Raw genomic sequence first — 55,358 nt, 5'->3', positions numbered from 1 at the left:
GCCCGCCCGCGTGACCTCGCCCTGTTCGTCCGGTTGTCCCGCGAGGCGATGGCGGTGTGGGGTCCGGGCTACCGGGGACTCTACGGTGGCGAACCCCTCGCCGGACTGGTCGGCCCGAAGGTGGACGAACACCAGAAACGGCTCAGAGGTCTGTTCCGCATGGTCCGGCTCGGCTGCCTCGAGGCCGAACTCGAACTCGGGCGTCATCGGGACGTCCTGCCGGAGCTGCAGGCGATGGTCAACGGACCAGACCTCGACCAGACGGTGGTCTACCTTCTGATGCTCGCCCTCCACCGCGACGGCAGATCCGAAGAGGCGCTGACCGAACTGGAACGTGCCCGCGACCGCGTCATGGAGTACGGCGGTGCGGTCGACCGGCGGCTCAAGACGCTGTTCCAGGACATCAAACGCGACAACCCCGTGCTCGACCTGCCGCTCACGACCGCCCCGGTCGCGATCGCCCGACCTCTCCGAGGAGCTCTCATGACCGAGGAACAGCCCACCCCGCCCGTGCAGCCCTTCCCGCACATTGACCATGTCGAGCTCATGCAGACGGGCGCCAACGCCAAGGCCGTCAAGAACAACTTCGAGATCTCCGGTACGGGCGCGACGATCTACTCGGCCGACGAGATGAAGTTCACCGACGGCGCGGCGGACAGCCCGTGACCGACCAGGACGACGAGCAGCCCGTTCCGGCCGCCGGACCGGCCTCCGAGCCCGAGGAGAAGAAGCACGGCTCGGAGAAGCTCAAGTACGAGGACGACGGCCGGTCCGACGAGGGCGACGGGTTCAGCGAGCGGGAACGGGAACAGCACCGGGAGAACCTCAATCGGCTGCACGGCGACCGCGACCACATCGGCACGAATTTCTCGATGCCGGGCCCCGGCGCACGGGTCTACTCCGCGGACAACATCACCTTCTTCGGCGCCGGCCCCGAGGAGCGCCCGCAGACCATCCTGCTCTCCCCTGAGGAGCTCGACCGACTCGTGTACGTCGCGACCTGCGACACCCTGCACGCTCTCGACGCCGCCTTGGTCCCCGGCGCGGTGCTCGGCACCTTCGGTCCATCGGGGACCGGCCGCAGAACCGTCGCCCTGGCCGGGCTGGCCCGATTCGCCCTGCGCCAAGCCGGCGGGGCGAAGGTCGCGCACCTCATGGCCGCCGACAACCCTCGGCGGCTCCGAGCCGACGACCTGACCCCCGGCACGGCCTATCTGCTGGACGCGGGCGCCGCGGAATGGACCAGGACGCACAACGAGGCGGTCTTCCGCCACCTCGTCTGGCTGGCCGAACAGACCAAGGCCGCCATGGTCGTGGTGCTGAACGAGCGTTCCGTGCTCAGCTCCGAACAGCGGGCGCGGTACATCCACGCGCACGTCGCCCCACCGGCCTTCGACGTCTTCGAACGGTGCCTGGCCTACGGTCTCAGAAAGGTGCCGGCGGACCTCGCCCAGGTCGCATACGGCCTGGCCGCCGATCCGCGGGTGCGGGAGGAACTCGCCACCGCCGCCCGCCCGGGCGACGGCGCGGCGTTGGCGCACGCCCTCGTCCGCCGGTTACGTGACGGTGGAGATCCGGCCGAGGTGCTGGACGAAGTCCTGAACCTGCAACCCCAGCGCCTCAGGGAACAGGCGGCCGAACTGCTGGGCGGCACGATGGCCGAGAAGGAGAGCGAGCCCGCCCATCAGCACCGCCGCACGGTCTACCAGCGCAGCTTCCTGCTGTCCCTGGCCGTGCTCGACGGCAGGCCGCAGACCGTGGTCGACGCGGTGGCGGTGCGGTTGGCCGAGAAGATCGGCGTCCCGGAGCCCGAACGGCTGCCCGAAGGCGACCTCTGGTCCGCCTTCGACCAGTCGGCCCCCGACTGGCTGAAGTACGCGCGCGCCGAGATCGTCTACGGCAGCGGACCGTGGGACCGGCTGGTCCGGTTCCGCGACGCCCGGCTGGGCCCCAAGATCCTCGAGTCGGCGTGGCTGGATCACCCCGTCCTCCGCGGCCCCTTCCTGGATCTGCTCGAAGGACTCTGTGAGGACGCCGACTTCGATGTGCGCATGGCCAGCGCGCAGGCGGTCGGCAAGCTCGCCACCTACGACTTCGCCGCCGTGGACGACCGCTTCCTTGGCCCATGGGTGCGGTCGGACCGGGTGCGGACCCACTGGGCGGCGGCCTGGGCACTGGAATCGGCCGCGTTCGAGCCCTTCTTCACCGAGGAGGTCCGGCGCCGGCTGCTGCGCTGGACACGGGAGTCCCTCGGCCGCCGCTCGGTCGCGGTGCGGGCCTTCGGCTCCACGCTTGGCCTGTGGTACATCGACGACGCACTGCTCGGACTGCGCCGGATCGCCGCTTCGTCGAGAGGCAACTGTCCCGGGCCGTCGTCCAGTCGCTGCACGAACTGTTCGTGGCCGGTGCGCATGTCAGGGTCGTGACCGACCTGTCCTCCTGGACGAAGGCGGCCGACGGGCAACTTTCCCGGACGGCGGCCGACGCGCTCGTCGTGCTGGCGCGGGCCCGGGTCAGCGCTGCGGACGAACGCCCCTTGTTGTCGACGATGCTGGCCGACGGGGAACACCGGATTCCCGTGCTCGACCTGTGGCGGAACGCGCTCGCGGATCGCATGACGCGCGGCCCCGCCTGGAAGGCCCTGTTCCGCTGGGTCACCATCGCCGATCACTATCCCGAGTTGGCCGGCGTCGTCGGCCGTCTCGCCGCCGACCTGGGCGAAGACCCCGAGATTCGGCGTGCGCTGCGGTTCCACCTCAACTGGTGGGGGACACGGGGGATCTCCCGCCAGACCATGCTCACCCTGCTTGCCCACCTGGATGGAAGAGACTCCCGATGACCTCCGAACTGACCCGCCGGCCGGGACGATTCCGGTCGTGGTTCCGGCCGACCGAGGAGGTGATCCAGCCCGTGCGCATCCACCGCATCGACCTGCCCTTCACCTTCCACACACCGGCGCAGACCGATGCCATGCCCTTCTTCGTGACGGCCCGCCTTCAATGGACGGCCTTCGGACCGCAACCGGAATCGGCGTTGGAAAAGGAGATCGGCCGGCACCGTGAGCGCTGGCGGAATTTCGTCGACGACACCATCCGGGGGATCGCCCGCACATATCCGCCTCACCACGCCGAAGAGGCGGAGACCGAGGTCAACCGGCGGTTGAACGGTCTGCGGGTGTTCGAGGGCGGCGTGCAGATCGACTGCACCGCGGTCTGCCGCCTGACCCCGGCGCAGCCCATCCTCGACCAGCGGCAGGCCGCCTGGCTGACGCGCATCCGACTGGAGGACGCCGCCGAGCAGATGCGGCGGGACATCGCCTCGATGCGCGAACTTCGGCGACTCTGGCGCGACTTCCTGAACGAGGGCCTGGACGACTGGCTCACCCCCTACGCCGTCCGCCTGGCGGAGGGGGGCGCGGGGATCGCCGAAACCACCGAGCGGCTGCTCGAGGATCGGAGGTCCGAGGCCGAGCGGCTGCTGGACGTGATCAAGAACATCATCGACGCCCAGCAGGCCGCCGACGTCTACGAGTTCACCGTGCGGAGCGAGACCGTGATGCGCAAGACCCTCGAGATGATGGGCCTGCCGGTCCCGGACCCCGTCCCCGGTTCGATCTTCAACGACCCGGCGAAGGACTGAGGGCCGCCATGACGAGCGTCACGCAGGACTGGCTGTGCGGTCGATGCGGTGTCCCCACCCCTCTGGACCGCTGTCCGATATGCCATGCCGTGCTGGTCGGCGAGGTGCGCCCGGCCGTGAGATACGGGATCGCGCCCGCCCTTCCCGTCATCGTGCTCACGATGATCCTTGCGCTGGTGGGCCTGGCCTGGTGGACGTCGTCGTCCACACCGGCCAGGCCGCAGAGCGCGGCGACGCCCGCCATCGGCGCGGTGCCGCCGGTCACCAGCGCGCTGGCCTCGCCGTCGGAGTCTCCGGCGCCGATTCCGCAGCAGGCCGTGGTCGAGCAGACCGAACTCGATCAGTTCACCGCCATCGACTCGTTGCTTTCTGGCAGCCAGGCGGCACGGCAGAATCTCGGCCCCGCGATCGAGGCCGCACGACGATGCGAGTCCGGGGGCCTGGAGACGATCCAGGCGGTGACGGACGCACGCGAGCGTCAACTGGGCGAGGTGGCGACGCTTGAAGTGAATCTGCTGAGGAACGGGCCGGAGCTCAAGGAGGCCCTCACGGAGGCGGTGCGGGCCTCGTACAACGCCGACCGGGCGTATCTCTCTGCCGCGCGCGCCCACCAGCGACGGGGTTGCACGGGCACCATGAACCTCGACCGGGGCGAGTCCTTCTCGCGGTCCGCTACGGCGGCGAAGAGGAGATTCGTCGAACTGTGGAGCCCTCTTGAGGAGGAGCGCCTCAGATTCCCCAGATCGGCCGACGACATCTGATCGTCTAGGGCAGGATCGCGTCCACGTAGCCGCCGTCCACCCGCAGCGCCCCGCCCGTCGTCGCCGAGGCCTGCCGCGACGACAGGTAGGTCACCATGTTGGCGATCTCCTCCGGTTCGATCAGCCGCTGGATCAGCGAGTGCGGACGGTGCCGGCGCATGAACTCGCGCTGGGCCTCGTCCCACGGCAGGTCCCGGCTGACCAGGCTGTACACGAAGTCTTCCACGCCGCCCGTGTGGGTCGGGCCGGCGATGACGCTGTTGACCGTCACCCCGGTCCCCGCCGCCTCCTTGGCGAAGCCGCGGGAGACGGCCAGCAGGGCCGTCTTCGACATGCCGTAGTGGATCATCTCCTCGGGGGTCACCACGGCCGAGTCGCTGGCGATGTACTGGATCCGGCCCCAGCCGCGCTTCTTCATGCCGGGCAGGTAGGCGCGGGTCAGCCGGACCGCCGACAGGACGTTGGCCTCGAAGTAACGGCGCCACTCCCCGTCGGTGATCTCCAGGGCGGGGCGCGACTCGAAGACGCCGAAGTTGTTGACCAGGATGTCCACCTCGGGCAGGGCCTTGAGCACCTCGTCGGCGCCCTCCACCACGTCGCCGACGACCGGGACGCCGCCCACTTCCGCGGCGGCCTTCTCGACCCGCTCGGGGTTGCGGCCGTTCACGCCGACCCTCGCGCCCGCGCGGGCCAGGCCGGTGGCGATGGCCAGGCCGATGCCCTGCGTCGATCCGGTGACCAGCGCGGTCTTGCCCGTGAGATCGATGTTCATGACTCTCCCCTGCGGTGTTTCGGCCGGTGGCTGGTGTCGCAGATGGGGTAGGTCCGGCTGCGCTTGCAGGCGCACAGGGCGACCATGAAGCGGTCGCTGCGGATCACCCGGCCGTCGTCGAGGGTGATCTCCACCGGGCCCTCCACCAGGATCGGGCCGCCGGTGATCATCCTGATCCGGGTCTCATCGGCCATCGGGGGCCTCCCGCAGCGAGGTGCGGCCCGCGTCCCACGCGGCGAGCACGTGCGCGCCGAAGCGGCTCTCCACCAGGTCGGTGGCCTGGAAACCGAAGACGACGTCGCCCGCCAGCTCCGGTTCCCGCCGGAGCAGGTCGCCGACGACGTCGCGGCGCAGCACCTGTTCGTGGACGGCGTCCGCCTCCACGTGCTCGGTGAAGAACACCGTCTCCGCGACCCCCAGGCGGTCGAGCGCGCGTGCCATCCGGGCCGCGCTCGGCGAGGTGGTGATCTCGGCCGACGCGAAGTGGCCCACCAGGGCGCCCCGGAGCGAACGGTGCAGGCCGAACAGGGACATCATGTTGACCACGGCCAGCATCGGCGCCGGGACGTCGTCGAGCCGGGCCAGGTAGGAGTCGTCGAGGCCGAGGGCGCGCATCAAATCGCAGAACAGCTTGGAGTGCATGCGGGCGTACCGGCCGCCGCCGAACTCGTCGAACTCGACGGCGACCAGTGAGGCCTTGGCCTGGCCGGTCAGGCGGGGGATCGCGAAGGCGTGCGGGTCGGCCTCCTTGTGGTGGTAGATCGACCGGTGGACGACGTACTCGCGCAGGTGCCAGAGCTCGCCCTTGTCCTCCAGGAAGTGGGAGACGCCCCCGGGGGAGTCGATCATGGCCGCGTCGACGGCGGCCTCGACGTCGGCGCCGCCCTCGACGCCGTCGCGCAGCGCCGTCAGGAAGACCCGTTCGAGGTCGCGGCGCAGGCCCAGCAGGCCGGGGTCCCACTCCCAGGCGGGGTCCACGCCGTCGAAGCCCTGGTAGTGGAGTTCGTAGCAGACGTACAGGGACAACTGGAGGTCCTCCCCGAACGGGTCGGGGGCTCCGGCGGGCGGCAGGGGCCCGCCGGACAACGCGGAGATGATCCCCTCGGAGATCGGCCCTCGGGGCCGGGGCAGGTGTCCCATTCGATCCCCATACCCGGCTTGCGAGCCATAACCGCATATGGGGTGTGCGCCGCCGGAAGTGACGAGGCTAACAGCGTGGTCGTTGTAGGAAATCTTCATCCTCTTATACCTTCTTGGAAGGTATTTCCAGGGGGATGCGCTGTGACAGCTTTGATCATCGGAGTCGACGGCGGGGGCACCAGCACCCGATGTGTGGTCGTCGGCCAGGACGGCCGGGTCGCCGGGCGCGGCCTGGCCGCGGGCGCGAACGTGGTCTCGGCCGCCGATCCGGCCGCCAGCCTGCTGGCCGCGCTCCGCGAGGCCATGCGGGGGCTCGACCCCGCGCGGGTCGTCGCCGGCGTGTTCGGCCTGGCGGGCTCGGGTTCCGGGCGGGCCGGGAAGCTCGCGGCGGAGGCCTGGCGGGCGGCCGGGCTCCCCGGGCGCCCGTTCGTCGTGGCCGACGTGCTCGTGGCCTTCGCCGGGGCGACGGCCGAGCCCGACGGCGCCGTCCTGCTCTCGGGCACCGGTTCGGTCGCGGCCCGCATCGCGGGGTGGGACGTGGTCCGGGTCGCCGACGGCCACGGCTGGCTGGTCGGCGACGAGGGCTCCGGCGTCTGGATCGGCCGCGAGGCCGTGACGGCCGCCCTGAAGTCGCTCGACGGCCGCGGCGTGCGCACCGACCTGGTCGACCGGCTCGACCTCGGCCGCTCGCCCGACGAGATCGTCTCCCGCGTGTACGCCCAGGTCGCCGACCAGGGCCCCGCCTCCCTCGGCCGGTTCGCGCCGATCGTCGACGAGGCCGCCCGCTACGGCGACGAGGCGGCCATCGCGATCCTCGTCGACGCCGCCCGCCGGCTCACCGCCACGGCCCGCGCGCTCGGGCCCGGCCCCGGCCCGATGGTCCTCGCCGGGTCGCTGCTCACCCGGCCGACCGAGCTCGCCCGGCTGGTCAGGGCCGAACTCGGCGACGTCGCGACCATCCCGGCCCGCGACAACGCCGCCGGGGCCGCCGCGCTGGCGCTGCGGGTGGCCTTCCCGTCGGCCGACGCGCACCGCCGGGTGATCGGGGACGCGCATGCGGCTTGAGCGGATGGCGATGAGCGTGCTCCAGCCGGGGTTCGACGGCACCGCGCCGCCCGACTGGCTGCGGCGGGCGCTCGGCGACGGCCTCGGCGGGGTCGTGCTGTTCGCCCGCAACCTCTCCGACCAGGTGCGGACCGCCGACCTGGTGGCCGACATCCGGGCCGAGAGCCCCGACGTCGTCGTGGCGGTGGACGAGGAGGGCGGGTCGGTCACCCGGCTGGAGGCGCGGGACGGCAGCTCGTGGCCGGGCAACCGGGCCCTCGGCGTCGCCGACGACCTCCACGTCACCGAACACGTCGCCCGCCGGATCGGGCGGCTCCTCGGCACGACCGGGATCAGCCTCGACTACGCCCCCGTCGCCGACGTGAACGCCAATCCCGACAACCCCGTCATCGGCGTGCGCTCGTTCGGCGCCGACCCGGAGCTGGTCGCCCGGCACACCGCCGCCTGGGTCGGCGGCCTCCAGGGCTCGGGCGTGGCGGCCTGCGCCAAGCACTTCCCCGGCCACGGCGACACGATCGCCGACTCCCATGTGGAGCTCCCGACCGTCCACGTGTCCGCCGACATCCTGGCCGAACGCGACCTGCGCCCCTTCCGGGCCGCGATCGACGCCGGGGTGCGGGCGATCATGGTCGGGCACCTGCTCGTGCCCGCCCTCGACGACGTGCCCGCGACGCTGAGCCGCGCCGTCATGACCGGGCTGCTCCGCGAGACGCTGGGCTTCCGGGGGCTCGCGGTGACCGACGCGATCGAGATGCGGGCGGTCGCCGCCCACTGGCCGCCGGAGGAGATCGCCGTGCGCGCCCTGTCCGTCGGGGCCGACGCGGTCTGCGCGGGCATCTCCTCCGCCGACGGTTCGTCCGTGTACGCCCTCCGCGACGCCATCGTGGCCGCCGTCCGGCTGGGACGGCTCCCGGAGGAACGCCTGGCCGAGGCCTCCCAGCGGGTGCGCGACCTCGTCGGCTGGCACGCGGGCCAGGCCGCCGCCAGGGCCGCCGCCGCGGCCGAGCCCGACGACGATCTGGGCCTCACCGCCGCCTTCGCCGCCCTCCACGTGGTGGGCGAACCCCGCCTCGACCGGGCCCCTCTGGTCGTGGAGGTCACCGCCCGCCCCCACCAGGCCGCCGACAGCGGCACCCCGCCCGGCGTCGCCCGCGCGCTGGCCGAACTCCTCCCCGGCACCCAGGCGGTCTCCGTCACCGTCGGCGACCCCCTCCCCGACCTCGGCGCCGACCGCCCCCTCGTGGTCGTCGTCCAGGACGCCGCCCGGCACGGCTGGATAAGGGAGGTGCTGGGCCGGGCCCTGGAGACCCGGCCCGACGCGATCGTCGTCGAGACCGGCCTGCCCGGCCCCCCGGCCGGGGCCGGCTACGTCGCCACCCACGGCAACTCCCGCGCCTCCGCCAGGGCCGCCGCGCGCCGGCTGGCCCGCCGACCCCCCGAGAAGGAGAGCCCCCCATGAGCGGACCGACAGCCGCGAACCTGGTGGCGAGCGTGCGGGCGGTGCTGCCCTCGCTCACCCCGTCGGTGCGGTCGATCGCCCGGCTGATCCTCGACGATCCCGCGATGGTCGCCAGAAGCACGATCACCGAGCTCAGCGCCGCCTCCGGCGCCAGCCAGGCCACGATCGTGCGGACCGCCCGCGCGCTGGGCTTCTCGGGCTACTCCGAGCTGCGCCTGGCGCTCGCGGCGGCCTCGGCGCAGAGCCAGTCGCAGCGGGCGGCCGACCGGCTGGTGCCGGGCGACCTGGCCCCCTCCGACCCGCTCGCCGACCTGATCGCGAAGGTCACCCGCGCCGAGTCGGACGCCATCGCCGACACCGCCGCCCAGCTCGCCCCCGAACGGCTCGGCGAGGTCGTGGACGTCATCGTCGAGGCCAGGAGGGTCAGCATGCTCGGCGTGGGGGCCTCCGGGCTGGTCGCGGCCGACATGGCGCAGAAGCTGATGCGCATCGGCCGGGCCGGGCACCCGTTCACCGACGTCCACCTCGCCCTGACGGCCGCCGCGCTGGCCACGCCCGGCGACGTCTGGGTGGCGGTGAGCTGCACCGGCGAGACGGCCGACGTCGTCGAGCCGGTCAGGGCCGCCCGCGACGCGGGCGCGACCGTCGTGGCGATCACCAACAACCCGCGCTCCACGCTGGCGGGGCTGGCGGGTCATGTCCTGGTCTCGGCGGGCCGCGAGACCGAGTTCCGGCCGGGCGCGCTCGCCTCCCGGATCAGCCAGCTCCTCATCGTCGACTGCATCTTCGTGGGCGTCGCCCAGCGCACCTTCACCGCCGCCGACGCCGCCCTTCGGGTCACCAAGGACGCTCTCGATCGTTACGCCGAAAAGCGTCATCGCAGCTAGATGGCTGTTGGTAAAAATTAACTCCACATCCGTCGCCACGGGTGAAAAAAATTGACCTCTCCGGAAGCCGCCCGTATCGTCCAGATAAACCGGCAACCAGGAGCAGTTCATGAGACGACTCGCGGCGATCGCAGCCGTGGCGGTGATCGCTACCGCCACGGGCACCGCGTGCAGCGGCGTGGGGGGGTCCGGTGACGCGGGCGTCTACACCACGATCGACGGAGCCAAGCAGATCGACGCCACCGCGCCGATCAACCCGTTCAACCCGCAGGGCAACACGTTCCTCGGCTACGACGCCATGTCGCTGGCCTGGCCCAAGAACGACCCGGTCGACCCCAACCAGTTCTACCCGGGGATCGCCCGGAGCTGGACCACCACGCCCGACCAGAGCGAGGTCGTGGTGCACCTCCAGCCCAACGCCAAGTGGTCCGACGGCAAGCCCGTGACCAGCCAGGACGTGAAGACCTCGATCGGCCTGGCCTACACCCAGGGCGGCACCGCCTACGCGGTCGACCCGAAGGCCGCCGGAGCGGCGGCCGACGTGGTGGTCGTCGACCCCCACACGGTGAAGGTCACCCAGGGCGCCAACAAGAGCAACACGTTCCTGCGCAACGTCCTGTCGACCGTGGTCGTCCCGGCCCACGTGTTCGGCTCGCTGCTGCCGGCCGACTTCTGGACCCAGCTCAAGCTGGCCCGGGGGAGCGGCCCCGCCGCCGAGAAGGCCAAGGCCTCGATCACCGGGCTGGCGCAGAAGGTCATCTCCTTCGCCCCGGCCAAGGACGTCTCGGCCGGGCCGTTCGTGCTGGAGCGGGTGAACCCGGGCGAGGCGCTGCTGGTCAAGAACAAGCACTTCTGGGCCAGTGACAAGATCGCCCCCAACCGGGTGAAGGTGCTGAACTACACCGGCAACCAGCAGATCTGGAACTACCTGATCGCCGGGCGCCTCGACAGCGCGCCCTTCACGGCGGTGCCGAGCGGCGTGCTGAACCGCATCCGGCAGACCGACGGCAACGAGGTCGTCAAGGGCTTCTCGCCGGTCGCCGTGTCGATGGCGTTCAACCAGACGAAGGCGCCGTACGACAACGTGCACGTCCGCAAGGCGCTGGCCTACCTGATCGACCGCTCGCAGGTCACCAAGGTCGCCTCGCCCGAGGGCGGCACCCCGTCGCAGACCACGACCGGCATCCACGCCGAGGCGGCCAAGTCGTGGCTGGGCGACTCGATCAACGGCCTCGACCAGTACAAGCCCGACCCCGCCAAGGCGGAGCAGGAGCTGAAGGCCGCCGGAATGAAGTTCCAGAACGGCAGGTGGACCATGCCCGACGGGTCGCCCTGGGTCGTGGAGCTGCACGTGCCGGCCTCGTTCTCCGACTGGGTCGCGGCGGCCAAGGCGATCACCAGCCAGCTCAACGACCACGGGATCCAGGCGTCGGTGCTGACCTCGGCCGACTACACGCTCTACCTCGACGAGCTGGCGGCCGGGAAGTATGACATCGGCCTGTGGCTGATGGCGCTCGGGCCCGCGCCGTACAACATCTACCAGCGCATCTACGGCGCGGCCAACGGCTGGCAGCTGCTCGCCGGGAACCTCACCCGCGTGCCCCCCGGCAAGGAGGGCAACTGGATGGGCGGCCCCGAGACCCTCGACGGGGTCAACCCGGGCGCGCTCACCAACGAGCTCAACGCCGCCACGCCCGCGCAGCAGAAGCAGATCGTCGGCACCCTGGCCCGGCTGACCAACCAGAACCTGCCGGTGATCCAGCTGTACGACTACGTCAACACCCAGTTCGTCAACGACACCCGCTTCACCGGGTGGCCGCCCAACGACAGCGACGTGCTTCGCCTGCCGGCCGGCGTGTGGATGCAGCTCGGCCTGATCAAGGAACAGGGGACCCGATGAAAACCGTCGTCCGGCGGCTCTCCGGCCACCTGCTTCGCGGCCTGGCCATGATCTGGGTGGTCACCACGCTCAGCTTCGTGATCATCCGCAACATCCCGGGTGACCCCGTCAGGGGCCAGTACGAGAAGCTCATCGAACAGGGCATGTCACCCGACCAGGCGGAACGTTCCACCGCGGCCCTCTACGGCTTCCTGCCGACCGGGAGCCTGTGGGACCAGTACACCGACTATCTGAACGGCCTGCTCCACGGCAACCTCGGCCAGTCGCTCAGCACCCCCGGCACGGGGGTGGCGACGCTGATCGGGTCGGCCGCGAAGTGGACGATCCTGCCGGTGCTCGGCGGCACGCTGCTGAGCTTCCTGCTGGGCGTGACCCTGGGCGTCTACGCGGCGATCAAGCGGTCGGGCAAGCTGGGCGACGCCCTGGCGATCTCCGGCTCGCTGCTGCACGGCATCCCGCAGTACGTCATCGGCCTGCTGGTCGTGGCCGTCTTCTCCACGTTGTGGCCGATCCTGCCCGCCGGCGGCCCGGTCGACATCGACTTCGCCCCGGGCTTCAACGGGCCCTACATCGCCTCGCTGATCCAGCACGCCACCCTTCCGGTGCTGACCTACGCGCTGGCCAGCTACGGCGGGTGGATCCTGGCGATGAAGTCGAGTGTGGCGACCGTGCTCGGCGACGACTTCATCATGGCCGCCGAACTGCGCGGCATGAGCCGGGGCATCCTGTTCCGCTACATCGCCCGCAACGCGATCCTGCCGCTGTTCACGATCCTGGCCCTGTCGCTGGGCCTGCTCTTCGGCGGCGCGATCTTCATCGAGTCGATCTTCAACTACCCGGGTCTGGGCCTGCTGCTGGTCAACAGCATCGGCGCCCGCGACTACGCCCTGATGGGCGGCACGTTCCTGGTGCTCACCGTCGCCATCGTCGTCGCCAACATCGCGGCCGACCTCCTGTACGCCGTCATCGACCCCCGAGTCCGCAAGGGAGCCGAGGCATGACCGTCACGTCCCCGGTGGCGCCCGCGCCCATCTCGCTGCGCCGCAACTTCTGGCGCGGCGTCGGGCGGGTGCTGCGGCGCAAGCCGAGCCGCATGGTCGGCGTCGCCATCGTCGTCCTGTTCGTGTTCATGGGCGTGTTCGGCCCGCTGCTCTACCCGAACCCGCTGCCGCGCGACGACAACGCGCTCTACGCCTCGCCGAGCTGGGCCCACCCGTTCGGCACCGACTTCGAGGGCACCGACGTGCTCGCCCTGGTCGTCACCGGCACCCGTTACGTGCTGCTCGCGGGCCTGGCCACGGCCGTGATCACGGTCGCCCTGGGCACCCTCATCGGCCTGCTGGCCGGGTTCCACCGAGGACGCTGGGACACCGTCCTGATGCGGCTCACCGACCTCCAGCTCACCATCCCCGGCCTGCCGCTGCTGCTGGTGCTCTCGACGGTCTGGAAGTTCACCAGCCCGATCGAGATGGGCGTGGTGCTCGGCCTGCTCGGCTGGGGCGGCATCGCCCGCGCGGTCCGGTCACAGTCGCTCTCGCTGCGGGAGCGCGGCTTCATCGAGGCGGCCAAGGGCCTGGGGCTGCCGACCCGCCACATCGTGGTGCGCGAGTTGCTGCCCTCGATGGCGCCGTACATCGCGATGAACATGCTGATCGCGGTCACCGGCGCGATCTACGCGCAGGTGGGCCTGTTCTTCCTGGGCGTGCTGCCCTTCGACGCCAACAACTGGGGCGTGATGCTCAACCTGTCGGTCTTCGGCGGCGGCGCGTTGTCGAGCACGGCCGCGCTGCCCTACCTGCTGGCGCCGCTGCTGGCGATCCTGCTGCTGACGCTCGGCATCGTGCTGGTCGTCGACGCGATGGACGAGATCTTCAACCCACGTCTGCGTGAGGAGTAGGCCGATATGACCAGGACTTCCGCGCCCGGCGTGCGCGTCAAGGACCTCACCGTCGTCTACAAGACCCCCGCCGGGGAACTGCCCGCGCTCGGGGGCGTGTCCCTGTCGCTGGCGCCCGGCACCATCACCGGCATCGTCGGCGAATCGGGCTCGGGCAAGTCGACCCTGGCGCTCTCGCTGCTCAACGCGGTGCAGCCGCCCGGCCGCATCAAGGAGGGCGTCGTCGAGATCGACGGCCTCGGCGACGTCGTCAAGCTGACCGGCGAGGAGCTGCGGCGGGCCCGCGGCCGCCAGGTCGGATACGTCTTCCAGGCCGCCCAGAACTCCCTCAACCCGTTGAAGACCGTGGGCAAGCAGCTGCTCGACCTGGGCCGCTCCCACGACTTCGACGACCTGCCCGCCCTGCTGAAGGACGCGCGGGCGCTGCTCGGCCGGATGGGGCTCGACGGCGGCCGGGTGCTCGACTCCTACCAGCACGAGTTGTCCGGCGGGATGCGGCAGCGGGTCGGCATCATGTTCGCGCTGGTCCTCAACGCCCATCTGGTGGTCCTGGACGAGCCCACGACCGCCCTCGACATGATCACTCAGGCGGCGATCCTGAAGATCGTCCGGGACGTCCACCACGAGCGCGGCCTGACCACGCTGATCATCACCCACGACATGGGGGTCGCCGCCGAGGTCACCGACAGCCTCGCGGTCATGTACGGCGGCCGCGTCGTCGAACACGGCCCGACCACCGAGGTGCTGGGGTCGCCCCGGCATCCGTACACGAAGGGCCTGATCCGGGCGATCCCCCGGCTCTCGGGCGACATCGACGAGGCGCGGGCGCTGCCCGGACGGCCTCCCACTCTGGGCACCATCCCCAAGCAGGGGTGCGTGTTCCGGGAGCGCTGCCCGCTGCGCATCGCCGTCTGCGACACCGTCGACCCCGAGCCGATCACCCGTGACGCCCGCACCGTGGCCTGTCACGCGGTCGGGCGGCTCGCCACCCCGGTCGTCCCGAAGGAGTATGTGTGATCACCGCGAGCGGCATCACCAAGACGTACAAGCAGCGCGGGAACCTGCTCGGCGCCCGCGCGGTGCCCGCCCTGCGCGGGGTCGACTTCGCCATCGAGAGGGGCGGCGCGGTCACCTTCATCGGCGAGTCGGGCTGCGGGAAGACCACCCTCGGCCGGATCGTCGCCGGGCTGGAGACCTACGACGGCGGTGACATCGTCATCGACGGCACCCCGATGTCGTCGCTGAAGCCCCGGCACCGCGAGCCGTTCTTCCGCCGGATCCAGCTCATCCACCAGGACCCCTATTCGGCGCTCAACCCGACCCGGACCATCCACCAGACCCTCGCCGCGCCGCTGGCCCTGCGCGCCAGGCAGACCGGCCGCGACAAGGCGTGGATGGAGGAGCGGGCCCGCGAGCTGCTGGCCCTGGTCGGCATCGACCCCGGCTACGTGCTGCCCCGCTACCCGCACCAGCTCTCGGGCGGCATGCGCCAGCGGGTCGTGATCGCGCGGGCCCTCACGGTCGACCCCGAGGTGCTGGTCGCCGACGAGTCGGTCTCGATGATCGACGTGTCGCTGCGGCTCGGCGTGCTGGCCCTGCTGAAGGACCTGCGGGAACGGCTGAACGTGAGCGTCCTGTTCATCACCCACGACATCGCCACCGCCCGCTACATCGGCGGCGACGGCGAGCTCTACGTGATCTACCGGGGCCAGGTGGTGGAGAGCGGCCCGACCGAGAGCGTGATCTCGGGCCCGATCCACCCCTACACGCAGTCGCTGCTGTCGGCCATCCCCGTCCTGCACGGCGTGGAACGGCCCGGCCCCGAGCGGGTCGTGCCGACCGAGGCCCTCAACGAGGCCCACCCCGACACCGGCTGCCTGTTCGCCCGCCGCTGCCCGTTCCGCACCGACCGGTGCGAGGCCGCAGCCCCCGCGCTGGTCTCCGACGGCGACCAGCGGCACGCCTGCTACCACCCGCAGCGGCGCGACGTGATCCCCGTGGAAGCGGTCGCGTGAAACTCCGAGACGCCCTGACCTGGGACGCGGACGCCGCCGAGGCGCTCGTGGACCGCCTGGTCACGCCGCCGGACGGCCGCATATGGACGTCCTTCGCCAAGCAGGACGGCGTCGTGTTCGCCTCGATGTCCCACGGGGGAGATATCGGGCATGTCGACCTGCTGGCCGTCGATCCGGCCGCCCGGCGGCGCGGCACCGGGCGTGCCCTGGTGCTCGCGGCCGAGGAGTGGGCCCGATCCCACGGGGCCAGGGAGATGCGGTTCGCGGGCAACCCGCCCTGCTACGCCTGGCCCGGCATCGACGTCCGCTACACGCCGGCGTTGTGCCTGGCCGACAGCCTCGGGTACGAACGTTACCGGGCCGCCTGCAACATGACGGTCGACCTCCACGGCGACTTCTCCGTGGCCCCGGGCGACTTCACGATCTCCGACGACCGGACGGGGGTCGCCGAGTTCGTCCGGGAGAACTGGAACGAGTCCTGGGCCTGGGAGGCCGTGGAGGCCGAAGGCTGCTACCACGCCGAGGTCGACGGCGAGATCGTCGGGTTCGCCGCCTGGGGGGCGCGTCCCGCCTGGTTCGGCCCGATGGGCACCACCCCGTCGGCGCGCGGCCTCGGCGTCGGGACGGCGCTGCTGCGGCGTTGCCTGGCCGACATGGCCGCCGCCGGGCTGCCGGCCGCGGAGATCGCCTGGGTCGGGCCCATCGGTTTCTACGCCAAGGCCGTCGGCGCCCGCGTCGAGCGGGTCTTCTGGCTCTATCGCAAGGAGTTCTCATGACACAGTCACTCGGCGGTCTGGTCACCGAACAGAGCGACCCCCGGCACCGCCGCATCGACGAGCTCCCCACCGAGGAGATCGCCCGCCGCATGAACGCGGCCGACGCGACCGTGCCCGGCGCGGTGGCCCGGGTGATCCCGCAGATCTCCGCCGCCATCGACGCGATAGCGGCGCGCATGTCCCGCGGCGGACGGCTGATCTACGTCGGCGCCGGCACCTCCGGCCGCCTGGCCGTACTGGACGCCTCGGAGTGCCCGCCCACCTTCGGCACCTCGCCCGACCAGGTGTGCGGCATCATCGCCGGAGGCGAGAAGGCACTGGTCAGGTCGGTGGAGGGCGCCGAGGACGACGCCGAGGCGGGCGCGCGCGCGGTCGCCGGCGTGGGCCCGCTCGACTCCGTCGTGGGCATCTCGGCCAGCGGCCGGGCCCCCTACGTGGTGGGCGCGGTGACCGAGGCGGCCCGGCGTGGCGCGCTGACCGTGGGGCTGTCGTGCAACACCGGCGGACCCCTGTCGGCCGCGGCCGACCACGCCATCGAGGTCGTCGTCGGCCCCGAGGTGATCACCGGCTCGACCCGCCTCAAGGCCGGGACGGCGCAGAAGCTCGTGCTCAACATGATGTCGACCATCACGATGGTCCGGAGCGGCCGGACGTACGGCAACCACATGGTTGAGATGTCGCCGACCAACTCCAAGCTCGCCGACCGCGCCGCCCGCATCGTCAGCGACATCACCGGCACCGGCCTCCACGAGGCCCGCACCGTGCTGGAGGCCGCCGGTCTGGAGCTCAAGACGGCGGTCGTCATGATCGAACGCGCCGTCCCGGCCGACCGGGCCCGCGCCATCCTCGCCGACTCGGGCAACCGCCTGGACGCCGCCCTCCACCATGCTTGACCGCCTCCTGGCCTCGGCCGTCCCCGAGGTGGCGTCGGCGGCGGTGGCCGTGGTGGCGGTCGACGGCGAGCCGGTGGCCGTCGCGGCCGAGGGGGAGCTGGTCCGGTACGCCGACACGGCGCGGACCCTGGCCTCCGAACGGCCTCCCGTGGCGGCCGACAGCGTCTTCGACCTGGCGTCGCTGACGAAGTTGTTCACGACCGTGGTGGCGATGTCGCTGGTCGAGACGGGGTCGCTGGCCCTGGACGAGCCGGTGGCGACGTGGTTGCCGTCGTACTACGGCGACCGGCCACTGGTCACCCTCCGGCACCTGCTGACGCACACGGCGGGGCTGCCGCCGGGGCGGCGGCCCGACGGGGTGGCGCCGGAGGCACGCTGGGATTTCGTGCTCTCGGCGGGGGTGACCGGGCCTCCCGGGGTGTCCCACGTCTACTCCGACGTGGGAATGATCACGTTGGGGCGGGTCTGCGAGATCGCCTCCGGCACGTCGCTCGACGATCTGGTCCGGCGGGTCGTCGCGGGGCCGCTGGGGCTTTCCGACACCGGGTACCGCCCGCAGGCGTCGTCGCTGGCGAGGATCGCCGCGACCGAGTACAAACCGGAACGCGGCGGGGTCGTGCGGGGTGAGGTCCACGACGAGACCGCCCACGCGCTCGGGGGAGTGGCCGGGCACGCCGGCCTGTTCTCGACGGCGGCCGACCTCGTGCGGTTCGCCGAGATCCTGCGGACCGGCGGCGCCGGGGTCCTGTCGGCCGAGTCGGTCGCCGAGATGACCCGCGATCACCGGGTGGCGGGGGTGCCGTTCCGGCAGGCGCTGGGCTTCCGGATCGGGGATCCGGCGATCGCCGGGCCGCTCGCCGACGCCCACGGGCATTCGGGGTTCACCGGGACGTCGCTCGTCGTGGACGTCGAACGCGGGCTGACCGTGGTCGTGCTGACCAACAACGTGCATCCGCTGCGCGGACGGGCCGGGATCAGGGACCTCCGCAACGGCGTGGCCGCGTTCGGCCGTTCGCTGCTCTGACGACGAGTTCAGCGGACGGTGGTCCCGACTGACATTCAGTCTGACCCGTGATCGCGGGAGGGCCGGATCCCCTCGATGATCACCTTCCCCTGCCGGGGTGACCGCGCCGCCAGCGCATGGGCCGCCGCCGCGCTCTGAGGCGGGAAGACCTCGCGTACGGGAACCCGGAAGAGCCCCCGCTCGACGAGCGCCGCGACGTCCACCAGCCCATGACGGCCGTCGGCCTGCCCGGCCGGTTGTCCCATGGACAGGCGCACGCCTTTGGACGGACCCTCGAAGTCGGCCAGGGTGACGACGCCGTCCGCGCTGCCGGTGATCGTGATGAGGTCGTCCAGCACCCCGCCCCCGGCGACGTCGAGCGCCCTGTCCACGCTCTGTGAGACGTCTCCGAGGCTCACCGGCCGGACACCGAGGGACTCCAGGAACGGATGGCTCTCCACCCGCGCCGCCCCCAGCACCCGGGCACCCCGCGCGGCGGCCAGCTGCACGACGATGCTCCCGACCCCGCCCGCGGCGCCGTGCACGAGCAGGGTCATGCCGTCGCGGACGTCGAGCAGGTCCAGCGCACGGGTCGCGGTCTCCACCCCGGAACCCGCCCCGCCCGCCTCGTGCCAGGGCATCCGTTCAGGCCTGCGTCCCCAGAAGTCGAGAATCGCATACTCGGCGGTGGCCCCGCCGAGCGCGGCGAGGGCGACCGTGCCGAACACCTCGTCACCCGGGGAGACGTCGACGACACCCGGACCGACCTCGTCCACCACTCCGGCGGCGTCGACGCCCGGGATGTGCGGCAGCACGAGCTTCCTGCTCCCCGGGGACGTCCCGGCGCGCAGCGCCAGGTCGACCGGCGAGACGCCCGCCGCCTTGACCCTGACGCGCACCTGTCCCCGGCCGGGACGGGGATCCGGCGCGACACCGATCTCCAGCACGTCCGGCGGGCCGAATCGGTCGAACTGCACTGCCAGCATGATTGCCTCTCCTTCGTGGACGACACTGGGGTAGACCACGGTTCCGAAGCAGGTGTTCCGGAACAGGCCGAAGTGAGAGGAGGTGCGGGCGGAGTGTCTCGGAAAGAGAGGGTCGACGCCCGGTCGAACCGTTCCGCCATCGTCGCCGTCGCCCGCGACGCCTTCGCGCGCGAGGGCCTGGACGTGCCGACCCGAAAGATCGCCCGCCTGGCCGGCCTCGGCGTCGCGACGATCTACCGCCACTTCCCCACCCGCACCGACCTCGTCACCGCCGCCCTCGCCGACCACGTGGCCGCCTGCCGCGCCGACATGCGCGCCGCCTACGCCGAACCCGACCCGTGGACGGCCTTGGCCTCGGCCATCCGCCGTTTCGCGGCCCACCAGGCCCGGTCGGTGGGGCTGGTCCAGGCGCTGTTCGGGACGCAGGACGCGGGCGACCCGTTCGGTGATGACCGGCGCGCGAACGCCCTGCTGTTGCAGGAACTGGTCGAACGGGCGGGGGTTTCTCCGCCGGATGTACGGGTGGCGTTGCTGGCCATCGCGTCGGTACGGGGGTCGCGGGGGATCAGCCGGGAGGCCGCGATCGGAAGGCTGGTGGAGATGCTGCTGGCCGGGCTCAAGGCAGGAAGCTGACGACGTTCGACGCCACACCGCCGAGGGCTGAGTGAGGGCGGCTGGTGGCCGCTGATGATGACACGGTCCGGGATGTGATTCATCGGTTCAACGGAGATCGGACTGGCCTGCCTGCGCCTCGGTGGGCGGGAGTCCGTCCCCGCCTGCTTGATGACGTCGACGAAGAGTCCATCGTCATGACGGCTGCTATCCGACCGGCCCGGCTCGGGCAGCCCTTCACCCGCCGGTCCATCCGCAAGCTGGCCGCATGTCTGCCCCGCCTGCCCGGCCGGCCGCTGGTCATCATCCGGGAGGCCTTACACCCGCCGGAATCGTGGATCGACTTCGAGGCCAAGCTGGACCGGATCGAACACGCCCTGTCCCGGCGGCCGGAACAGACCGCCACCGCAGCTGCCCCACGCCGGCGCCGAGCATCAGCGGGTCGGCGAGGTCGGCCGCGAGAGGGCTTGTGCCACACGCAGGGGAAGCTCTGATATTCGCATCGGATGTGAACACGGCACCCTGAAGGGCGGGCTCAGGATCCGGTCTGTGCCAGCAGGACGATGAGCTGCAGCGTGCGGTAGACGGCCGGCATGGTGTCGGCGTCGAAGGCGACGGTGCGGCCGGTCCTGGTGATGCCGGGGATGAGGGCGGCCAGGTCCGCCGAGCGTGGCTGGTGCAGGTCGACCTCGACCCGGAGCGGCCCGGAGAAGGGAATCGTCGCCACGCTGTCGTGGAGTCCGATCGCTTGGCCTGCGGCTGTCCGCAGCCGTTCGCATGCCTCTTGCGGGTGGAGGGTGTCGGCGGCGTGCTGGCCGAGCCCTCGCTTGACCGGCACGGTGACCGCTCGGGGCACCAGTGCGCTGAACTCCGCGCAGGCGGCCTCGTCTCCGCTGGCCAGTACGACCGGCACGTCGTAGGAGGAGGCGAGCAGGGTGTTGATGCCGATCTCGCCGTGCGAGGCGCCGTCGATGCGGACGTCCAAGATGGCGTCGGTCATGGTGTGGGCCAGGACGGCGCCGCTGGTGCCGGCTCGGGCGTGGTACCCGACGAACATCGCCGCCTGGGCGCCGTTCTGCAGGCCCGCCATCATGCCCAGTTCCCGGGGCTTTCCGCGGATGAGCCGGGCGCGCCGGTCGAGGTCCTCAGGCAGGAGGTTGCGGTAAGGGCCGTGGGAATCGGCCACCCAGACCTCGGCCCGCGGTTCGGCGTTCAGCACCCCATCCACGACGGCGTTGGCCGCCGCCGTCATCAGTTTGCGGCCCCGCTCGTAGTCGTAGCGCTCCGGGTTGATCTCCACCGGGTGCACGATGCCGGCGATGCCCTCGAGGTCCACCGAGACCAATACCTTCATGGCCATGCGCTGTTCCCGGCTGCTGTCGCCGCATGCACGTCCACAACATCGCGCCAACCGAGCGGCGAATACGACACAGTCGAATACGTCACTCCACCAGTCAACGACTGATGATGCGAGCCCGGTTCATGCAGAGCTTGCGTATCACTCCAGAAGGCCTCTGACAGTGACGGGGCAGGTTACTGTGCGGGTCAGATCAGGGTGTCCACGTCCCGATGCGGTCGGTGCGACGGCGCTGCTGGGAGGCTGCGGGCACATCGAGGCCCTAGGCGCGATCGATGAGATGGCCGGCGACAGCGGTGCGGTGCTCGACGCTCTTGTGGTCGTCGTACTTGAACTTGGCCTGGACGGCCGCCACGTTGAGGCGCAGCCCGCGGATACCCGACAGCATCCGCCCGTAGGGCGGCCGGCCGACGGCCACCTCAGCGTGGTCGCCGCCGGGCTGGAAGTGGGCGAGCTGCCGGGTCAGCAGGTCGGGGCCGTCGGCGATGAAGTGGGTGGGCACGACGAGCGGCGCACCGCCGGGCGGGCCGTTGACGGCCAGCTGGCCGAAGTCGTGGCCGTCGGCGATCCACGCCTGCCACTCGGCGTCGTCCAGGCTCGCGTCCCAGGGCTGGATGAACATAGGGGGACCTCCGTTCAATCGATGGAAGGGTATGCCAGGCGGATCTGGGTCAGGCCAGTGCCAGGAGGCTGACGGCAACGGCCGCGATACCGAGGCCGGCGACCTGGGTGCGGCCGATGCGCTCGTGCAGGACGGTGCGGGCGAGCAGGACCGTCCCGGCCGGGTAGAGGGCGACGATCACCGCGACGACCGACAGATCACCTGAGCGGGCGGCGAACAGGAACAGCAGGTTTCGCGACCGAGTCGAGGATCCCCGCGGTCGCTGACAACACGTAGGCGGGCTTCTCCTCGCCGAGCCTGTGGAACATCACCGCGGCGGCGGCGAGCGTGACCGCCGAGGACACCGCCCTGCCGACGATCAGCGGGCCGACACCGCTGCCTGACGGCGCCTGGTGCAGGAAAATCAGCTGGAGGGCGATCGCCGCTCCCGCGCCGGAAGCCAGCAGCAGCGCCGTGCGAGAGGGCCGCGCCAGACTCGCGCCGCGCCCGGCCGACACCAGCACCACCGCTGCCAGCGCCAGCGGAAGCCCCACCATCGCGGCCATGGCCAGGTGCTCGCCTTGGGCGAGCCCGACCCCGACCGGCAGCACCGCCGACACCAGGGCCGTGACCGGCGACAGCACGTTCATCGGCCCGATCGCCAGCGTCCGGTACAGCAACGTGAACGCCGCCGCCGACGCGACTCCCGATGCCGCCCCCCACGCCAGCACACCGCTGGAGAACGACGCTCCCAGAGCCGGCCACAGCAGCAGCTCGACCACCAGGCTCGCCGGAGCGGCGATCATCACCGTCCGCAGCACGTGGGCCTTGCGGGCCCCGAGCCCGCCGAGGAAGTCGGCACAGCCGTAGGCCAGTGAGCTGCCCAAAGCCAGCAGCAATGCGATCACGACACCCTCCGGCGGTTCAATGGAATGACTTCAAAGTACAACCGAATGACCGACTTAGTCCAATGGAGCGACCGCGAGGTATATTCGAACGACCGGTTAGGGAGTTGAGCAGATGGCGGAGACCGACCTCGCACTGCGGACGGTGGCCCACAACGTCCGAGCCGCCCGCCTGCGCGCGGGCCTGTCGCTCGAGGAACTCGGCCGCCGCGCCCAAGTGTCCAAAGGCGCCCTTGCCGCGCTGGAGAAGGCCCAGGGCAACCCCAACCTCGCCACCCTCGTCCGGCTTGCCGACGCTCTTGGCATCTCCGTCCCCACCCTCATGCAGGGATCACCCGACGCACAGACCGTCCGGATCACGACCGCGCAGGAGATCACCCCGCTGTGGACCGGGGAACACGGCGGCCACGCCCGCCTCATGCTCGTCACCACCGGGCCCGCGCCCGTCGAGGTGTGGCGCTGGCGCCTGCACCCCGGCGAGGACTACCCCAGCCAGCCCCACCAGGTCGGCGTCGTGGAGACCATCAGCGTCATCGAGGGCGAGATGACCCTTGTCGTCGACGGCGTCGAACATCCGCTCGCCGCCGGGCAGACCGCGACCTACGACGGCGACTCCGCCCACATCTACCGCGGTGCGGGCACCGGACCCTGCGACCTCATCATGACCGTCCACCTGCCACCGAGCCCCGCCCGTTGATCCTCGTCCGGCAACCAGCCCAGCACAGCTCGCCTGCAGCGCCTCCTTGGGCACCCGGTGCGGAACAGTCAGCCTGCCTCCGCACACCCGCCGAGTCGTGAACGAATACGACACAGTCGAATACGTCACGGTGCCAGTCAAGGGTGAGCAATTGCACCCGATGCGAATACGGCACTCATGGCATGCGCCCCGGAGCTGGGCCTGCGCCGAGGGCTTTCAGCAGGGGCGGGATCCGCTGAAAGGGTGCGAAGGGCTGACCTGGGTGCGGTTCCACTGACAGCGGCCGAGGCAGTGAGGGGTCGACCTTCCCGGCTCCTCACATTTGGCCGACAGCTTGGGCGATGGCGAGGGTGTGCTGGTATTCGCGCCAGTGGGCCAGCTTGCCGTCCCGGGTTCGCAGCACACCGATGAACGGCGCCGAGGCGGTTACCCCGGTCGTCGTGTGGGTGCCGACCAATTCGTACTCGACCACGATCACCTCGGGGTCGGCGGTCTCGTGCACGACGACCTCGCGGCAGTCGTCGAATCGGACGGGAAAGGCCGCCCGTCCCGCCTGGGTGAACTCGAGCACCCGCCGCTTTCCCTCGGTGCGCGTGGGATGGCCGGGCGCGGCGAACGGCGTCTCGATCACGACGTCCTCGGCGAGCAGATCGCCGTCGTACGTGGGTCGGTTCGCGAGCCATTGAGCCCGCATGTGGTCGAAGATCTCGCGCGGTGTCATGTCGGCCTCCGGAGTATCGTGAGTCATGACTCGACTTGTGCTCGCAAGAATAGTGAGTGGAGACTCATTTTGGTAGAGGGATCACCGCTGCGCGCCGACGCGCAGCGCAACCGCGCACGCATCCTGGACGCGGCCGAAGTGGTCTTCGCCGAATCCGGCCCCCGCGCCTCCACCGAAGAGGTGGCTCGCCAAGCCGGCGTCGCCATCGGCACGGTCTTCCGCCATTTCCCCACCAAGAACGATCTGCTCGCCGCGATCATGAAGCGACTGCTGGCCCAGTTGGTGGAGGAGGCCGCCCAGCGTGACCTGTTCGGCTTCTTCACCCACTTGGTGGCCCAGGCCGCGGCGAGGAAGACCGTCGTCGACCTCCTCGCCGGCTCTGGGATGGACATCCGCCTCTCGGAGGCGCTCGGCCACCTGGAGGCAGCGGTCGGCGAGTTGCTGGAGCAGGCGCAGTCCACCGGCGCGGTCACTTCCTCGGTACGACTGCCAGAGGTCATGGCCCTGCTGGCGAGCATGTGCCAAGGAGCGGTGCACGGCGGATGGGACGAGGACCTGCAAGCTCGCACACTCACGGTCGTCTTCTCGGGTTTGCGCCGTGACCGACAGGACCTGCCATAACGGCACCAGCAGCGTCGGGACCACCAACACCACACCCACCAACTGGGCCAGGTTGGCCCCGGTCTGGAGCCCGTCCTTACCGCTCACCCCCCAGCCGACCCACGCCGGCAACGCGATCACACCTGCCACGCCGGCCCACCAGGTCAGCGCGTACCGCCACTCCCCGCCTCGCCGTGACGCTATCCGGGCCCGGCACACCCGCAGCAGGCACCAACCGTGACCAACCCGCATCCGCAGCGTGCGCGGACGAATACGACACAGTCGAATACGTCACGGTGCCGGTCAAGGGTGAGCAATTGCACCCGATGCGAATACGGCACTCATCGCATGCGCCCCGGAGCTGGGCCTGCGGCGAGGCTTACAGCGGGGGCGGGATCCACTGAAAGGGGCGCGAAGAGCTGACCGCCTGCCATGGTTCCTACGGCTGAGAGACTCCGGACCACTGCTCCGACGGCCCGGCCTCGCCGTGCATGCTGCGGAGGAGGTCGTGATGATAGGCCGCCTTATCCGCTGGGCCGCATGTCGGGAGACGCCGGGAATGGCGATGGCGGGTCAGGCGCCCGGGGCGATCGCGCAGGCGGAGACGCAATACCAGACGCCCTCACGCTTCTGGTACACGTCCGTGTACAGAGCTTCCTTATCCGCTCCGTCGGCGATCATCGTGTACGTCGCCGTGCCGTGGATCAACGCCACATCGCCGAGGATGCGGATCCTGGCTTCGCGGAGAGTCAGATCTCTGAAGGGCCGGGGCTTGGCGATGTATTCGAGGTACTCCTCAAGATCGCGGGTGACACCCGGTGTCTGCACGATGAAATCCTCGGCGAGGAATTCGCTGAAGCGCTTGGCGTCACTGGCCTGGTCCGCATTGACGTAGTCGAGGTTGAGTTGCTCGAGGATCGCCAGATCTTCGGCCGACTGCTTGGTGTCGTTCATTTCGCTCCTTTTTCACGCTTGGGCCGCAGCTTGGTTTTGGTTTTCGCGCGGCGGCACCGGCGTGAGTGACTGTTCTGCTCGGTCAGTGTCGGATGTGTCGCACCGCCTCACTCCGGCATCGGTCCAACCTGCGGTCCGCTATAGGTCTGACCGCATGGTTATCAGGACTATTTAGTCCAGATTATGACACCGAGGCGCTGTTGCCAAGTATGCGTACCCGGCTCTGATCGTCTCGCCCCGCAGCGTGCCTCGATCATGGCGGTTGCGCTGATCAGCCCCGTTACAGCCATCTCCGTCGACCCTCCTTCGGTCGTGGTCGGACACTCGAACCCGGCTCCTGACGTGATGCGTTCCGCTGACCGCTCGCCTGCCGGATCTAGTAGTAGGGTGGACTATATAGTTCAAGTATCAGTGTCTACGGCCTTCAGGCCACATTTCGCCAAGTGGATAGACTGAGCGCAGAGTCGGAATCCAAACAGGAGATCCCGATGCTTCATCCAGTCGCCACTTGAATGAATGATCTCGCCGCAGTCGCGAGAGATGGTCGGCCCCCGTCTTCGGCGAGACGGCGAGGGCATGCCACGTTTTAGTCAACGGCGATATCGCGTTGGCATCGTGCGCCGCGGCGCCGATCGACAATGGTCCCTTGGGACGGCGGCGCGACAGCCCGCCTGACTCGTGCGCGCCGCGGCGATTCCCGGCGATGACCCGCTTTCGAGCGTGGCGTCCACGACCATGACGATCGAGGTGGTGGCGCTGTCGATCGCGTCTTCTGGCCGGCGGGTTCACGATGCCGGAGCCCGGCGGCCTTGCTCGCCGCGTGGCCGGTCCCAAGACGATCTCGACACCGGCGGTCGCAAGGATCGCCGGAAAGGAGTGGATCATGCTCGCTCTCCTGGTGGACCACGACGTCCCGGCCGGGTTGCGGCTCGGTGAGACCGCGGATCCCGTCCCCGCGTCCGACGAGGTGCTTGTCGAGGTGCACGCGATCTCGCTCAATCACGGCGAGTTGCGTGGCGCGATCTTGAATCACGGTGAGGTGCGCGGCATCGCCCGGCAATCGGTGGGTTACGTTCCCGGGTGGGACGCCGCGGGTGTGGTGCGCATCCCCGCGGCCGATGGCTCCGGGCCGCCGGTGGGCAGCCGGGTCGTCACGTTCGGGCCGTCCGGTGCGTGGGCGCGGCTGCGGGCGGTCCCGGCCGCCGAGCTGGCGGTCGTGCCCGAAGAGGTGGACCTCGGAGCGGCCGCGACGCTCCCGGTGGCCGGGGTCAGTGCGTTGCGTGCGCTCCGCCGGCTCGGCTTCGTGACGGGGCGGCGGGTTCTCGTCACCGGGGCGTCAGGCGGGGTCGGGCGGTTCGCGGTGCAGCTGGGAGCGGCGGCCGGGGCGCACATGATCGCCTCGGTCGGCAGCGCGGCCCGCGGCGAGGGCCTCGCCGAGCTGGGAGCGGCCGAGGTCGTGGTCGGGCTCGACGGGGTCGAGCCGGGGCTGCACGGCGTGCTCGACAACGTCGGCGGCCCCCAACTCGCCCAGGCGTTCGCCCTCCTCGCTGAGGGCGGGTCGGTGCAGGTGATCGGCGCCACGTCCGGTGAGCCCACGGTGTTCGAGCCGTATGCGACGGTCGGGGAACTGCGCAGCATCCAGTCGTTCTTCATGGGCGCACAGCTGGCCGGGGACCTCGCCATCCTCGTGGGGATGCTCGCCGCGGGCCGCCTCGACCCGCAGATCGGCCGGCGCATGGACTGGAAGGACGTCGCCTGCGCGGTGGAGTCGCTCTTCGCCCGCCGGATCGCGGGCAAGGCCGTGCTCGACGTGAGCTGACCGGTCACGCGAGTCAGTCGGCGCGTTCGCGTGGTGCGCGGTCGGGTACCGCCGCGTGACCCGGGAAGCGACTGTCGATGAGTTCCTTGTAGTCGGGGTGGTCGGCGATGTAGTCGGCCACGAAGGTGCAGTAGTTGGTGAGTTTCAGACCCCGCGCCCGCAGGTCGTCCAGGGCGTGTTTGACCAGCCGGGTCGCGATCCCCCGGCCACGGTACTCGGGCTGGATGATCGTGTGGCTGAACGTCACGCGTTGATCGCCTCGCTGCGGGTGGTAGACGATCATGCCGACGACCTGCCCGTCGATGATGGCGTCGTATGATCCGCTGACGCCGTTCCTCTGTACGTCCATCTCGGTTTCTCCTTGTTCAGGGGCGAACGCGGACGATGGTCTTGCCCGTGGCCCGCTCGGCCGGGTTGAAGGCCGCGACGGCGTCGTCGAGGGTCGCGACGGTTCCGATGACCGTCCGCAGCCGTCCGTCTCGCACCCTCTGGACGATCTCCTTCAGCTGGACGCGATCAGCCTCGACGACGAAGTCGATCGCCCGTCCGTCGGCGGGCCGCGCTCCGGGCGGGCCGGCGATGGTCACCAGCGTTCCGCCGGCTCGAACCAGACCGGCCGACCGGTTCCCGATGTCTCCGCCGATGACGTCGAACACCAGATCGACCGCACCGGCGTCTTCCAGGGTGTCGTTCTCGAGGTCGACGAACTCGCGCGCGCCGAAATCGAGCGCCGTCCGGCGGTCGGCGGCGCGTCCGGTGCCGATGACGTAGGCGCCCGCCTCGCAGGCGAGCTGTGTCACCATCGAGCCGACGGCTCCGGCCGCACCGTGCACGAGGACGCTCTGCCCCGCCTGGACGTCTCCGTGCTCGAACAGTCCCTGCCACGCGGTCAGGCCCGAGATCGGCAGGCTCGCGCCCACCGTGAAGTCGACGTCGGCCGGCAGCGGCGCGAGGTTGCGCGCCTCGACGGCCGCGTACTCCGCCAAGGTGCCGTCGCGGGTCCAGTCGGTGAGGCCGAACACCCGCTGGCCCACCGACAACCCCCTCGTGCCGTAGCCGAGGGCGCTGACCACTCCGGCCAGCTCGTGGCCGGGGATCGACGGTGTCCGGTCACGGCCGAGGCGGTCGGTCCAGGTCGAGGGCCATGCCAGCTCCCCGGGAGTGAATCCCGACGCGTGCACCTCGACCAGCACGTCGTTCCCCGCCGCCTCGGGCCGGGGCCGCTCCGCCAGCACCATCCCGGCGGTGCCCGCAGCCTCGTCCATCACCACGATCGCCTTCATCCCATGCCTCCCGGCATCCGGTTCCCCTGATTTGAGGACTATTTAGTCCAGAAAATTCCTATGGAGATGCACGCTACCAGACAGAGGAGTCCAGTTTGACATACGTGAACGCGGCCTACCCGTGGAGCAAACCCGTGGACATCAATCATCGATGTGGGACCATATAGTCCATTCAGCGATATCAGTCAAACACGGTAACCTGAGGTCGTGAGCACGCCGGAGAACGCGCAGCCGGGGCAGCGGCTGACGCCACGTGGGGCCGCCACCCGTGCGCGCATCCTGGCGGCCGCTCTTGAGCTGATGTACGTGAAGGGCGTCAACGCGACCACGCTGGACGACGTCCGGGCCGCGAGCAACACCAGCAAATCCCAGTTCTACAACCACTTCCCCGACAAGGAACAACTGGTCCGCGAGGTCGTCGCGGCGCGCGCCGCGCAGATCCTCGAACGTGAACGCGGCAACCTCCAGCGCCTGAAGTCGTTCCGCGGTCTGGTCCGCTGGCGCGATGCGCTCGTGCAGCGAAACGCGTTGCGGAACGGCGCTTACGGCTGCGCCCTCGGTTCGATGGCCAGCGAGCTCGCCGACCAGGACGACCAGGCCCGCGCCACGCTCGCCCAGTCGTTCGTGGAATGGGAAGGGCTGCTCGCGGCCGGCCTGCGGCGGATGCGGGACGGCGGGGTGCTCAGGCTCGACGCCGACCCGGAGAGACTCGCCACGGGTCTCATGGCCGCCCTGCAGGGCGGATACCTCCTCGCGGAGACCGCACAGGACATCAAGCCCATGGAGGTCGCCCTCGACATGGCGCTCGACCACGTGAAGTCGTTCCTCACATCGTGACGGCGCGCCGTCGTCGCGTCTCTGTCTGGCAGACGCGGCAGTGGCTGCCGAATCGGGAGCAGTCACCGAGCTCCGCGTCGGCACCGCAGGCAAGGATCATGGTGGCGGAGCATCGAATCCGGACCATAGGGTCCTCAACTGGGTGATGGCGTCCTGCAGACACGATCACAGTCGGCTTCCGGGCCACCCACACCAACGGCGTGCCCTGCACCGTGATCTGATCGAAGGATCCAGCAGCCCGCGCCGTGATCGGCACTGAGTCCGGCGGCGGTTCGGATCAGCCCCGCCAGGGCGAGCGGCCGGTTGTGGGCGGGCCAGACGAATCAATGGGCTGACAAGCCCAAAAAGCGGCGCAAAGAGCTGCCGGGCACGAGGTAGAAGGAGGGAACCCATGAAAGCGATCGTCGCGATGGACCAGACCGCGGAAGCGGCCGGGATCACCCTCGCGGAGCGGCCTGAGCCCACACCTGCGATCAACGACGTCGTCGTGGAGATCCTCGCGTCGGGCTTCGTCCCTGCGGAGTGGGAGTGGCCCTCGACGTGGGTCGATCGCTCCGGTCACGACCGCGCCCCGGCGATCATCGGCCACGAGTTCGCCGGAGTGGTCTCCTCCCTCGGCTACGGCACGACGGGACTCTCGCTGGGACAGCGGGTGTTCGGGATCACCGACTGGCACCGTGATGGAACGCTCGCCGAGTACGCGGCCGTGGAGGCACGCAACCTCGCACCGCTGCCCGGGGACGTCGACTTCACGGTGGGGGCGAGTCTGCCCATCTCCGGCCTGACCGCGTGGCAGGGCCTGTTCCAGCACGGTCGTCTCCAGGCGGGGCAGACCGTCCTGGCTCACGGCGCCGCCGGCGCGGTCGGATCTGTGGTGACGCAGCTCGCGCGCGAGTTCGGCGCCTACGTGATCGGCACCGGCCGGGCGGCGGACCGCCAGGCGGCGCTCGACTTCGGCGCGAACGACTTCCTCGACCTCGACAACGAGGATCTGGGCGACATCGGCGGAGTCGACCTGGTCTTCGACGTCATCGGCGGTAACATCCAAAGGCGCTCGGCGAGCATCGTCCGGCCTGGCGGGACGCTGGTGTCGGTGGTCGGCTCCATCAAGGCTCGCCCTGCCGCCGGCCTGGCGGTCGACTTCGTCGTCGAGTCTGTTCCCGGCCAGCTGGTGGAGATCGTCGACCGGGTGCGAGACGGGCGCCTTCGCGCGCACATCGGAACTGTGACGAGCCTCGACGACGCCATCCCCGCGCTCAACCCGACCGAGCGGCGCAAGGGCAAGACCGTCATTCGTGTACGCGCCTGACCGGCCACAACCGCCTGATCGCGCTCTCCGGCGAAGGCGGCGGTCACCCTAGGGCCGGTCCCGCCCCGCTTTCGACTTCACCGTTGATCCGCATCGGCTCCCGAGCCGGCACAGCTGCGGGCTCGCCGGGCGACCATGTCCGCCCGCCCCGCATCGCACCCGTCCAAGCGGCGAATACGACACAGTCGAATACGTCACGGTGCCAGTCAACCCTCCGATATTCGAGTTGGCCGGACATCGATTGGCGTACCTTCACAGACAAGATCACCACGCGTTCGATGACCCTGCGTGCGCCGCCTGGTTTCACCTGCCGGTGCCGGGCGTCCCTACACTGACGATGATCAGCAGACCAGAACGGGGAACAGCGTGATCCATCAGCTGGCGCGTGCCGCGACCACCTTCACGGCTTTACTCGCGCTCGGTGCCTGCTCCGCTCCTCCCGCGAACCCCCTGCTGCAGGACCCGGCCCAGTGGCCGTTGGTCAAGCTCGCGGGTCTGGCCGACAACCCGGAGTTACCCGACGAGGCGGAGCGAGCCCTGGCGCAGATCAAGGTGGGTTCCTACAACCTGCTCGCATGGATCAACTCCTCGGGCCTGTGCGGACTGTCCAGCTCAGCGGCGACGGCCGGCACTGATGTGAACGTGTACATCGACCTGACCAAGTCCGAGGGCGGCCTGGAACGGCCGGAGGGATTCTCAGGACCGGTGGAGCCGACGGTGAGTGCCTACGGCACCAAGGTGCGCCTGTTCTGCACCCCGACCAGAATGCTCATAAGGATTTCTGGAGAGACCTCTGAGCCTTTTGTCTCCGGTGATGCGATTGCGAAGCTTGTCAATGGTGGGCTCAACGCCGTTGTCGGCTCAGCGGAGGCCCAGATGGAATCGCTGCCTGATGCGACCGTAACCCGGGGCGGATAGGGGCCCAGGCGCTGTCCGATATTCGCGTCGATCGCTCTCACGTTCCCCCGGCCCGGAGTAGTGCCGGGGCGGGTGCGGCGGCTCATGTGCCGCCAGGGCGGCGATCAGAGCCCATCAGGTGATGTCCCTGTCCGTGAGGTGAGGAGCGCCTGCGGGCTGGTGGGCGTCGCATGGTCGGAGGTGCGGCGCGCTCAACCGGCCTGCCTGGAACCGATCTTTGGGCCGGACTGGAAACCGAGCCGCTGGCCAGGTGATCTGTGCTGGGTTACCGTGCTCCCACATCTGTGCAGCAGGGAGGCTTCCCGATGGCTGAGACCACGCAGCCGCCCCCGCCCAGGCGGGCACGTGCCGTAGCGGATCCGCAGCTACCCCAGGCCGATCAAGTCCGGGCAACCCGGGCACAGGTCGAGAGCTGTCGCCGAGCGGAGAGCGAGGTTTCGGCCGTGCCGCGCCGCATCAGGCAGGACGACGCCGAACTTCCCTCCTAAGGCGCCGTCTGGCCCGGACGACGGCCGCCGGCGTGGTGGGAACGGCCGCGCATCCGCGACCCCCGATCCCCGCCCGCGCAATGGTTCACCCCCACGGGAGATCTATGTTCCGTAAGAAGAAGTCAGGGAAGCCCCAAAGCCCCCAGCCGGAGCAGAACGTGGAGCAGGACGACAACGATTCGAGGCCCCGGCCGCGACCACAGTCCTCCTCCCCACCGTCCTCTCGCCGTCCCTCTCCCGGCTCCATCCGCCCCGTGTCGCCGAGCCCGGAGCGGCAGGTGACGACGACCACCACCACGCGGAGCCGGACGCCTCCCCGGCAGGACCCGACGCACGACCTCAACGCCCAGATCGACGCCATACTCCGGGAGCTCGAACTCCCATCCCGGCCTGGGAAACGTCCCGATCTGATCATCGGAACGCTCACTGTGCCGGTCGACCTGACCGACGCGATGCGGGTGCCGAAGGGCGGCGAGGCGGAGTACATCGACGCCCAGCTGTCACAGTTGGCCGGCAAAGCCGTCCGGGCGGGAGAGGCGCTCATCGTCCAGGCGTTCGGGGGCGACCCGGCGGCCGTCGCCTGGTTCATGTCCGCCCTCTGCCTCCTGACGAGCAACCAGAAATCAATCCGCGAGTTGCACGGGGTGGGGCCGGCGGTGACCCGCCTGCGCAACTTCTGCGTCAAGGCCGACTGCCGAGTCGCCGTCGCCGACCCGCGTTTCCCGCAGCAGGTCGTCCAGGTGAGCGGCTGGCTCCAGGCCCACGTGCTCAGCACGCTCACGACGCTCCAGGACGACCATCTCCAGCAGCTCGACGCCATCTACAACCCCGGTCGGATCCCCGCCAAGGCCAACAAGTTCACGCCGCCGCAGATCGGCCCCCTGAAGCCGGACGTGCTGAAGGCGAAGCTGGTCGAGCAGCTCAAGGCGGTGGTGCGAAGTGAGCTGTCCCAGTGGCAGACCGACACGGGGGCACCGGCCGAGGCCCGGCCGCTGGAGGACATCCGTGCCGTGGCCGACTACATCCAGGGCTGGTTGAGGGATCGTTTCCCCAGTTCGCGCTGGCCTCGCCCGACAGCCGGTACCACACCGGGTTCGTTTACGGGCACATGATCCAGAGCACCCTGAGCAAGGTGGCCGGCTACGGCGGCCAGCTCGGCTGGTTGCGCAACCGCGGCGACCTGGTCGGCTGGGGCAAGGAGTGGGGCGCCCCCTACGTCGCGGCGAACTACAACCCGAACCGCGAAGCCGACACGCAACTCCGCGACAAGCTGCTGCTGGAGATGATGGAGGACGAGGAATTCGTCCCTGATCTGATCAAGGTGGTCCGGCTGACCGCCTCCCACTCACCGGGCAAGGTCACCTGCATCCAGCCGTTCTTCAAAATCGGCGTATCCAAGGTCGATTTCATCTGGGACCAGATCCACACCCTGATCCACGAGTTCATGCACTTCCTCACCCACCAGAACTTCCACGACGCGGCCAAGACCATCGGCTACCGGCAGGTCCTCGACGAGGGGGTCACCGAGCTCATCGCGACGGTGTACTTCAAACTGCTCGTCGACCACGCCCGCGCCGACGACCGGGTCGCCCGGGCCCTGCTCGGCGGCCGGCCCTTCGCGGAACCACCCGCGGGGCTCTTTTCCCCGGGCTACGGCAAGGCCGGTATCGACGCGTTCACGCTCGCCAAGATCACCTCCCTGCGCAATGTGCAAGCGGCCTACTTCCTCGGCGTGATGCCGGCCATCGGCCTGCGATGAACGGAGCCGGCATGACCTTGAGCAAGACCAAACGCGGCACGCCGACCGGCCCGGAGGACGAGGAACAGACCTTCCTCGACCTGGAGAGCAGACTGCGGCGGGGAGAACTGGCGGTCCCGTCCCGATGGGGCGACGTCGCCCATGCCGACCCGGTCGAACGCCGCTGGATCCTGCACGCCATGGACCTCGTCGCCAAGGCCGCCGAGAAGGCCGGGCCGCAGTTCGACACCTTCCGGGCCGCCGCCCTGCTGGTCGACCGGGCGCCTCGCCGCCGATTCGATCCCGGCACGGCAGGACGGTACTTCGAACGGGAGGTCATGTCGGTGTCCGGCCTGCTGGAGGCGACCCTTCCGGCCGCGCTCACCCCACCCGACGACGCCACCACAACCAGACTGGCCCGCATCCACCGGACCGCGCCTCCCCGGCCCACCCGCGTGGCACTGGCCCGCACACTGACCGAACGGGCGGCCTGGTGGGAGGCTCCCACCCGCCTCACAGACCTGACCTGGCTGCAAGGCGTGGCCTCCTCCCTGCAGCGATGGATGCGGGACGACGGTCCCCTCCACGCCGCCGTCCGCCCCGACGGCCCGCTGCACGACGGATTCGACTTCGCCCGCAGCGTCGCCGACGCCGGCGCCCGCGAGGACACCCCCGCCCACCGGCTGGCCCTGCTCCGTGACGAGTTCGGTTACCCGGCCGAGCCCGGCGAACAGTGGGACGACCCGGCCCTCGGCGTACTGCTGGCCAACTCTCCGGCCCATGTGACGACCGGGACGTGGACGTACGTTCCCGCGTCCGTGCCCGGGACCGGATGGGGGCCGGAGGAGGCGTGGCCCGGGCACCTCTACCGGTTGCTGACGCATGAGCTCCTGCACCGGCTGGCGCACCCGGCCTACCTGGAGAAGGCCGAAGCGGTGCCCGGCGGGCGGGTATTGACGGAGGACGTGGTGGAGCTGCTGACCGCCGAGTTCGTGGAGGCGTCGCGCGGTGATGCCGAACTGGGGCCGCTGGTACCGGACATCGTGGAGTCACGGCACAGCCAGGCCGCCGAGGAGATCCGCGAACTGGCCGGACCTGAGGGGTTGAAGGCGGCCTATTTCCTGGGACGCACCGAGCTCGTCGGCCTCACGTGAACGCGCCGCTCACCCCATCGACCCGCATGGCCTGCCCGAGAACGGGGCCTGCACGGGGACGGAAAGGCCACGCCGGCCGGGGGTGTGCCCCGGCCGGCGTGGGTTCCCGCCGCTGGGGTCAGTGGTAGGCGTAGATGTTCGCCTCGGGGTGGTTCTCCTGCAGCTCGCGGAAGTTGCCCTCCTCGCCCCACAGGGCGCGGTAGCCCAGGACGTTCAGCCGCTGGGCCTTCGAGTGCTTGTCGAAGACGACCCAGTTGACCGGCTGGAAGTAGTTGCCCACCTCGTCCGGCGTCGTGAGGGAGCCGGTGTAGCGGTAGGTCGCGCGGTCCGCCGGGAGCATGTCGTTGAGGTGGATGCCCGTGATGGGCTTCGACGCGCCGAGGGCGGGCGGGGACTTGATCAGGCGGTCGTGCTGGGTCTGGCCGAGGAAGGTCCTGGCGTCGATCATCACGCCGAAGACCACGTAGCCGGTGCCGGTCGCCTTGGTGTGCACGAAGTGGGCCTCGAGCGGCGCGGTCGCCTGGCCGGCGAACTTGTGCTCGGCGTGGCCGTGGAAGTGCACGTTGTTGAGGTTGTAGCGCTCGCCGCCGTAGGTGATGTACGGCTGCGTGCCGCCGGTGCCGATCACGAACCGGACGTCGTCGTGCTCGCTGATCTCACCCAGGGGAGCCTTGTCCTGGAAGAGGATCGTGCCGTCGACGGAGTTCGGGTAGTGGATCGTGATGGCCGGGCCGTGCCCGGGGCACGACTTCGACCGGTCGATCTCGATCGGGCTCTGCACCGCGGCGTCGGTGCCGTGGCCGACGCAGGGCTTGACCTGGGCCTGGACGGGGGCCGCGACGGCCATTAACGGGAGGGACAGAACAGCGGCAGCCGCAAGCGGCGCAAGACGGTAACGCACCAGTCGCCTTTCGGACGGAGGGAATGCCGGAATACGCCGTCTACGGACCGCCAACGGGGCAATGTCCGCATTTGGGACGACATAAAGGCATTGGCGAGGATAGCCCAGTGAGGTGAACCGACAGGCGGCGGGGTGGTGTTCAAAATGACCAAAAGCAGAACTTTCGCTGCGGGTGAAAAGGCGGCCCTGAACGGCCCGGCGGGAGGGTGCCGGGACGTGCGGGCCGGCCGGTGGATACTGCGGAAATGAGCAGGATGTTCGTCGCGCTGGTCCCGCCTCCCGACGTGCTGGAAGAGGTGACCCGGGCCGTGGCGCCGCTCCGGCACGCCTGGCCCGACCTGACGTGGATCGAACCGGCCAACTGGCACATCACCCTGGCGTTCCTGGGCGAGGTGCCCGAAGGGGCGAGGCCCGACCTGAACGCCCGGCTGGCCCGCGCGGCACGCCATCACGAACCGCTGCCACTGGCCCTCGGCGCGGCGGGGACGTTCACCGGACGGGGCGGGGTGAGCGTCTTGTGGCTGGCGGTGCGCGAGCCCGGCCGGTTGGCGCGGCTGGCGGGGTCGGTGGCGGCAGGGGCGCGGCGGGCGGGCGTGGGGCAACCTGACGGGCGGCCCTATCGGGCGCACTTCACCCTCGTCAGAAGCCGCAAGGGGGTTGAGCTGGGGCCGCTGGCCGCCGCCTTGAGCACCTTCGAGTCGGCCTTCTGGACGGCCGACCACGCCCAGTTGTTCGTGAGCCATCTTGGGCCGCCGTTGCGGTATGAGGCGGTGGAGACCTATCCGCTGGGAAAGCAGGCAGTGCGTTGAGGATGAGAGAGTCGGTGCCGCCTCATGGCGCGATCCGATGAAACGTGCCCGACGGTTGGTTCGCGACGGGCTGGTTTCCGGCTGATCGGTTGGTGTCGGCCGCTTGGGCAGGGGCTACCGGCTGTAACGACAGCGTGAGTTATCGTGTGGCGGTTTCCCTGAAAGGCGCAGTTCTGAGTAGAAAGTTCCCGCAAGGTCGGGCCTTATCGGCCACCTCGGCCCATGGCAGATCTCTAGTGGCGGTTCCTCATGCGGCCGGTTCTGAGTGACAACGGCAGTTCCCGTTCGAGGGCGCAGATTCACGTCGGCGGATGACGGTGGCGGTCTGCTCGATCGCAGCTCACTGAGGTCGGAATGCGGCAGCACTCGCCGTTTGACGAACGGCTGATCAAAGTGATAGGGGCAGGCCCCCGTGGAGTCGACATGGCTGGACTCTTCGTCACAGTTCAAGCGGACCACACCCGCGTCGATGGGCTGACCCGTCGACGAGTCCCGGCCAGACGCCCATCTTCCCCGGTCTGTAAGGCGCCTGTACATGCCTGCCTGCATTTCGAACCGTGACCGTCCACAAATGCGGAACCCTCGGTGAGGAGTTCTGTAACAATTCACCACACCGTCATGTCAAGAATTCCCGCCATCCGAAAGAAATGAAAGTTACACGCCGCCTTGACGCCCCCAAAAGTGCTATTTAGCCTTCTCCCACCGATGTCGAGGGCATTTCTCGGCGGGTGCGAAGGAGTGGGGCTTGAGCGAGCCGTCCGGTCACAGTGCGCAGTGCCGATCATGGCAGCCTCTTCCGGCCCGTCACCTCTAGCGGGGGTCGTCCATGAACGACCTCAAGATCCGGTTCTCGGGCGCGCGTTCCGGCCGGTGGCCCCTCACGGTGGGGCAGAAGAACGTCCTCGAATGGATCAGGACCGACGTCCCCGGCCCTGCGGACGTCCTCTCGGCGGTCGTGCGCGTCCCGAGGGCGGGCACGCTCGACGCCGTCGGCGCGGCACTCGGCGAGCTGGTCGGCCGCCACGAGGCGCTGCGCACGTTCCTGCGTGACGGGGAGCAGATCGTCCAGGCCGAAGGGACGCTGGTCGCCGAGGTCGTCGAGGCGACGGGGACCGAACGCGACTGGATGACGACCGGGGGGCGGGTGTTCGATCCGGCCGCCGATCTGCCGGTCAGGGTGCGGGTGGTCACCCGGGGCGGGGTTCCGTTCCTCATCGTGCTGCACGTCTCGCACGTCGCGGCCGATCTGTCGGCGATCACGGTGTTGCGGGCCGAGCTGACCGCTCTGATGGCGGGGCGGGAGTTGCCGGCCGCCGGCCATCATCCTGCCGACCGGGCCGCCTTCGAGCACAGTCCGGCGGGGCGGCGGCAGCTCGACGGGTCGATCCGGTACTGGGGGCGGCACCTGGAGGAGCGGCCGTTGTGCTCGCTCGGGCTGCCCCACCGGTTTCCCGACCGGCGAGGGCACCACCAGGTGCTGCTCGGGTCGCGGGCGGGGGCCGAGGCGGTGGCGGCCATCGCGGGGGCGGCGGGGGTGCGGCCGCTGGCGGTCGTGATGGCCGCGTTCGCGGCGTTGCTGACCCGCTGGACGGGGGAGCCGGGCTGCCTGCTCAACTGCCTGTGCAGCAACCGGTTCTCGCCCGAGCTGCGCGACTACGTCGGCACGATCTCCCAGGAGACCTGGATCCCGTTCACCGCGACGCCGTCGTTCCCCGAGGCGGTCGCGCGGATGAACGCGGCGGCGCTGGCCGCCTACAAGTACGGCCGGTACGACTCGGCCCGGCTCAACGCCGCCATGCGGGCGGCGGAGCGGACGCGGGGCATGCCCTGCCACCGTGACGTCGTCGTCAACAACACGACCGGGCACTCGCGGGTGGTCCTGCCGGCGTCGGGGCTGGAGGCCGGGGCGGGCGACCGGAGCTTCGACGCGCCCGTCGAGTTCGACGTCTACCGGCTCGACGGCAAGCTGGGCTGCGGGCTCGGCGTCGACGCCCGGCTCGCGACCGCCGACGAGGTCGCCGCGCTGCTCGGCGGGGTCGAGCGACTGGTCATGGCGGCCGCCGGCGGCGACGTCGACCTGGGCGAGTTCGGGATTCCGCGGGTGGAGCGGGGGGCGGGCTGGGCGCGGACGGAGGCGGGCTGGGTCGACGTCCCGGGCGTTCAAGGCGTGGCCGATCTCGTGCTCGGCGACGGGGTGGCCCGGGTCGAGGCCGTCGACGGGCGGCTCGTCGGGCACGTCGGGCCGGGGCTCGACCCGTCCGTGGCGGGCGAGAAGGTGCTCGCCGAGATCGTGCGGCAGACCCGTCACGGCCTGGTGGCCCCCGGCTCTTGGTTAGCGCAGGGTTAACGCCTCGCTCATCCGGCGCTGATCTTCGCGGCCCTAGCGTGGACGGAGCCGAATTCCAGGGGGAACCAATTGAGCAGCGACCTCGGCGGCATCGCCGGGTGGGTCATCGGACTGATGGAGACGCTCGGGGCGCCCGGGGCCGGGCTCGCGATCGCCCTGGAGAACCTCTTCCCGCCGCTGCCCAGCGAGGCGATCCTGCCCCTCGCCGGGTTCACCGCCGCCAAGGGTGACCTGTCGCTGACGGCCGTCCTGATCTGGACGACCGTCGGCTCGGTCGTCGGCGCGGTCGCCCTCTACGCCGTCGGCGCGATGCTCGGCGAGGAGCGCATGATGCGGCTGGCGGCCAAGTTGCCGCTGATCAAGTTGTCGGACATCGAGAAGACGCAGGCCTGGTTCGCCCGCCACGGCCGCAAGACGGTGTTCTTCGGGCGGATGATCCCGATCTTCCGGAGCCTGATCTCGATCCCGGCCGGGGTCACCCGCATGCCGATGGCGACGTTCCTGCTGTTCACGACGCTGGGCAGCGCCATCTGGAACACGGTGTTCGTGCTCGCGGGCTACTACCTGGGCGAGAACTGGAGCGTCGTCGAAGACTACGCGGGCGTGTTGTCCAACGTGGTCATCGTGCTGGTCGCCGTGGCCGTCGTCTGGTTCGTCGTCTCCCGGCTGGTCAGGCGCCGCGACAAGGTCGGCGGATAGGGTCAGGCCGGCCCCTCGCCCGAGCTGACGATCGCAACGGGGCAGTGGGCGTGGTGCAGCAGCCCGTGGCCGACCGAGCCGAGCACGGCCGCGCCGAAGGCGCCGAGCCCCCGCGAGCCCGCCACCACCAGGTCGGCCTCGCGCGACTCCTCGGCCAGCACGTTCACCGGGTGGCCGTAGACGCTCGTGTACTCCACCGGCACGCCCGGGTGCCGGTCGCGCCAGGCGGCGAAGCGCTCCTCGACGAAGGTGGTGCGCTCCTCGTACACGCAGTGGATCAGGTTGTCGTACATGGTGCCGACCGACGAGAACGGCGGCGGTTGCCAGGAGAAGACCGCCCTGATCCCGGCGTCGCGCCGCCGTGCCTCGGCGAAGGCGAACTCCAGCGCGACGTCGGCGTCCTCGCTGCCGTCGTAGCCCACCAGCAGCCGCCCGTGGGACGGTGACGACGGCTCGCGGACCACGATCACCGGGCCGGAGGTGTGCCCGGCCAGGCCGAGGCCGACCGAGCCGAGGATCATGCCCGTGAAGCCGCCGGTGCCCCGGCTGCCGATCACGACCGCGTCGGCCTTGGCCGCCTCCTCCTTGAGCCGGGCGACGACGCCGCCCGTCGTCAGGCCGGTGGTCACGGTGACCTCCGGGGCGCCGGCGCGGGCCCGCCGCTCGGCGGTGGCCAGGACCTCCGCGCCGTAGGTGTTCTCGACGTCGTTCAACTGGCTGAGCCGGATGCCCGTCCACGGTTCGCGCACGTGCACGAGCCGCAGTGACGTGCCCCTGCGGGCGGCGTCGGCGGCCGCGTAGTCCACCGCGGCCAGCGCGGACGGGGATCCGTCGACTCCGGCGACGATCATCGTTCCTCCGTCAGGCGGATCGGGCGGGCGCCGGTCTGGACCCGGATGACCTGGTAGGGCGGCACCCGGGTGTCGGTCCCGTCGTTGAACAGCGGGCTGCGGGGGAGCTGGTTCACGCTGACGTACAGGAAGCCGTCGCCCGCCAGCGCCAGGGTGTCCGGCCACAGCAGGCCGGGGGCGTGCAGGAGCGTCGACCAGTGGCCGCCGGGGTCGCGCCGGACGACGGCGCTGTGCTCGTAGGCGGTGGCGTAGACGGCGTCTTCGGCGTCGGACTCCAGGCCGTCGGAGGCGCCCTTGTCGCCCAGGTCGGCGACCGTGGCCGCCACCTGCTCGTCGTCGAGCGACCGGTCGACCAGCGCGTCGGCCGACACGCTGTAGAGCCGCCTGCTCGACAGCGGGCAGTAGAACAGGCGGGAGCCGTCGGCGCTCAGCGCGATGCCGTCGACGCCGACCCGGTAGTTCTCCCGCACGACCCCCTGCACGATCGCCCGGAACCCCGGTACCGCCGAGGTGCTCTCGTGGCCCCGGAGCCGGGCCCAGGTCTCCCCGGAGTCGAGGTCGACCACGATCAGCGCCCCTTCGGGCGCGCAGTCGGTGATGTACGCGTACCCTCCCGGCCCCCGCGAGAGGTCGAAGCGCACGTCGTTCAGGTACGTCACCGGGGTGGCCGCGGCCGGGTCGAGCCGGACGACCCGGACCACCCGGTCGGTGGCCGGATCGACCTCGACCAGCTTCGGCCCGTTCTCCAGCCACGGCTCGAAGGCCAGGCTGCCCGTGTCGAGCAGCCACACGTGCCCGGCCGGGTCGGTGATCACGCTCTGCACCGACACCAGGGTGTCGGCGGTGGCCCCGGGGCTCCACGCGTTGAACTCGGGGTCGGGATAGGGCACCGGTTCGCCCTTGACGACCTCCGCGACGGTGAAGGGCACGTCGTCGCCCCACCTCGGGAAGGAGACGAACAGGCGCCCGTCGTCGGTCACGGTCACGCCGGTCGGCATCAGGTCGCCGAATTCGGCGACGACCTCGTAGTCGGTCCCCACCCAGCTGCCGAGTGGGGAGGCGGCGGCAGAAGTACTGGAAGACATGGTCATCCCCTTCGTTGCCGAAAGCCCTTCCAGTATCTCAAGGGCCGTTTCGCCGCCCGGTGCCAGGTCGCTGCCGTCTTGACGTCAGACGTCATACGAATTAGCTTCCCCCTGACTCGGAGTGAAAGAAGGTAAAAGCGTGAAGTTGTGCCGGTTGGGGAGTCCGGGCGGTGAACGGCCCTGTGCCGTCGACGCCGAGGGGAACGTCTTCGACCTGTCGTCGCTGACGGCGGACATCGACGGCGGGTTCCTCGCCGGCGGGGGGATCGAGCGGGTGCGCGCCGCCCTCGCGGCCGGGGAGCTGCCGCCCGCCGCGTCCGGTCAGCGGGTCGGCCCGCCGGTCGCACGGCCGGGGAAGATCGTCTGCATCGGGCTGAACTACTCCGACCACGCCGAGGAGACCAAGGCGGCCGTCCCCCTGGAGCCGGTCGTCTTCATGAAGGCGCCCAACACGGTGGTCGGGCCCGACGACGAGGTGCTGGTGCCGCGCGGCAGCGTGAAGACCGACTACGAGGTCGAGCTGGCGGTCGTCATCGGGGCGACGGCCCGCTACCTCGCCTCTCCGGAGGAGGCGGCCGGGGTCATCGCCGGCTACACGATCGTCAACGACGTCTCCGAGCGGGAGTTCCAGCTTGAGCGCGGCGGTCAGTGGGACAAGGGCAAGTCGTGCGAGACGTTCAACCCGCTGGGGCCGTGGCTGGTCACGCCCGACGAGGTCGGCGATCCGCAGGCGCTCGGCGTGCGCCTGTGGGTGAACGGGGAACTGCGCCAGAACGGCAGCACGAAGAACCAGATCTTCGGCGTCCACCATGTGATCTGGTATCTCAGCCAGTTCATGGTCCTGGAGCCGGGTGACGTGGTGAACACCGGCACCCCGGCGGGCGTGGCCCTGGGCCGGGGGCCGGAGGCCTACCTGCGGCCCGGAGACGTCGTCGAGGTCGAGATCGACGGCCTGGGACGCCAGCGTCAGCGGATGGGGCAGGCATGAGCGGCGACTTCGACGGCCTCGTCGCGATCGTCACCGGCGGCGCGTCCGGCATCGGCCGCGCGGTGGCCGAGGAGCTGACCGCCCGGGGCGCGAAGGTGGCGGTCCTGGACCTGTCCGGCACCGAGTTCGTCTGCGACGTGACCGACGACGCGGCCGTCCGGCGCGCGGTCGCGGCGGTCGCCGACCGCTACGGCCGGATCGACGTGCTGGTCAACAACGCCGGCATCGGCGCGCAGGGCACGGTCGCCGACAACGACGACGCCGAGTGGCTGCGGGTCCTGGACCTCAACGTGCTGGGCATCGTCCGGATGAGCCGGGCCGCGCTGCCCCACCTGCGGAACTCGCCGAGCGCGGCGATCGTGAACGTCTGCTCCATCGCCGCCACGGCCGGGCTGCCCCAGCGGGCCCTCTACTCGGCCTCCAAGGGGGCCGTGCTCGCGCTGACCCGGGCGATGGCGGCCGACCACGTGCGCGAGGGCGTGCGGGTCAACTGCGTCACGCCGGGCACCGTCGACACCCCCTGGGTGGGCCGCCTGCTGGACGCCGCCCCCGATCCCGAGGCCGAGCGGGCGGCGCTGCGCGCCCGGCAGCCGCACGGGCGCCTGGTCGCCGCCGAGGAGGTGGCGCACGCCGTCGCCTACCTGGCCGGACCGGCGTCGGGGTCGACGGTCGGCATCGAACTGCCCGTCGACGGCGGGATGGCCGGCCTCCGCCTGCGGCCGGCGACGTCATGAGCGGCCTGCTCGTCGACCTGGCCTACGGCACGGACGGGCTGCTGGTGAACCTGCCCGCCGACCGCACCACCGTGATCACGCCGGTCGCCCGGCCCCCGGTGCCCGACGAGGCGGCCGAGGTGCTCAGGGCGCTGCGCGAACCGGTCGCGGGCCCGCCGCTGCGCGACCGGGTGCGGCGCGGCCAGACGGTGGCGATCTCGGCCTGCGACTACACCCGGCCGCAGCCCCGGCACCTGATGATCCCCGCGATCCTGGCCGAGCTCGACGGGCTCGTGTCGCTCGACGACGTGGTGATCCTGGTGGCCACCGGCACCCACCGCGGCAACACCCCCGAGGAACTGCGCGCCATGTTCGGCGACGCCGTCGTCGACGCCGTGCGCATCGTCAACCACGACTCGCGCGACGCGGCGTCGCTGCGCTGGATGGGCCGGTTCGGCAAGGACGTGCCGGTCTGGCTCAACCGCGAGTGGGTCGATGCCGACGTGCGCATCACCACGGGGTTCGTCGAGCCGCACTTCTTCGCCGGTTTCTCCGGCGGCCCCAAGCTGGTCGCCCCCGGGCTCGCCGCCTTGGAGACCGTGCTCACCCTGCATGACGCGGCCCGCATCGGCGACCCCCGCGCGACGTGGGGGATCACCGAGGGCAACCCCGTCCACGACGACGTCCGGGCCATCGCGGCGGGCACCGGCGTCACCTTCTCCCTCGACGTCGTGCTCAACCGGGAACAGAAGATCGTCCAGGCCTTCGGCGGCGACCTCGCGCCGATGCACTCCGCCGCCATGGCCGCCGCCCGCGCGGCCGCGATGCGGCCCGTGCCGTCGGCCTTCGACGTGGTCGTCACGACCAACGCCGGGTTCCCGCTCGACCAGAACCTCTACCAGGCGGTCAAGGGCATGAGCGCCGCCGCGCAGATCGTGCGGCCGGGGGGCGTCGTCATCTGCGCGGCCGAATGCCGTGACGGCTTCCCCGACCACGGCTCCTACCGGGAGACGCTGACCGGCGCGGCCTCGCCCGACGCGCTGTTCGAGGAGATCTCCGCCCGCACGGAGACGGTGCCCGACCAGTGGCAGGTGCAGATCCAGGCGCGCATCCAGCGGCACGCGCGGGTCATCGTGCACACCTCCCATCTGAGCGACGCCGACCTGGCCGCCGCCCACCTGGAGCAGACCCACGACATCGCGGCCACCGTCCGGGACCTTCCCGGGAGCGTGTGCGTGCTGCCCGAGGGGCCCATGACGATCCCCTACCTGGCGGGGGAGTAGCGATGGACATCGGGTACGCGCGGGTCGACCTCGACAGGGAGCGGCGGCAGGGCCTGCCCGAGATCGTCTACGGGCCGGGCAAGCAGGCCGGCGAGATCGCCGGGATCGTGAAGGTGCTGCTCGACCGGAACGACGGTCCCGTCCTGGTGACCCGGGTCGGGCCGGACACCGCCGGGCAGGTCCTCGCCGTCGTGCCCGGCGGCCGGTACGACGACGCGGCCCGGCTGCTGGTGTGGCGGTCGGCCCTGCTCCTCGGGTTCGGCGTGGCCGTGGTGACGGCCGGCACCGCCGACGGGCCGGTCGCCGCCGAGGCGGCGGCCGTGGCGAACGCGCTCGGCCTGGAGACCACGGTGATCCGGGACGTCGGGGTGGCCGGCATCCACCGGGTCCTGGCCGAGGTCGAGCGGCTCCGCGAGGCCGACTGCGTGATCGTGGTCGCCGGGATGGAGGGAGCGCTGGCGAGCGTGGTCGGCGGGCTGGTGGAGACGCCGGTCATCGCCGTGCCCACCTCCGTCGGCTACGGCGCCGCCCTGGAGGGCGTGACGGCGCTGCTGGCCATGCTGACCTCCTGCGCCGCCGGCATCACGGTGGTCAACATCGACTCGGGCTTCGGCGCGGCGCTGGCCGCCTACCGGCTCACCAGGCGGCGGTCGTGATCCTCCATCTCAACCCGTTCACCGGCCTGGCCGGCGACATGCTGCTCGGGGCCCTGCTGTCGGCGGGCGCCTCCGTGGACGTCGTCCGCCAGGCCGTCGCCCGGACCGGCCTGACCGGATGGCGGCTGGAGGCCGAGAACGTCCGCACCGGCGCGCTCATGGCCGTCCGCGTGCGGGTCGAGGTCGACGACGACGCGACCGAGCGCCCGGCCTCGGTGCTGATCGAGATGGCCGCCCGCACCGGCCTGCCCGTCGCGGAACGCGCGCTGAGGGCCATCGCCGGGGTCGAGGCCGAGTTGCACGGCCTGCCGGCCGGCGACGTCCACCTGCACGAGCTCGGCGGGCACGACACGCTGGTCGACATCGTCGGATGCGCCGCCGCGCTGGCCGACCTGGGCGTGACCCGGGTGCACTGCGCGCCGTTGCCGCTCGGGAGCGGCAGCGTCGAGACCCGCCACGGGGTGCTGCCGGTGCCCGCCCCGGCCACCCTCGCCCTGCTCCGGGGCGCCCAGGTCCGGAGCGGCGGCGAGCACGAGGCCGTCACCCCCACCGGTGCCGCCCTGCTGCGCGCGGCGGAGACCGTCTACGGCGGGACGCCGCCCATGGAGGTGCACGCGACCGGATACGGCGCGGGCACCCGGCGGCTCCCCGACCGCCCCAACGTCGTCGTCGCCACCCTCGGGCGCCCGCTCGCCGCCGAGGACCGGCAGGTCGTCCTGTCGACCAACCTCGACGACGTGACCGGGGAGCTGCTCGGCCACGTCATCGCGCGCATGCTGGCGGCCGGCGCCGCCGACGCGTGGGTCACGCCGGCGGTCATGAAGAAGGGCCGGCCGGCCCACGTCCTGCACGTGCTCACGCCCGTCGACCTGGCCGACCACCTGGAGACGATGATGTTCTCCGAGACCGGCACGCTCGGCCTGCGCCGCAGCTGGGTCGACAAGGTCACCGTCCCCCGCGTGATCCGGACGGTCGAGCTGTACGGCCGGACCGTGCGGATGAAGGAGGGCCCCTGGGGCGTCAAGCCCGAGTACGACGACCTCGCCCGCCTGGCCGCCTCGACCGGCAAGTCGCTCGGCACGCTGACCAGGGAGGCCCTCGACGCCCTGTGAGTCATCAGTGTGACCGTCAGCCACGCTTGCGCCGTGCCGCCGCGAGGATGAGGTAGGCGCTGGCCGTCCACGTGTACGCGCGGTCGCGCAGCCCCTCGCCGGTTCGCGCGTCGAAGTTCTCCGCGAACCCCGACCTCTCGCACAGGCGGCGGAACCGGTCGCTGATCTCGTCGGCCAGCGCGACGTGCCCGGCGCGGCGCAGCCCGTCCTCGATCAGGATCGTCGAGGGCGCCCAGATGGGGCCGCGCCAGTAACCGTCGTCCTGGTAGTGCGGCGACGACGGCAGTTCCGTGGCGGGCCCGAACTCCGTCAGGTGCCGTTCGATCCGGCCGGCCAGCACCGCGCTCACCTCGGGGGGCAGCTCCTCGCCGAGGACGACCGGCATCAGGTCGAGCAGGCTGTCGCTGCTCCAGGTCCGGCCGGTGAGCGCGCCCCGGGCGACGAACCGCTCGCCCGTCCACAACTCGGCCAGCAGGGCGTTCCTCATGCGGTCGGCGGCCTCGCTCCAGCGGGCCGCCTCGGCGGGGCCGGGGGCCGTGCGGGCCAGTTCGCGCATCTGGAGCACGAGGAAGGCGGCCAGGTCGGCGGTCTCGACGACGCGCTCGGGGTCGAAGGTGGTGGCGTTGTCCCACCCGCTGTCGTTGCCGTGCTGGTAGTAGGCCAGTTCGTGGCCGGGCACCCGCCGGGCGGTCAGCCAGAAGTCCGTCCACCGCGCCAGCCGGCGGTAGGTCTCCTCCGGTTCGGGCCGCCACTGAAGCCGGCCGAGGGCCCAGCCGTGGATGGGCGGCTTGACGAAGTTGTAGAGGATCTCGGAGTGCGTCACCGAGTCGGGCAGCGCGCCGGCGCCGTCCTGGTGGTCGAAGGGCAGCCGGAACTGGTGCCACGCGAGGTCGGGCAGCCCCTCGGCCAGGGCAATGGCGTTGAAGCAGTGGTCCCAGCTCCACACCTTGTCCATCCAGTGCTTGGACATCAGCACCCCGGGACGCGTGACGAAACCCGCCGGGCGGACCGTCGCCGACCACAACACGTAGACCGCCAGCTCCGCCGCCGGGGTGGCGTCGTCGCGCCAGGGGGCCACCGCCGCGGCGAAGGCGTCGAACTCCGCGCGGGCCGCCTTCACCACCTGCTCGAACGTGTCGGCCTCGACGTAGGGGGCGCGGGCGGTCTCGTACTCCTCGACGGCGATCTCCCAGTCGCCCGACAGGGTGACCCCGCGTTCGGCGCCGCCGAGCGACTGCGCGCCCACGGGCTCGGCCGCACCGCGCAGCACGGTGATCCGGTAGCGGCGGCCGGTCTGGTAGAGCGTGAAGACGTACGACCCGTCCGCCGGCTCTTCATAGAAGTACGGGCCGCTGAACGGGGTGAGCACGGGATCGGCCGCCATCAGGCCCAGGCCGAGGCCGCGCCCCCGGATCCGCACCGTGTCGGCGTTCTCGTAGGCGAGCTCGATCCGGTCCTCGCCGTGCTCCCACAGGAGCTGCTGCGGCGTGGCGGTCAGCGCCGCCTCCGGGTCGACGACGAGCCGCAGGACGGCGTGCATCCCGGTCTGGTGCGAGACCAGGTGCACCTCGTCGGCGTACGTCTTCTCGGCGATCACCGGGGAGAAGCCGAACCAGGAGCCGCGATAGCTGAACGGGATTTCCCGTAGGGAGAACACGGAGGGGTGGCCCTTCTCCTAGAGGTCAGTCCTTCACGGCGCCGGCGGTGACCCCGGCGGCGACGTAACGCTGGGCGATGACGAGCAGGACGGCCGCCGGGATCGACGCGACCACGGCGGTGGCCATGATCGCGTTCCACTCCTGGTTGTTGTGGCCGATGTAGTGGTAGATGCCGAGCGTGATCGGCTGGTGGTCGCCGCCCTGGTCGAGGGTCGAGGCGAAGACGAAGTCCGACCACGCCCACAGGAAGGCGAACAGCGAGACGGTGACCAGGGCGTTGCGGCTGAGCGGCAGGACGATCGACCGGAAGGTCCGCACCGTGCCCGCGCCGTCGACCCGGGCCGCCTGCAGCAGCTCCTCGGGCAGGCCCGACATGAACGCGGCCAGCACGAGCACCGCGAACGGCACGGCCAGCGTGGAGTCGGCCACGATGAGCCCCGGCACGGTGTTGAGCACGCCCGCCGACAGGAAGACGGCGTAGAAGCCCATCGCCATGATGATCCCGGGGATCATCTGCGCGGTCAGCAGGAGGAAGCCCAGCACCCCGCCGCCCTTCGGCCGCAGCCTGGCCAGGGAGTACGCCGCCGGGGCCGCCACCACGAGGGTCAGCACGACGGTGCCGAGCCCGACGACCAGGCTGGTGGCGAGGTAGGGCAGCTGCTGGTCGAGCACCGCCCGGTAACCCTCCAGCGTGCCGTGCACGGGGAACCAGTTCGGCGGGTCGCGGCGCAGGTCGGCGTCCCGGGTGAAGGAGACGTTGACCATCCAGTAGACCGGGAACAACATCACGGCGGTCAGCACCAGCCCGATCGCCGTCTTCACCCGCCTCATGACGGCGCCCCCCGGTGCAGCGTCCGGATGTAGACCAGCCCGAACACCAGCGCCATGACGATGAGCAGGTTGCCCACCGCCGCCCCCGGCCCGAACGACGGCACGAGGTTGCCGAAGCCCAGCCGGTACGACCAGGTGGCGAAGGTGGTCGACGACCCGCTCGGGCCGCCCCTGGTCATGATCCAGATGATGTCGAACACCTTCAGCGTGTAGACGAGGCCGAGGAGCAGGGTGATCGCCGACACCGGCCGCAGGAGCGGGAAGGTGATGCGCCAGAACCGCTGCCGGCCGTTGGCCCCGTCGAGCGCCGCGGCCTCGTACACGGCGGCCGGGATCGCCTGGAGGCCGGAGTAGAGCACCACCAGGTTGAACGGGACGCCGATCCAGATGTTGGCGACCGTCACCGACCAGAGCGACCAGTCGGGGGAGGTCAGCCAGTTCACCGGCCCGAGCCCCAGGAAGCCGAGCGCCGCGTTGACCACGCCGGACTCGCTGTTCAGCAACCACGACCACGTCGAGGCCGACACGATCAGCGGCAGCAGCCAGGGCACCAGGAACAGCGCCCGCAGCGTCGCCGACAGCGGGAAGTTCTTCGTGAAGAACAACGCCAGGGCCAGGCCGATCGTGAACTGGAAGACCAGCGAGACCACCGTGAAGACCACGGTGTGCCAGAGCGCCGGGCCGAACGTCGGGTCGGCGAACACCTTCAGGTAGTTGCCGAACCCGGCGAACGGCGCGTCGCCCCGCACGAACGACCGCACGGTGTAGTTCCGCAGGCTCAGCTCGACGTTGCGGTAGAGCGGATAGGCGTAGAAGACCAGCAGGTAGAGGCTGACCGGGGCGAGGAACGCCCAGGCCGCCCACTGCCCCGGACGCGGCGCCCGGCGGGACGGTGCCGGAGTGGTGAGGGCCATGTGCCGGCCGTCACTGCGTGGCGCTCGCGGCGGCGCGCTGCGCCTCCGTCATCGCCTCCTGCGGCGGCTTGGACGAGCTCAGCGCCGCCTGCACGGCCCCCCACATCGGCTCGGAGATCTTCGGGTACTTGGTGCCCAGGTCGTCGCCGGTGCGCCCCTTGGCCACCTTGACGGCCTCCACCCAGACGCCGAGTTTCGCGTCGGCCGCGACCTGCCGCTGCTGCACGGCCTCGGTCGGGGCGATGTAGGAGAGCGTGGTGGTGGTCTTGAGCGAGTTCTCGCCGTTGGTCAGGCAGGCGACCAGTTTCTGCGAGGTGGCGTACCTGCCGGTGTCCTGCTGGACGGGGATGGCGACGAACTCCCCGCCGGTGGGCGCGGGCGCCGGGCCGCCGGTCCGGGCGGGGATCGGGATGACGCCGTAGGGGAAGCCGGCCTTCTCGGCGTTGGCGAGTTGCCAGGTGCCGTTCTCGGCGAAGGCGTAGTCGCCGGTGGCGAACTCCTGCCAGCTCGTGGTCTGGGTGTTGGTGATGACGGAGTTGGGGGCGTACCCCTTCTTCAGCCAGTCGGCCCAGAGCGTGACCGCCGCGACGCCTTCGGGGGAGTCGAGCTTGGTGAGGTTCGCGCCCGCGCCCCAGAACCAGGGGAGGAACTGGAAGCTGCCCTCCTCGGTGCCGATCGCGGAGAACGTGATGCCCTTGCCGCCCGACTTCGTCACCTTCTCCAGCGCCGCCGTGAGCGTGGCCCAGTCGGTGACCGAGGCCGGGTCGACGCCCGCCTTGTCCAGCACGTCCTTGTTGTAGTAGAGCGCCAGGGTGTTGGCGCCGATCGGGACGCCGAAGGTCTCGCCGCCGCTCTGACCGGCCCCCAGGAGGTTGGGCGAGACGGCCGAGACGTCGAGCCGGTTCTCCGCGGTCGTGGTCAGCACGCCGGCCTCGGCCAGGGTGGAGACGACCGGGTTGTCGACGATCAGCACGTCGGGCGAGTTGCCCTGCTGCGCGGCCAGCAGCGCCTTGTTGGTCAGGTCGCTGGTGTCGTAGCCGGTGCGCTCGACCCCGACGCCCGCCTGGGCGCCGCACGCCTCCAGCAGGCGCACCCACTCGGAGCCCGTGTCGTACTGCGGATAGGGATCCCAGATCGTGTACGCCGCCGCGGCCGTGGCCGAGGGGGCCTCCTCCACGGCGGAGGGGGTGGAGCAGGCGGCCAGCAGGGCGAGTGCGAGGCCGGTGGCGAGCCGGCCGGACGCGGAAGATCTCATCGGGGGGTGACCTCCCTTGGTCGAACCGATTCGACGAATCGGTTCGACCGAAGATAAGCGGGTTCCTCGTGGACGTCAATGGGGGTCGCCGAGCCGAATTGTGGAACGATTCGACTACGATGCTCGAATGAACATCGGGGAGATCGCCAAGAGGGCGGGAGTGTCCCGCAGCACCGTGTCCTACGCCCTCACGGGCCGCCGCCCGGTCTCGCCCGAGACCAAACAGCGCATCCTGGCGGTGATCGACGAGCTGGGATACCGCCCCAACGCGGCGGCGCGCGCCCTCAAGGAGGGCCGCACCCGCACCATCGGCCTCGTCATCCCGCCCGCCAGCACCCGCCTGACCGACATGCAGCTCGGCTTCGTGGCCAGCGTCGTCGACGCCGCCGCGCGCGCCGACCTCGACGTGCTGCTGTCGCCCTCGGGAGGCGAGCACGACCGCTCCTTCGAGCGCGTGGTCACCGGTCAGCGCGTCGACGGCGTGATCGTCATGGAGATACGGCTCGAAGACGACCGGGTCGCCCGGCTGATGGCCAGCGGCCTGCCGTTCGTCGGCATCGGCCGCACCCGCGACCCCGACGGCATGTCATGGGTCGACCTCGACTACGAGACGCTCATCGCCCGGTGCGTCCACCACCTCGCCGACCTCGGCCACCGTGACATCGCCCTGGTCAACCGCAGCGCCGAACTGGTGGCGGCCGGATACGGCCCGGGGCACCGCGCGCGGGCCGGCTTCGACCGGGCGCTCGCCGAGCGCGGCCTGCGCGGCGTGGCCGTCTGCTGCGCCGACGACGCCCAGGCCGGTCAGGCCTGCACCGAACACCTGCTCGCCGAGCACCCGGAGCTGACGGCGATCGCCACCGTCAACGAGGCGGCGGCGGCCGGGGTCTACCACGCGCTCGCCCGGACGGGCCGCGAGGTGCCCCGCGACTTCTCGATCGTGGGCGTCGCCGCCCGGCACTGGGCGGAGAACCTCCATCCGCCGCTCACCGCGGCCGACGTGCCCGCCGTCGAGCTGGGCGCGCACGCCGTCGACCTGCTGCTGGGGCGGATCGCCGATCCGGCCGCCCCCCACCGCCATCTGCTGCTCGCGCCGCCGATCTCGCTGCGCGCCACGACCGGCCCGGCCCGGCCGTAACCGCGAATCGATTCGTTTCACCCCTCCGTCACTCCGTTGACATCGTGTCGTAACGCGACCTAATCTGCGGTCGAATCGATTCGCTACCCAGCCCTCGCGTGAGATCACCTCGCCCCCAGGAGTAGCCCGATGCGTACCCGAATACGATCCGTGATCGCCGCCTGCGCCCTGGCCGTCACCGGACTGGTCGTGCCCGCCGCCCCCGCCCTCGCGGCCGACGAGGCCATCACCGTCAACTTCGCCAGCACGGGCGCGAGCCCCACGTACCGCGCCTCCGGCTGGATCTACGGCATGACCGAGAACGGCACCGGCCCGGCCGACCACTTCTACCGCGACGTCAAGTTCCGCGCCATGCGCGCCGGCGGCGCCCAGCTCCCCAGCGGCGGCTGGGTGTCGGGCGGGTACGACCGCCGCTGGAACTCCACGCTGGCCCAGGCCCGCCGCACCATCGCCCTCGGCGGCCAGTTCATCCTGCTCCCGCACGACCTGTGGGGCGCCGACGGCGCGGGCATCTCCCGCTTCCCCGGCGACAACGGCGACTGGACCGACTACGACAACTTCCTGACGCGCGTCATCGACGACGTGCGGGCCGCGGGCATCACCGTGCAATGGGACCTGTGGAACGAGCCGAACATCACCCTGTTCTGGAACCGGCCCCAGTCCCAGTACTTCGAGTTGTGGCGCCGCAGCTACCAGCGGGTCCGCGCCGCGTTCCCCGGTCACCTGATCGTCGGGCCGAGCTGCGCGTGCGTCCCGTCCACCTCGCACGCCTTCTGGAACGCCTACCTCGACTTCATCAAGGCCAACAACGTGGTGCCGGACATCATCAGCTGGCACTCGCTGCCGGGCGACCCCGTCGCCAACGTGGCCGCCGCCAACACGACCCTGAACTCGCGCGGCATCCCGCACCCGAGGCCCTACCAGATCAACGAGTACGGCGCCCCCGACGAGCAGAACCCCGCCGACGGCGCCTGGTACATCTCCCGGCTGGAACGCGCGGGCGCCGACGGCCTGCGCGCCCACTGGGGCGGCGGCGGCAACCTGCACAACGACATCGCCAACCTGCTCATCCGCAACAGCGCCGGGCAGCACCAGCCCAAGGGCGAGTGGTGGGTCTACCGTTTCTACGCGTCCCAGACCGGGCAGAGCGTGGCGGTCACGCCGAGCAGCTCCTACGACGCCTACGCCACGAAGGACACCGGCACGGCCAAGGTGCTGGTCGGCGGCGGGCGCACCACCGGCAACCTCGCCGTCACCCTCCAGCGGCTCGACACCACCAGCGGGATCGTGCAGAACAACCAGGTGCGCGCGATCGTGCAGCGCATCCCGAACAACAACGGCGGCGCCGTGCAGGGGCCGGTCACCATCTCCAACTCCGTCGTCACCCTGTCGGGCAACGCGGTCACGCTCAACCTGCCCAACACCGCGATCGCCGACGCCCTGACCGTCACCCTCGTGCCGCCGTCGGACGGGAGCTTCACCTCGGTCGCGGTGGCCCAGCACTCCCAGCAGTGCCTCGACAACCCGAACTCCTCGACCGCCAACGGCACCGTCCAGCAGCAGTTCTACTGCGAGGGCGGCGACCAGCAGCTCTGGAACTTCGTCCCGGTGAGCGGCGTCGCCAACACCTACACGGTCGTCAACCGGCAGAGCGGCAAGTGCCTCGACGTCAACGGGGTCTCCACCGCCGACGGGGCGGCCGTCATCCAGTGGACCTGCACCAGCGGCGCGCAGAACCAGCAGTTCACGCTCCGCAAGGTGACCTACGGCGGCAACGACGCGCACGACTACCAGCTCCTCGCCCGGCACAGCGGCAAGTGCGTGGACGTGAGCACGATCTCCACCGCGCCACGCGCGGCCGTCCACCAGTGGACGTGCGTCGCGGCGGGGCAGGGCAGTCCGCTGAACCAGACCTGGCGACTCTGGGGACGCTGACCGGCCCGCGCGAGGCCCTGCCACCCCGGGGGCGGCAGGGCCTCGTCGTGTCATACGGAGGCGATGGTCCACTGGTTGTTCGTGTTGGTGTTCGGCGCCCACATGCAGACGGTCGACCCGGCGGTGGCGTTGCCCATGCCGTCCAGGGCGGTGCCGGTGCCGCGGTTGATGATCTGGTGGCGGCCGTTGCTCGCGGCGGCCAGCCGCCATTGCTGGTTGTTGCTGCCGGTCCAGGCGGCCTGGCGGGCGTTGGCGCCGTTGGCGGTGTTGCCCCAGCTGTCGATGACCATGCCGTTGGTGCGGTTGACGATCCGGTACCAGCCGCCGCCCAGGTCGACCAGCTGCCACTGCAGGTTGGTCGAGCCGTCGTAGTTCCACTGCTTGACCACCGAGCCGGAGGCGACGTTGCCGCCGCTGTCCAGCACCAGCCCGGTGGTGCCGTTGACGATCCGCACATACGAGGTCGGCTGCTGCGGGGTGCCGGTTCCGGTCAGCCGGTAGGTGCGCCCGGCCTGCCCGGTGAGCGAGACCAGGTCGGATTCGGGTTTGGTGAAGGTGACCGCCGTGCCCGTCTCGGCGTCCACGACCTGGACGGTGCCGGTGAAGACGGTGTTGCGGACGCGGGCGGTGCCGGCCCGGTCGAAGCGGACCAGGATCTCGGTCGCGCGGCCCGAGGTCCAGGTGGTGGCGACGGTGTAGCCGCCCCGCCCGCGCAGGCCGGTGAATTTGCCGCTGGGCCAGGCCGAGGGGAGTGCCGGCAGGACGTGGAGTTCGCCGTTGTGGGATTGGAGGAGCATTTCGGCGATGCCGGAGGTGGCGCCGAAGTTGCCGTCGATCTGGAAGGGCGGGTGCAGGTCGAACATGTTCGGCGCGAGGCGGGCGGTGGTGACCAGCAGGCGGAGCAGGGTGTGGGCGCGGGCGCCTTCTTCCATCCGCGCCCAGTAGTTGATCTTCCAGGCGAGGGACCAGCCGGTGCCGTCGTCGCCGCGTAGTTCCA

General features: G+C 70.8%; 56 protein-coding genes (1 of these 56 running past the window's edge). 36 read left to right on the top strand and 20 right to left on the bottom strand.

Translation table 11 applies throughout. The annotated features are described in order from the left end of the window. The 5 genes in view from QSK34_RS09370 to QSK34_RS09350 are tightly spaced (at most 8 nt apart) and all read left to right on the top strand, a layout consistent with a single transcriptional unit that may run on beyond the window. Positions 1-666: the 3' portion of an AfsR/SARP family transcriptional regulator gene (locus tag QSK34_RS09370; protein ID WP_285582249.1), read on the top strand. 342 nt of this gene lie to the left of the window's left edge; the window shows 666 of its 1,008 coding nt (coding positions 343-1,008); its start codon lies beyond the left edge, outside the window; the stop codon is at positions 664-666. After that, positions 663-2,426 (top strand): hypothetical protein, encoded by a 1,764-nt coding sequence (locus tag QSK34_RS09365; protein ID WP_285582247.1) that lies wholly within the window; start codon positions 663-665, stop codon positions 2,424-2,426. Before QSK34_RS09370 ends, QSK34_RS09365 begins: the two co-directional genes overlap by 4 nt. Beyond that, entirely contained in the window at positions 2,399-2,839 is a 441-nt protein-coding gene (locus QSK34_RS09360) for a hypothetical protein (protein WP_285582245.1), read from the top strand. Before QSK34_RS09365 ends, QSK34_RS09360 begins: the two co-directional genes overlap by 28 nt. Beyond that, positions 2,836-3,639 carry a hypothetical protein gene (locus QSK34_RS09355; protein WP_285582243.1) on the top strand — a complete coding sequence of 268 codons (804 nt, stop codon included), beginning with the start codon at positions 2,836-2,838 and terminating at the stop codon, positions 3,637-3,639. Before QSK34_RS09360 ends, QSK34_RS09355 begins: the two co-directional genes overlap by 4 nt. Positions 3,640-3,647: 8 nt before the next feature. Continuing rightward, positions 3,648-4,400, top strand: a complete 753-nt coding sequence (locus QSK34_RS09350; RefSeq protein WP_285582241.1) for a hypothetical protein — start codon at positions 3,648-3,650, stop codon at positions 4,398-4,400. Between the two features lie 4 nt (positions 4,401-4,404). Here the strand turns inward: QSK34_RS09350 and QSK34_RS09345 are convergent, their stop codons facing one another. From QSK34_RS09345 to QSK34_RS09335, 3 genes are read right to left on the bottom strand one after another with little or no spacing between them, the layout of a single operon-like run. Next, entirely contained in the window at positions 4,405-5,172 is a 768-nt protein-coding gene (locus QSK34_RS09345; protein WP_285582239.1) for an SDR family NAD(P)-dependent oxidoreductase, read from the bottom strand. After that, entirely contained in the window at positions 5,169-5,366 is a 198-nt protein-coding gene (locus QSK34_RS09340; RefSeq protein WP_161484087.1) for a CDGSH iron-sulfur domain-containing protein, read from the bottom strand. Before QSK34_RS09340 ends, QSK34_RS09345 begins: the two co-directional genes overlap by 4 nt. Then, on the bottom strand, positions 5,356-6,312 hold the full coding sequence (locus QSK34_RS09335; protein WP_285582236.1) for an iron-containing redox enzyme family protein: 957 nt from the start codon (positions 6,310-6,312) through the stop codon (positions 5,356-5,358). Before QSK34_RS09335 ends, QSK34_RS09340 begins: the two co-directional genes overlap by 11 nt. Positions 6,313-6,453: 141 nt before the next feature. Between QSK34_RS09335 and QSK34_RS09330 the strand changes: the two genes are divergently transcribed. The 11 genes from QSK34_RS09330 to QSK34_RS09280 all read left to right on the top strand — a co-directional run bounded on the left by QSK34_RS09330 (position 6,454) and on the right by QSK34_RS09280 (position 18,228). Beyond that, positions 6,454-7,377: an N-acetylglucosamine kinase gene (locus QSK34_RS09330; protein ID WP_285582233.1), complete on the top strand. Its 924-nt coding sequence runs from the start codon at positions 6,454-6,456 to the stop codon at positions 7,375-7,377. After that, complete coding sequence (locus QSK34_RS09325) at positions 7,367-8,836, top strand: glycoside hydrolase family 3 N-terminal domain-containing protein (protein WP_285582230.1); 1,470 nt, start codon at positions 7,367-7,369, stop codon at positions 8,834-8,836. Before QSK34_RS09330 ends, QSK34_RS09325 begins: the two co-directional genes overlap by 11 nt. Next, positions 8,833-9,723, top strand: a complete 891-nt coding sequence (locus QSK34_RS09320) for a MurR/RpiR family transcriptional regulator (RefSeq protein WP_285582228.1) — start codon at positions 8,833-8,835, stop codon at positions 9,721-9,723. Before QSK34_RS09325 ends, QSK34_RS09320 begins: the two co-directional genes overlap by 4 nt. Positions 9,724-9,832: 109 nt before the next feature. Then, positions 9,833-11,623, top strand: coding sequence for an ABC transporter substrate-binding protein (locus tag QSK34_RS09315; protein ID WP_285582226.1), 1,791 nt, complete (start codon positions 9,833-9,835; stop codon positions 11,621-11,623). Beyond that, the gene (locus QSK34_RS09310) at positions 11,620-12,624 is read left to right on the top strand and encodes an ABC transporter permease (RefSeq protein WP_030453919.1); all 1,005 of its coding nucleotides are present in this window, start codon (positions 11,620-11,622) and stop codon (positions 12,622-12,624) included. The genes QSK34_RS09315 and QSK34_RS09310 overlap by 4 nt, the downstream gene beginning before the upstream one ends. Beyond that, positions 12,621-13,520: an ABC transporter permease gene (locus tag QSK34_RS09305; protein WP_030453918.1), complete on the top strand. Its 900-nt coding sequence runs from the start codon at positions 12,621-12,623 to the stop codon at positions 13,518-13,520. The genes QSK34_RS09310 and QSK34_RS09305 overlap by 4 nt, the downstream gene beginning before the upstream one ends. A gap of 6 nt (positions 13,521-13,526) precedes the next feature. After that, positions 13,527-14,537, top strand: a complete 1,011-nt coding sequence (locus tag QSK34_RS09300; RefSeq protein ID WP_161484092.1) for an ABC transporter ATP-binding protein — start codon at positions 13,527-13,529, stop codon at positions 14,535-14,537. Next, positions 14,534-15,535, top strand: a complete 1,002-nt coding sequence (locus QSK34_RS09295; protein WP_285582218.1) for an ABC transporter ATP-binding protein — start codon at positions 14,534-14,536, stop codon at positions 15,533-15,535. Before QSK34_RS09300 ends, QSK34_RS09295 begins: the two co-directional genes overlap by 4 nt. Continuing rightward, entirely contained in the window at positions 15,532-16,311 is a 780-nt protein-coding gene (locus QSK34_RS09290; RefSeq protein WP_285582216.1) for a GNAT family N-acetyltransferase, read from the top strand. The genes QSK34_RS09295 and QSK34_RS09290 overlap by 4 nt, the downstream gene beginning before the upstream one ends. Next, on the top strand, positions 16,308-17,204 hold the full coding sequence (gene murQ, locus QSK34_RS09285; protein ID WP_161484094.1) for an N-acetylmuramic acid 6-phosphate etherase: 897 nt from the start codon (positions 16,308-16,310) through the stop codon (positions 17,202-17,204). Before QSK34_RS09290 ends, murQ begins: the two co-directional genes overlap by 4 nt. Further along, positions 17,197-18,228, top strand: coding sequence for a serine hydrolase domain-containing protein (locus QSK34_RS09280; protein WP_285582210.1), 1,032 nt, complete (start codon positions 17,197-17,199; stop codon positions 18,226-18,228). The genes murQ and QSK34_RS09280 overlap by 8 nt, the downstream gene beginning before the upstream one ends. A gap of 35 nt (positions 18,229-18,263) precedes the next feature. Here the strand turns inward: QSK34_RS09280 and QSK34_RS09275 are convergent, their stop codons facing one another. Continuing rightward, on the bottom strand, positions 18,264-19,193 hold the full coding sequence (locus QSK34_RS09275) for an NADP-dependent oxidoreductase (RefSeq protein WP_285582207.1): 930 nt from the start codon (positions 19,191-19,193) through the stop codon (positions 18,264-18,266). A gap of 93 nt (positions 19,194-19,286) precedes the next feature. Between QSK34_RS09275 and QSK34_RS09270 the strand changes: the two genes are divergently transcribed. Then, positions 19,287-19,826, top strand: coding sequence for a TetR/AcrR family transcriptional regulator (locus QSK34_RS09270; RefSeq protein WP_285582202.1), 540 nt, complete (start codon positions 19,287-19,289; stop codon positions 19,824-19,826). A 514-nt stretch (positions 19,827-20,340) separates the two neighbouring features. Here the strand turns inward: QSK34_RS09270 and QSK34_RS09265 are convergent. From QSK34_RS09265 to QSK34_RS09250, 4 genes are all read right to left on the bottom strand, one after another. Beyond that, entirely contained in the window at positions 20,341-21,159 is an 819-nt protein-coding gene (locus QSK34_RS09265) for a M55 family metallopeptidase (RefSeq protein WP_285582197.1), read from the bottom strand. A gap of 265 nt (positions 21,160-21,424) precedes the next feature. Then, a complete protein-coding gene (locus QSK34_RS09260; protein WP_285582191.1) occupies positions 21,425-21,784 on the bottom strand; it encodes a hypothetical protein in 360 nt (119 codons plus the stop codon). Between the two features lie 49 nt (positions 21,785-21,833). Further along, positions 21,834-21,965 carry a hypothetical protein gene (locus QSK34_RS09255; RefSeq protein ID WP_285582187.1) on the bottom strand — a complete coding sequence of 44 codons (132 nt, stop codon included), beginning with the start codon at positions 21,963-21,965 and terminating at the stop codon, positions 21,834-21,836. A 16-nt stretch (positions 21,966-21,981) separates the two neighbouring features. Further along, positions 21,982-22,671, bottom strand: coding sequence for an EamA family transporter (locus QSK34_RS09250; RefSeq protein ID WP_285582183.1), 690 nt, complete (start codon positions 22,669-22,671; stop codon positions 21,982-21,984). Between the two features lie 112 nt (positions 22,672-22,783). Here QSK34_RS09250 and QSK34_RS09245 point away from each other — a divergent pair, with 112 nt between their 5' ends. Further along, the gene (locus tag QSK34_RS09245) at positions 22,784-23,365 is read left to right on the top strand and encodes a helix-turn-helix domain-containing protein (RefSeq protein ID WP_285582180.1); all 582 of its coding nucleotides are present in this window, start codon (positions 22,784-22,786) and stop codon (positions 23,363-23,365) included. A gap of 316 nt (positions 23,366-23,681) precedes the next feature. Here QSK34_RS09245 and QSK34_RS09240 read toward each other — a convergent pair whose 3' ends face one another. Next, positions 23,682-24,113: a nuclear transport factor 2 family protein gene (locus QSK34_RS09240; RefSeq protein ID WP_285582176.1), complete on the bottom strand. Its 432-nt coding sequence runs from the start codon at positions 24,111-24,113 to the stop codon at positions 23,682-23,684. 42 nt (positions 24,114-24,155) lie between these two features. Here QSK34_RS09240 and QSK34_RS09235 point away from each other — a divergent pair, with 42 nt between their 5' ends. Then, positions 24,156-24,707, top strand: coding sequence for a TetR/AcrR family transcriptional regulator (locus QSK34_RS09235; RefSeq protein WP_285582171.1), 552 nt, complete (start codon positions 24,156-24,158; stop codon positions 24,705-24,707). 552 nt (positions 24,708-25,259) lie between these two features. On the opposite strand, the gene QSK34_RS09230 is transcribed toward QSK34_RS09235, so the two are convergent. Then, positions 25,260-25,640, bottom strand: coding sequence for a nuclear transport factor 2 family protein (locus QSK34_RS09230; RefSeq protein ID WP_285582169.1), 381 nt, complete (start codon positions 25,638-25,640; stop codon positions 25,260-25,262). An 883-nt stretch (positions 25,641-26,523) separates the two neighbouring features. On the opposite strand from QSK34_RS09230, the gene QSK34_RS09225 reads away from it, so the two are divergent. Continuing rightward, on the top strand, positions 26,524-27,459 hold the full coding sequence (locus QSK34_RS09225) for a zinc-binding dehydrogenase (protein WP_285582167.1): 936 nt from the start codon (positions 26,524-26,526) through the stop codon (positions 27,457-27,459). A gap of 13 nt (positions 27,460-27,472) precedes the next feature. Here QSK34_RS09225 and QSK34_RS09220 read toward each other — a convergent pair whose 3' ends face one another. Further along, positions 27,473-27,808 (bottom strand): GNAT family N-acetyltransferase, encoded by a 336-nt coding sequence (locus tag QSK34_RS09220; RefSeq protein ID WP_285582165.1) that lies wholly within the window; start codon positions 27,806-27,808, stop codon positions 27,473-27,475. A gap of 16 nt (positions 27,809-27,824) precedes the next feature. Next, positions 27,825-28,742 (bottom strand): NADP-dependent oxidoreductase, encoded by a 918-nt coding sequence (locus QSK34_RS09215; protein ID WP_285582163.1) that lies wholly within the window; start codon positions 28,740-28,742, stop codon positions 27,825-27,827. Between the two features lie 207 nt (positions 28,743-28,949). Between QSK34_RS09215 and QSK34_RS09210 the strand changes: the two genes are divergently transcribed. The 6 genes from QSK34_RS09210 to QSK34_RS09185 all read left to right on the top strand — a co-directional run bounded on the left by QSK34_RS09210 (position 28,950) and on the right by QSK34_RS09185 (position 35,186). Further along, positions 28,950-29,579 (top strand): TetR/AcrR family transcriptional regulator, encoded by a 630-nt coding sequence (locus QSK34_RS09210; protein WP_285582161.1) that lies wholly within the window; start codon positions 28,950-28,952, stop codon positions 29,577-29,579. Positions 29,580-29,970: 391 nt separating this feature from the next. Continuing rightward, positions 29,971-30,888: an NADP-dependent oxidoreductase gene (locus QSK34_RS09205; RefSeq protein ID WP_285582159.1), complete on the top strand. Its 918-nt coding sequence runs from the start codon at positions 29,971-29,973 to the stop codon at positions 30,886-30,888. Positions 30,889-31,254: 366 nt separating this feature from the next. Beyond that, on the top strand, positions 31,255-31,806 hold the full coding sequence (locus QSK34_RS09200) for a hypothetical protein (RefSeq protein WP_285582154.1): 552 nt from the start codon (positions 31,255-31,257) through the stop codon (positions 31,804-31,806). A 766-nt stretch (positions 31,807-32,572) separates the two neighbouring features. Beyond that, positions 32,573-33,406 (top strand): hypothetical protein, encoded by an 834-nt coding sequence (locus QSK34_RS09195; RefSeq protein ID WP_285582151.1) that lies wholly within the window; start codon positions 32,573-32,575, stop codon positions 33,404-33,406. Next, a complete protein-coding gene (locus tag QSK34_RS09190) occupies positions 33,403-34,053 on the top strand; it encodes a hypothetical protein (protein ID WP_285582148.1) in 651 nt (216 codons plus the stop codon). Before QSK34_RS09195 ends, QSK34_RS09190 begins: the two co-directional genes overlap by 4 nt. An 11-nt stretch (positions 34,054-34,064) precedes the next feature. Further along, the gene (locus QSK34_RS09185; protein WP_285582145.1) at positions 34,065-35,186 is read left to right on the top strand and encodes a hypothetical protein; all 1,122 of its coding nucleotides are present in this window, start codon (positions 34,065-34,067) and stop codon (positions 35,184-35,186) included. A gap of 118 nt (positions 35,187-35,304) precedes the next feature. On the opposite strand, the gene QSK34_RS09180 is transcribed toward QSK34_RS09185, so the two are convergent. Then, a complete protein-coding gene (locus QSK34_RS09180; protein WP_285582141.1) occupies positions 35,305-36,033 on the bottom strand; it encodes a carbonic anhydrase family protein in 729 nt (242 codons plus the stop codon). Positions 36,034-36,332: 299 nt separating this feature from the next. Between QSK34_RS09180 and thpR the strand changes: the two genes are divergently transcribed. The 3 genes from thpR to QSK34_RS09165 all read left to right on the top strand — a co-directional run bounded on the left by thpR (position 36,333) and on the right by QSK34_RS09165 (position 39,942). After that, positions 36,333-36,896 (top strand): RNA 2',3'-cyclic phosphodiesterase, encoded by a 564-nt coding sequence (gene thpR / locus QSK34_RS09175; protein ID WP_285582138.1) that lies wholly within the window; start codon positions 36,333-36,335, stop codon positions 36,894-36,896. A gap of 826 nt (positions 36,897-37,722) precedes the next feature. After that, entirely contained in the window at positions 37,723-39,243 is a 1,521-nt protein-coding gene (locus QSK34_RS09170; protein WP_285582135.1) for a condensation domain-containing protein, read from the top strand. A gap of 114 nt (positions 39,244-39,357) precedes the next feature. Next, positions 39,358-39,942, top strand: a complete 585-nt coding sequence (locus tag QSK34_RS09165; RefSeq protein ID WP_285583966.1) for a DedA family protein — start codon at positions 39,358-39,360, stop codon at positions 39,940-39,942. Positions 39,943-39,944: 2 nt separating this feature from the next. Here the strand turns inward: QSK34_RS09165 and QSK34_RS09160 are convergent, their stop codons facing one another. Both QSK34_RS09160 and QSK34_RS09155 read right to left on the bottom strand, forming a co-directional pair. Then, entirely contained in the window at positions 39,945-40,793 is an 849-nt protein-coding gene (locus QSK34_RS09160; protein WP_285582131.1) for a universal stress protein, read from the bottom strand. Then, complete coding sequence (locus QSK34_RS09155; RefSeq protein WP_285582127.1) at positions 40,790-41,878, bottom strand: SMP-30/gluconolactonase/LRE family protein; 1,089 nt, start codon at positions 41,876-41,878, stop codon at positions 40,790-40,792. Before QSK34_RS09155 ends, QSK34_RS09160 begins: the two co-directional genes overlap by 4 nt. Positions 41,879-42,017: 139 nt before the next feature. Between QSK34_RS09155 and QSK34_RS09150 the strand changes: the two genes are divergently transcribed. The 5 genes from QSK34_RS09150 to larC are packed head-to-tail and all read left to right on the top strand — an operon-like array spanning position 42,018 to position 46,630. Then, the gene (locus tag QSK34_RS09150) at positions 42,018-42,866 is read left to right on the top strand and encodes a fumarylacetoacetate hydrolase family protein (protein ID WP_285582121.1); all 849 of its coding nucleotides are present in this window, start codon (positions 42,018-42,020) and stop codon (positions 42,864-42,866) included. Beyond that, positions 42,863-43,600, top strand: coding sequence for an SDR family NAD(P)-dependent oxidoreductase (locus tag QSK34_RS09145; RefSeq protein ID WP_285582119.1), 738 nt, complete (start codon positions 42,863-42,865; stop codon positions 43,598-43,600). The genes QSK34_RS09150 and QSK34_RS09145 overlap by 4 nt, the downstream gene beginning before the upstream one ends. Further along, the gene (gene larA, locus QSK34_RS09140; RefSeq protein WP_285582117.1) at positions 43,597-44,862 is read left to right on the top strand and encodes a nickel-dependent lactate racemase; all 1,266 of its coding nucleotides are present in this window, start codon (positions 43,597-43,599) and stop codon (positions 44,860-44,862) included. Before QSK34_RS09145 ends, larA begins: the two co-directional genes overlap by 4 nt. A gap of 2 nt (positions 44,863-44,864) precedes the next feature. Further along, on the top strand, positions 44,865-45,518 hold the full coding sequence (gene larB / locus QSK34_RS09135) for a nickel pincer cofactor biosynthesis protein LarB (RefSeq protein WP_285582115.1): 654 nt from the start codon (positions 44,865-44,867) through the stop codon (positions 45,516-45,518). After that, positions 45,515-46,630 carry a nickel pincer cofactor biosynthesis protein LarC gene (gene larC / locus QSK34_RS09130; protein ID WP_285582113.1) on the top strand — a complete coding sequence of 372 codons (1,116 nt, stop codon included), beginning with the start codon at positions 45,515-45,517 and terminating at the stop codon, positions 46,628-46,630. The genes larB and larC overlap by 4 nt, the downstream gene beginning before the upstream one ends. 16 nt (positions 46,631-46,646) lie before the next feature. Here the strand turns inward: larC and QSK34_RS09125 are convergent, their stop codons facing one another. The 4 genes from QSK34_RS09125 to QSK34_RS09110 are packed head-to-tail and all read right to left on the bottom strand — an operon-like array spanning position 46,647 to position 51,288. Next, positions 46,647-48,287: an amylo-alpha-1,6-glucosidase gene (locus QSK34_RS09125; protein ID WP_285582110.1), complete on the bottom strand. Its 1,641-nt coding sequence runs from the start codon at positions 48,285-48,287 to the stop codon at positions 46,647-46,649. A 25-nt stretch (positions 48,288-48,312) separates the two neighbouring features. Continuing rightward, positions 48,313-49,119: a carbohydrate ABC transporter permease gene (locus QSK34_RS09120; RefSeq protein ID WP_285582108.1), complete on the bottom strand. Its 807-nt coding sequence runs from the start codon at positions 49,117-49,119 to the stop codon at positions 48,313-48,315. Next, positions 49,116-50,033, bottom strand: coding sequence for a carbohydrate ABC transporter permease (locus QSK34_RS09115; RefSeq protein ID WP_285582106.1), 918 nt, complete (start codon positions 50,031-50,033; stop codon positions 49,116-49,118). Before QSK34_RS09115 ends, QSK34_RS09120 begins: the two co-directional genes overlap by 4 nt. A gap of 10 nt (positions 50,034-50,043) precedes the next feature. Beyond that, positions 50,044-51,288 (bottom strand): sugar ABC transporter substrate-binding protein, encoded by a 1,245-nt coding sequence (locus QSK34_RS09110; protein ID WP_285582104.1) that lies wholly within the window; start codon positions 51,286-51,288, stop codon positions 50,044-50,046. Between the two features lie 127 nt (positions 51,289-51,415). Here QSK34_RS09110 and QSK34_RS09105 point away from each other — a divergent pair, with 127 nt between their 5' ends. Together QSK34_RS09105 and QSK34_RS09100 are read left to right on the top strand one after the other, a co-directional pair. After that, positions 51,416-52,426, top strand: a complete 1,011-nt coding sequence (locus tag QSK34_RS09105; protein ID WP_285582102.1) for a LacI family DNA-binding transcriptional regulator — start codon at positions 51,416-51,418, stop codon at positions 52,424-52,426. Positions 52,427-52,555: 129 nt separating this feature from the next. After that, positions 52,556-54,361 carry an RICIN domain-containing protein gene (locus QSK34_RS09100; RefSeq protein WP_285582100.1) on the top strand — a complete coding sequence of 602 codons (1,806 nt, stop codon included), beginning with the start codon at positions 52,556-52,558 and terminating at the stop codon, positions 54,359-54,361. 50 nt (positions 54,362-54,411) lie between these two features. Here QSK34_RS09100 and QSK34_RS09095 read toward each other — a convergent pair. Then, positions 54,412-55,358: RICIN domain-containing protein (locus QSK34_RS09095; protein ID WP_285582098.1), on the bottom strand; the 947-nt coding region annotated here is incomplete at its 5' end.

Source organism: Herbidospora sp. NBRC 101105 (assembly GCF_030269205.1).
GTDB lineage: Bacteria > Actinomycetota > Actinomycetes > Streptosporangiales > Streptosporangiaceae > Herbidospora > Herbidospora solisilvae.
Note: the sequence above shows the minus strand (reverse complement) of the source record. Positions and strands in the feature narration are given on the sequence as shown.

Bases quoted from the DNA above. Each gene is read 5' to 3' on its own strand.
- QSK34_RS09355 (WP_285582243.1), top strand. From the start codon at position 2,836: ATGACCTCCGAACTGACCCGCCGGCCGGGACGATTCCGGTCGTGGTTC.
- QSK34_RS09350 (WP_285582241.1), top strand. From the start codon at position 3,648: ATGACGAGCGTCACGCAGGACTGGCTGTGCGGTCGATGCGGTGTCCCC.
- QSK34_RS09345 (WP_285582239.1), bottom strand. From the start codon at position 5,172: ATGAACATCGATCTCACGGGCAAGACCGCGCTGGTCACCGGATCGACG.
- QSK34_RS09340 (WP_161484087.1), bottom strand. From the start codon at position 5,366: ATGGCCGATGAGACCCGGATCAGGATGATCACCGGCGGCCCGATCCTG.
- QSK34_RS09335 (WP_285582236.1), bottom strand. From the start codon at position 6,312: ATGGGACACCTGCCCCGGCCCCGAGGGCCGATCTCCGAGGGGATCATC.
- QSK34_RS09325 (WP_285582230.1), top strand. From the start codon at position 7,367: ATGCGGCTTGAGCGGATGGCGATGAGCGTGCTCCAGCCGGGGTTCGAC.
- QSK34_RS09320 (WP_285582228.1), top strand. From the start codon at position 8,833: ATGAGCGGACCGACAGCCGCGAACCTGGTGGCGAGCGTGCGGGCGGTG.
- QSK34_RS09315 (WP_285582226.1), top strand. From the start codon at position 9,833: ATGAGACGACTCGCGGCGATCGCAGCCGTGGCGGTGATCGCTACCGCC.
- QSK34_RS09310 (WP_030453919.1), top strand. From the start codon at position 11,620: ATGAAAACCGTCGTCCGGCGGCTCTCCGGCCACCTGCTTCGCGGCCTG.
- QSK34_RS09305 (WP_030453918.1), top strand. From the start codon at position 12,621: ATGACCGTCACGTCCCCGGTGGCGCCCGCGCCCATCTCGCTGCGCCGC.
- QSK34_RS09300 (WP_161484092.1), top strand. From the start codon at position 13,527: ATGACCAGGACTTCCGCGCCCGGCGTGCGCGTCAAGGACCTCACCGTC.
- murQ (WP_161484094.1), top strand. From the start codon at position 16,308: ATGACACAGTCACTCGGCGGTCTGGTCACCGAACAGAGCGACCCCCGG.
- QSK34_RS09280 (WP_285582210.1), top strand. From the start codon at position 17,197: ATGCTTGACCGCCTCCTGGCCTCGGCCGTCCCCGAGGTGGCGTCGGCG.
- QSK34_RS09275 (WP_285582207.1), bottom strand. From the start codon at position 19,193: ATGCTGGCAGTGCAGTTCGACCGATTCGGCCCGCCGGACGTGCTGGAG.
- QSK34_RS09265 (WP_285582197.1), bottom strand. From the start codon at position 21,159: ATGAAGGTATTGGTCTCGGTGGACCTCGAGGGCATCGCCGGCATCGTG.
- QSK34_RS09260 (WP_285582191.1), bottom strand. From the start codon at position 21,784: ATGTTCATCCAGCCCTGGGACGCGAGCCTGGACGACGCCGAGTGGCAG.
- QSK34_RS09245 (WP_285582180.1), top strand. From the start codon at position 22,784: ATGGCGGAGACCGACCTCGCACTGCGGACGGTGGCCCACAACGTCCGA.
- QSK34_RS09240 (WP_285582176.1), bottom strand. From the start codon at position 24,113: ATGACTCACGATACTCCGGAGGCCGACATGACACCGCGCGAGATCTTC.
- QSK34_RS09230 (WP_285582169.1), bottom strand. From the start codon at position 25,640: ATGAACGACACCAAGCAGTCGGCCGAAGATCTGGCGATCCTCGAGCAA.
- QSK34_RS09225 (WP_285582167.1), top strand. From the start codon at position 26,524: ATGCTCGCTCTCCTGGTGGACCACGACGTCCCGGCCGGGTTGCGGCTC.
- QSK34_RS09220 (WP_285582165.1), bottom strand. From the start codon at position 27,808: ATGGACGTACAGAGGAACGGCGTCAGCGGATCATACGACGCCATCATC.
- QSK34_RS09215 (WP_285582163.1), bottom strand. From the start codon at position 28,742: ATGAAGGCGATCGTGGTGATGGACGAGGCTGCGGGCACCGCCGGGATG.
- QSK34_RS09205 (WP_285582159.1), top strand. From the start codon at position 29,971: ATGAAAGCGATCGTCGCGATGGACCAGACCGCGGAAGCGGCCGGGATC.
- QSK34_RS09190 (WP_285582148.1), top strand. From the start codon at position 33,403: ATGATCCAGAGCACCCTGAGCAAGGTGGCCGGCTACGGCGGCCAGCTC.
- QSK34_RS09185 (WP_285582145.1), top strand. From the start codon at position 34,065: ATGACCTTGAGCAAGACCAAACGCGGCACGCCGACCGGCCCGGAGGAC.
- QSK34_RS09180 (WP_285582141.1), bottom strand. From the start codon at position 36,033: ATGGCCGTCGCGGCCCCCGTCCAGGCCCAGGTCAAGCCCTGCGTCGGC.
- thpR (WP_285582138.1), top strand. From the start codon at position 36,333: ATGAGCAGGATGTTCGTCGCGCTGGTCCCGCCTCCCGACGTGCTGGAA.
- QSK34_RS09170 (WP_285582135.1), top strand. From the start codon at position 37,723: ATGAACGACCTCAAGATCCGGTTCTCGGGCGCGCGTTCCGGCCGGTGG.
- QSK34_RS09165 (WP_285583966.1), top strand. From the start codon at position 39,358: ATGGAGACGCTCGGGGCGCCCGGGGCCGGGCTCGCGATCGCCCTGGAG.
- QSK34_RS09160 (WP_285582131.1), bottom strand. From the start codon at position 40,793: ATGATCGTCGCCGGAGTCGACGGATCCCCGTCCGCGCTGGCCGCGGTG.
- QSK34_RS09155 (WP_285582127.1), bottom strand. From the start codon at position 41,878: ATGTCTTCCAGTACTTCTGCCGCCGCCTCCCCACTCGGCAGCTGGGTG.
- QSK34_RS09145 (WP_285582119.1), top strand. From the start codon at position 42,863: ATGAGCGGCGACTTCGACGGCCTCGTCGCGATCGTCACCGGCGGCGCG.
- larA (WP_285582117.1), top strand. From the start codon at position 43,597: ATGAGCGGCCTGCTCGTCGACCTGGCCTACGGCACGGACGGGCTGCTG.
- larB (WP_285582115.1), top strand. From the start codon at position 44,865: ATGGACATCGGGTACGCGCGGGTCGACCTCGACAGGGAGCGGCGGCAG.
- QSK34_RS09120 (WP_285582108.1), bottom strand. From the start codon at position 49,119: ATGAGGCGGGTGAAGACGGCGATCGGGCTGGTGCTGACCGCCGTGATG.
- QSK34_RS09115 (WP_285582106.1), bottom strand. From the start codon at position 50,033: ATGGCCCTCACCACTCCGGCACCGTCCCGCCGGGCGCCGCGTCCGGGG.
- QSK34_RS09110 (WP_285582104.1), bottom strand. From the start codon at position 51,288: ATGAGATCTTCCGCGTCCGGCCGGCTCGCCACCGGCCTCGCACTCGCC.
- QSK34_RS09105 (WP_285582102.1), top strand. From the start codon at position 51,416: ATGAACATCGGGGAGATCGCCAAGAGGGCGGGAGTGTCCCGCAGCACC.
- QSK34_RS09100 (WP_285582100.1), top strand. From the start codon at position 52,556: ATGCGTACCCGAATACGATCCGTGATCGCCGCCTGCGCCCTGGCCGTC.